The sequence below is a fragment of the Clostridium sp. BSD2780061688st1 H5 genome (assembly GCF_005845155.1).
Taxonomy (GTDB): Bacteria; Bacillota; Clostridia; order Lachnospirales; family Lachnospiraceae; genus Claveliimonas; species Claveliimonas intestinigallinarum.
This window is the reverse complement of sequence record NZ_SPGT01000004.1, coordinates 1-56,129: the sequence shown is the minus strand read 5'-3', so window position 1 is coordinate 56,129 and position 56,129 is coordinate 1. Positions and strand designations below refer to the sequence as shown.

General features: G+C 55.2%; 60 protein-coding genes. 48 read left to right on the top strand and 12 right to left on the bottom strand.

All coding sequences use genetic code 11. The features are described from left to right. The first annotated feature begins 67 nt into the window (after positions 1–67). The 6 genes from FGQ86_RS03895 (at position 68) to FGQ86_RS03870 (ending at position 5,406) form a co-directional block, all read left to right on the top strand. On the top strand, positions 68–1,228 hold the full coding sequence (locus FGQ86_RS03895) for an iron-containing alcohol dehydrogenase (RefSeq protein ID WP_033124929.1): 1,161 nt from the start codon (positions 68–70) through the stop codon (positions 1,226–1,228). A 141-nt stretch (positions 1,229–1,369) separates the two neighbouring features. Continuing rightward, positions 1,370–1,807, top strand: coding sequence for a GNAT family N-acetyltransferase (locus FGQ86_RS03890; protein ID WP_138303046.1), 438 nt, complete (start codon positions 1,370–1,372; stop codon positions 1,805–1,807). Next, positions 1,804–2,247: a pyridoxamine 5'-phosphate oxidase family protein gene (locus tag FGQ86_RS03885; RefSeq protein ID WP_205155594.1), complete on the top strand. Its 444-nt coding sequence runs from the start codon at positions 1,804–1,806 to the stop codon at positions 2,245–2,247. Before FGQ86_RS03890 ends, FGQ86_RS03885 begins: the two co-directional genes overlap by 4 nt. A gap of 24 nt (positions 2,248–2,271) precedes the next feature. Continuing rightward, complete coding sequence (locus FGQ86_RS03880; RefSeq protein ID WP_205147606.1) at positions 2,272–2,415, top strand: hypothetical protein; 144 nt, start codon at positions 2,272–2,274, stop codon at positions 2,413–2,415. 334 nt (positions 2,416–2,749) lie between these two features. Then, positions 2,750–3,349 carry an HD domain-containing protein gene (locus FGQ86_RS03875; protein ID WP_033124875.1) on the top strand — a complete coding sequence of 200 codons (600 nt, stop codon included), beginning with the start codon at positions 2,750–2,752 and terminating at the stop codon, positions 3,347–3,349. Further along, positions 3,349–5,406 (top strand): UvrD-helicase domain-containing protein, encoded by a 2,058-nt coding sequence (locus tag FGQ86_RS03870; RefSeq protein ID WP_138303045.1) that lies wholly within the window; start codon positions 3,349–3,351, stop codon positions 5,404–5,406. Before FGQ86_RS03875 ends, FGQ86_RS03870 begins: the two co-directional genes overlap by 1 nt. Here the strand turns inward: FGQ86_RS03870 and FGQ86_RS03865 are convergent. After that, complete coding sequence (locus FGQ86_RS03865; RefSeq protein ID WP_033124877.1) at positions 5,376–6,704, bottom strand: MATE family efflux transporter; 1,329 nt, start codon at positions 6,702–6,704, stop codon at positions 5,376–5,378. The two genes, FGQ86_RS03870 and FGQ86_RS03865, sit on opposite strands and share 31 nt — an antisense overlap. A gap of 156 nt (positions 6,705–6,860) precedes the next feature. Between FGQ86_RS03865 and FGQ86_RS03860 the strand changes: the two genes are divergently transcribed. The 12 genes from FGQ86_RS03860 (at position 6,861) to FGQ86_RS03805 (ending at position 15,199) form a co-directional block, all read left to right on the top strand. Then, positions 6,861–7,424, top strand: coding sequence for a DUF4854 domain-containing protein (locus FGQ86_RS03860; protein WP_138303044.1), 564 nt, complete (start codon positions 6,861–6,863; stop codon positions 7,422–7,424). 96 nt (positions 7,425–7,520) lie between these two features. Next, positions 7,521–8,114: an HD domain-containing protein gene (locus tag FGQ86_RS03855; protein ID WP_033124879.1), complete on the top strand. Its 594-nt coding sequence runs from the start codon at positions 7,521–7,523 to the stop codon at positions 8,112–8,114. A 48-nt stretch (positions 8,115–8,162) separates the two neighbouring features. Beyond that, positions 8,163–8,765 carry a flavin reductase gene (locus FGQ86_RS03850; RefSeq protein ID WP_033124880.1) on the top strand — a complete coding sequence of 201 codons (603 nt, stop codon included), beginning with the start codon at positions 8,163–8,165 and terminating at the stop codon, positions 8,763–8,765. Positions 8,766–8,832: 67 nt separating this feature from the next. Further along, the gene (locus FGQ86_RS03845; RefSeq protein ID WP_052083894.1) at positions 8,833–9,120 is read left to right on the top strand and encodes a YabP/YqfC family sporulation protein; all 288 of its coding nucleotides are present in this window, start codon (positions 8,833–8,835) and stop codon (positions 9,118–9,120) included. 13 nt (positions 9,121–9,133) lie between these two features. Beyond that, positions 9,134–10,441: a sporulation protein YqfD gene (locus FGQ86_RS03840; RefSeq protein ID WP_242842806.1), complete on the top strand. Its 1,308-nt coding sequence runs from the start codon at positions 9,134–9,136 to the stop codon at positions 10,439–10,441. Beyond that, positions 10,428–11,426: a PhoH family protein gene (locus tag FGQ86_RS03835; RefSeq protein WP_033124881.1), complete on the top strand. Its 999-nt coding sequence runs from the start codon at positions 10,428–10,430 to the stop codon at positions 11,424–11,426. Before FGQ86_RS03840 ends, FGQ86_RS03835 begins: the two co-directional genes overlap by 14 nt. Beyond that, a complete protein-coding gene (gene ybeY, locus FGQ86_RS03830; RefSeq protein WP_033124882.1) occupies positions 11,427–11,921 on the top strand; it encodes an rRNA maturation RNase YbeY in 495 nt (164 codons plus the stop codon). 21 nt (positions 11,922–11,942) lie between these two features. After that, positions 11,943–13,604, top strand: a complete 1,662-nt coding sequence (locus FGQ86_RS03825; protein WP_138303043.1) for a polysaccharide biosynthesis protein — start codon at positions 11,943–11,945, stop codon at positions 13,602–13,604. A gap of 58 nt (positions 13,605–13,662) precedes the next feature. Further along, positions 13,663–14,067 carry a hypothetical protein gene (locus FGQ86_RS03820; protein ID WP_033124884.1) on the top strand — a complete coding sequence of 135 codons (405 nt, stop codon included), beginning with the start codon at positions 13,663–13,665 and terminating at the stop codon, positions 14,065–14,067. A gap of 122 nt (positions 14,068–14,189) precedes the next feature. Continuing rightward, the gene (locus tag FGQ86_RS03815; protein WP_033124885.1) at positions 14,190–14,411 is read left to right on the top strand and encodes a DUF896 domain-containing protein; all 222 of its coding nucleotides are present in this window, start codon (positions 14,190–14,192) and stop codon (positions 14,409–14,411) included. Then, on the top strand, positions 14,389–14,949 hold the full coding sequence (locus FGQ86_RS03810) for a 5-formyltetrahydrofolate cyclo-ligase (RefSeq protein ID WP_033124886.1): 561 nt from the start codon (positions 14,389–14,391) through the stop codon (positions 14,947–14,949). Before FGQ86_RS03815 ends, FGQ86_RS03810 begins: the two co-directional genes overlap by 23 nt. 67 nt (positions 14,950–15,016) lie before the next feature. Beyond that, the gene (locus FGQ86_RS03805; protein ID WP_033124887.1) at positions 15,017–15,199 is read left to right on the top strand and encodes a DUF4250 domain-containing protein; all 183 of its coding nucleotides are present in this window, start codon (positions 15,017–15,019) and stop codon (positions 15,197–15,199) included. 44 nt (positions 15,200–15,243) lie between these two features. On the opposite strand, the gene FGQ86_RS03800 is transcribed toward FGQ86_RS03805, so the two are convergent. Then, entirely contained in the window at positions 15,244–15,849 is a 606-nt protein-coding gene (locus tag FGQ86_RS03800; RefSeq protein ID WP_033124888.1) for a Fic family protein, read from the bottom strand. Positions 15,850–16,061: 212 nt separating this feature from the next. Between FGQ86_RS03800 and miaB the strand changes: the two genes are divergently transcribed. The 21 genes from miaB (at position 16,062) to FGQ86_RS03695 (ending at position 39,068) form a co-directional block, all read left to right on the top strand. Next, on the top strand, positions 16,062–17,516 hold the full coding sequence (gene miaB, locus FGQ86_RS03795) for a tRNA (N6-isopentenyl adenosine(37)-C2)-methylthiotransferase MiaB (RefSeq protein ID WP_033124889.1): 1,455 nt from the start codon (positions 16,062–16,064) through the stop codon (positions 17,514–17,516). 79 nt (positions 17,517–17,595) lie between these two features. Then, a complete protein-coding gene (locus FGQ86_RS03790; RefSeq protein WP_033124933.1) occupies positions 17,596–18,024 on the top strand; it encodes a hypothetical protein in 429 nt (142 codons plus the stop codon). An 83-nt stretch (positions 18,025–18,107) separates the two neighbouring features. After that, positions 18,108–20,753: a DNA mismatch repair protein MutS gene (gene mutS, locus FGQ86_RS03785; RefSeq protein ID WP_242842807.1), complete on the top strand. Its 2,646-nt coding sequence runs from the start codon at positions 18,108–18,110 to the stop codon at positions 20,751–20,753. A 1-nt stretch (position 20,754) separates the two neighbouring features. Then, complete coding sequence (gene mutL, locus FGQ86_RS03780; protein ID WP_033124891.1) at positions 20,755–22,893, top strand: DNA mismatch repair endonuclease MutL; 2,139 nt, start codon at positions 20,755–20,757, stop codon at positions 22,891–22,893. Then, complete coding sequence (miaA, locus tag FGQ86_RS03775) at positions 22,893–23,873, top strand: tRNA (adenosine(37)-N6)-dimethylallyltransferase MiaA (RefSeq protein ID WP_033124892.1); 981 nt, start codon at positions 22,893–22,895, stop codon at positions 23,871–23,873. Before mutL ends, miaA begins: the two co-directional genes overlap by 1 nt. Next, complete coding sequence (locus tag FGQ86_RS03770) at positions 23,837–24,148, top strand: hypothetical protein (RefSeq protein WP_033124893.1); 312 nt, start codon at positions 23,837–23,839, stop codon at positions 24,146–24,148. The genes miaA and FGQ86_RS03770 overlap by 37 nt, the downstream gene beginning before the upstream one ends. Positions 24,149–24,250: 102 nt before the next feature. Then, positions 24,251–25,525 (top strand): methionine gamma-lyase family protein, encoded by a 1,275-nt coding sequence (locus tag FGQ86_RS03765; RefSeq protein WP_347562475.1) that lies wholly within the window; start codon positions 24,251–24,253, stop codon positions 25,523–25,525. After that, positions 25,522–26,844 (top strand): aminoacetone oxidase family FAD-binding enzyme, encoded by a 1,323-nt coding sequence (locus tag FGQ86_RS03760; RefSeq protein ID WP_081957957.1) that lies wholly within the window; start codon positions 25,522–25,524, stop codon positions 26,842–26,844. The genes FGQ86_RS03765 and FGQ86_RS03760 overlap by 4 nt, the downstream gene beginning before the upstream one ends. Next, on the top strand, positions 26,841–28,481 hold the full coding sequence (locus FGQ86_RS03755) for an FAD-dependent protein (RefSeq protein WP_033124895.1): 1,641 nt from the start codon (positions 26,841–26,843) through the stop codon (positions 28,479–28,481). Before FGQ86_RS03760 ends, FGQ86_RS03755 begins: the two co-directional genes overlap by 4 nt. A 101-nt stretch (positions 28,482–28,582) precedes the next feature. Then, positions 28,583–28,843, top strand: coding sequence for a DUF4321 domain-containing protein (locus FGQ86_RS03750; protein ID WP_033124896.1), 261 nt, complete (start codon positions 28,583–28,585; stop codon positions 28,841–28,843). Between the two features lie 38 nt (positions 28,844–28,881). After that, positions 28,882–29,589 carry a DNA repair protein RadC gene (radC, locus tag FGQ86_RS03745; protein WP_138303042.1) on the top strand — a complete coding sequence of 236 codons (708 nt, stop codon included), beginning with the start codon at positions 28,882–28,884 and terminating at the stop codon, positions 29,587–29,589. 8 nt (positions 29,590–29,597) lie between these two features. Continuing rightward, positions 29,598–30,620, top strand: a complete 1,023-nt coding sequence (locus FGQ86_RS03740; RefSeq protein WP_033124898.1) for a rod shape-determining protein — start codon at positions 29,598–29,600, stop codon at positions 30,618–30,620. A 1-nt stretch (position 30,621) separates the two neighbouring features. Further along, positions 30,622–31,500: a rod shape-determining protein MreC gene (mreC, locus tag FGQ86_RS03735; protein WP_033124899.1), complete on the top strand. Its 879-nt coding sequence runs from the start codon at positions 30,622–30,624 to the stop codon at positions 31,498–31,500. A 3-nt stretch (positions 31,501–31,503) separates the two neighbouring features. Continuing rightward, positions 31,504–32,022, top strand: coding sequence for a rod shape-determining protein MreD (gene mreD, locus FGQ86_RS03730; RefSeq protein ID WP_033124900.1), 519 nt, complete (start codon positions 31,504–31,506; stop codon positions 32,020–32,022). Beyond that, complete coding sequence (locus FGQ86_RS03725) at positions 32,015–34,897, top strand: penicillin-binding transpeptidase domain-containing protein (protein ID WP_171031508.1); 2,883 nt, start codon at positions 32,015–32,017, stop codon at positions 34,895–34,897. Before mreD ends, FGQ86_RS03725 begins: the two co-directional genes overlap by 8 nt. A gap of 42 nt (positions 34,898–34,939) precedes the next feature. Then, positions 34,940–35,530, top strand: coding sequence for a septum site-determining protein MinC (locus FGQ86_RS03720; RefSeq protein ID WP_052083883.1), 591 nt, complete (start codon positions 34,940–34,942; stop codon positions 35,528–35,530). Next, positions 35,512–36,303, top strand: coding sequence for a septum site-determining protein MinD (gene minD / locus FGQ86_RS03715; protein WP_033124902.1), 792 nt, complete (start codon positions 35,512–35,514; stop codon positions 36,301–36,303). Before FGQ86_RS03720 ends, minD begins: the two co-directional genes overlap by 19 nt. A gap of 15 nt (positions 36,304–36,318) precedes the next feature. Next, positions 36,319–36,531 (top strand): cell division topological specificity factor MinE, encoded by a 213-nt coding sequence (minE, locus tag FGQ86_RS03710; protein WP_033124903.1) that lies wholly within the window; start codon positions 36,319–36,321, stop codon positions 36,529–36,531. After that, positions 36,528–37,676, top strand: coding sequence for an FtsW/RodA/SpoVE family cell cycle protein (locus FGQ86_RS03705; RefSeq protein WP_033124904.1), 1,149 nt, complete (start codon positions 36,528–36,530; stop codon positions 37,674–37,676). Before minE ends, FGQ86_RS03705 begins: the two co-directional genes overlap by 4 nt. Positions 37,677–37,693: 17 nt before the next feature. Continuing rightward, positions 37,694–38,089, top strand: coding sequence for a methylglyoxal synthase (locus FGQ86_RS03700; protein ID WP_033124905.1), 396 nt, complete (start codon positions 37,694–37,696; stop codon positions 38,087–38,089). Further along, positions 38,073–39,068, top strand: coding sequence for a D-alanyl-D-alanine carboxypeptidase (locus tag FGQ86_RS03695; RefSeq protein ID WP_052083885.1), 996 nt, complete (start codon positions 38,073–38,075; stop codon positions 39,066–39,068). Before FGQ86_RS03700 ends, FGQ86_RS03695 begins: the two co-directional genes overlap by 17 nt. A 104-nt stretch (positions 39,069–39,172) precedes the next feature. Here FGQ86_RS03695 and FGQ86_RS03690 read toward each other — a convergent pair whose 3' ends face one another. Next, entirely contained in the window at positions 39,173–39,385 is a 213-nt protein-coding gene (locus FGQ86_RS03690) for a DUF378 domain-containing protein (RefSeq protein ID WP_033124906.1), read from the bottom strand. A gap of 61 nt (positions 39,386–39,446) precedes the next feature. Between FGQ86_RS03690 and FGQ86_RS03685 the strand changes: the two genes are divergently transcribed. The 8 genes from FGQ86_RS03685 to FGQ86_RS03650 all read left to right on the top strand — a co-directional run bounded on the left by FGQ86_RS03685 (position 39,447) and on the right by FGQ86_RS03650 (position 46,155). Next, positions 39,447–40,391 carry a TIGR01212 family radical SAM protein gene (locus FGQ86_RS03685; protein ID WP_033124907.1) on the top strand — a complete coding sequence of 315 codons (945 nt, stop codon included), beginning with the start codon at positions 39,447–39,449 and terminating at the stop codon, positions 40,389–40,391. Positions 40,392–40,407: 16 nt separating this feature from the next. Beyond that, a complete protein-coding gene (locus tag FGQ86_RS03680; RefSeq protein WP_052083887.1) occupies positions 40,408–41,799 on the top strand; it encodes an HlyD family efflux transporter periplasmic adaptor subunit in 1,392 nt (463 codons plus the stop codon). A gap of 15 nt (positions 41,800–41,814) precedes the next feature. Beyond that, positions 41,815–42,510 carry a YggS family pyridoxal phosphate-dependent enzyme gene (locus FGQ86_RS03675; protein ID WP_033124908.1) on the top strand — a complete coding sequence of 232 codons (696 nt, stop codon included), beginning with the start codon at positions 41,815–41,817 and terminating at the stop codon, positions 42,508–42,510. A gap of 30 nt (positions 42,511–42,540) precedes the next feature. Next, positions 42,541–43,158 (top strand): cell division protein SepF, encoded by a 618-nt coding sequence (locus FGQ86_RS03670; RefSeq protein ID WP_033124909.1) that lies wholly within the window; start codon positions 42,541–42,543, stop codon positions 43,156–43,158. A 206-nt stretch (positions 43,159–43,364) separates the two neighbouring features. After that, the gene (locus FGQ86_RS03665; RefSeq protein WP_347562473.1) at positions 43,365–43,931 is read left to right on the top strand and encodes a YlmH/Sll1252 family protein; all 567 of its coding nucleotides are present in this window, start codon (positions 43,365–43,367) and stop codon (positions 43,929–43,931) included. Between the two features lie 22 nt (positions 43,932–43,953). Further along, positions 43,954–44,490 carry a signal peptidase II gene (gene lspA / locus FGQ86_RS03660; protein ID WP_243127152.1) on the top strand — a complete coding sequence of 179 codons (537 nt, stop codon included), beginning with the start codon at positions 43,954–43,956 and terminating at the stop codon, positions 44,488–44,490. Next, positions 44,462–45,382 carry an RluA family pseudouridine synthase gene (locus FGQ86_RS03655; RefSeq protein WP_033124911.1) on the top strand — a complete coding sequence of 307 codons (921 nt, stop codon included), beginning with the start codon at positions 44,462–44,464 and terminating at the stop codon, positions 45,380–45,382. The genes lspA and FGQ86_RS03655 overlap by 29 nt, the downstream gene beginning before the upstream one ends. Before the next feature lie 128 nt (positions 45,383–45,510). After that, complete coding sequence (locus tag FGQ86_RS03650) at positions 45,511–46,155, top strand: cytidylate kinase-like family protein (RefSeq protein WP_033124912.1); 645 nt, start codon at positions 45,511–45,513, stop codon at positions 46,153–46,155. A 135-nt stretch (positions 46,156–46,290) separates the two neighbouring features. Here FGQ86_RS03650 and FGQ86_RS03645 read toward each other — a convergent pair whose 3' ends face one another. From FGQ86_RS03645 to FGQ86_RS03635, 3 genes are all read right to left on the bottom strand, one after another. Beyond that, positions 46,291–47,025, bottom strand: coding sequence for an ATP-binding protein (locus FGQ86_RS03645; protein ID WP_033124913.1), 735 nt, complete (start codon positions 47,023–47,025; stop codon positions 46,291–46,293). Positions 47,026–47,107: 82 nt separating this feature from the next. Beyond that, positions 47,108–48,169, bottom strand: a complete 1,062-nt coding sequence (locus FGQ86_RS03640; protein ID WP_033124914.1) for a tyrosine-type recombinase/integrase — start codon at positions 48,167–48,169, stop codon at positions 47,108–47,110. A 296-nt stretch (positions 48,170–48,465) separates the two neighbouring features. Next, entirely contained in the window at positions 48,466–48,828 is a 363-nt protein-coding gene (locus FGQ86_RS03635; protein WP_033124915.1) for a LysM peptidoglycan-binding domain-containing protein, read from the bottom strand. Positions 48,829–49,083: 255 nt separating this feature from the next. On the opposite strand from FGQ86_RS03635, the gene lexA reads away from it, so the two are divergent. Further along, on the top strand, positions 49,084–49,701 hold the full coding sequence (lexA, locus tag FGQ86_RS03630; RefSeq protein ID WP_033124916.1) for a transcriptional repressor LexA: 618 nt from the start codon (positions 49,084–49,086) through the stop codon (positions 49,699–49,701). A 75-nt stretch (positions 49,702–49,776) separates the two neighbouring features. On the opposite strand, the gene FGQ86_RS03625 is transcribed toward lexA, so the two are convergent. From FGQ86_RS03625 to FGQ86_RS03600, 6 genes are all read right to left on the bottom strand, one after another. Further along, positions 49,777–50,304, bottom strand: coding sequence for an MATE family efflux transporter (locus tag FGQ86_RS03625; RefSeq protein WP_033124917.1), 528 nt, complete (start codon positions 50,302–50,304; stop codon positions 49,777–49,779). A 126-nt stretch (positions 50,305–50,430) separates the two neighbouring features. Further along, on the bottom strand, positions 50,431–51,132 hold the full coding sequence (locus FGQ86_RS03620; protein WP_033124918.1) for an ABC transporter ATP-binding protein: 702 nt from the start codon (positions 51,130–51,132) through the stop codon (positions 50,431–50,433). A gap of 1 nt (position 51,133) precedes the next feature. Next, positions 51,134–53,515, bottom strand: coding sequence for an ABC transporter permease (locus FGQ86_RS03615; RefSeq protein WP_138303041.1), 2,382 nt, complete (start codon positions 53,513–53,515; stop codon positions 51,134–51,136). A gap of 9 nt (positions 53,516–53,524) precedes the next feature. After that, the gene (locus FGQ86_RS03610; RefSeq protein ID WP_052083890.1) at positions 53,525–54,220 is read right to left on the bottom strand and encodes an ABC transporter ATP-binding protein; all 696 of its coding nucleotides are present in this window, start codon (positions 54,218–54,220) and stop codon (positions 53,525–53,527) included. 48 nt (positions 54,221–54,268) lie between these two features. Then, positions 54,269–55,207, bottom strand: coding sequence for a HAMP domain-containing sensor histidine kinase (locus FGQ86_RS03605; RefSeq protein ID WP_052083892.1), 939 nt, complete (start codon positions 55,205–55,207; stop codon positions 54,269–54,271). Between the two features lie 5 nt (positions 55,208–55,212). Continuing rightward, the gene (locus FGQ86_RS03600) at positions 55,213–55,884 is read right to left on the bottom strand and encodes a response regulator transcription factor (protein ID WP_033124920.1); all 672 of its coding nucleotides are present in this window, start codon (positions 55,882–55,884) and stop codon (positions 55,213–55,215) included. Between the last annotated feature and the right edge of the window lie 245 nt (positions 55,885–56,129).

The window sequence follows — 56,129 nt, the reverse complement described above, 5'->3', positions numbered from 1 at the left end:
TCACAGCTCCCTTTTTGCTTCCGCATTTGTTTAGAATGGAACAGAGAAAGGATGGAGAGCTATCATGATGACAATATTCAGCCATTATCTCCCGGTCAATCTGATCTTCGGAGCCGGGAAGACCGAAGTACTGGGAGAGGAGGCCGCGAAATACGGGCGAAAGGCCATGATCGTGACGGGGAGAGGCAGCACAAAGAGATCCGGGCTCCTGGACCGGGCGAAAGCGCTGCTGGAAAAAGAGGGGATGGAGGTGACTGTCTTTGACGAGGCGGAGCCCAATCCCCTTGCATCCACCGCTATGCGAGGCGCCGCCATCGCCAGGGAGAAGGGCTGCGATGTGATCGTGGGTCTTGGAGGGGGAAGCATCATGGACTGCAGCAAGGCGGTGGCCTTTGCGGCCTGCAATGAGGGACCGATCTTCGACTATATCTATGGGGTGAAGAAAGGCGCCGGCGCACTGCCTCTTGTCCTTGTGCCCACCACCTGCGGGACAGGCAGCGAGGGCAACTGCTTTGCCGTGCTCACAGAGGACGAGACAAGGGACAAAAAATCTTTGCGGGACAACGCGGTCATCGCTAGGGCGTCCATCGTTGACCCGGAGCTGATGACCACCATGCCGGCTCATGTCCTGGCGTCCGTTGGATTTGACGCCCTTTGCCACTGCATGGAGGCCTATATGAGCAAAATCTGTGACCCGATCACGGAGATCATGGCTCTGGAGGGCATCCGCCTCATCGGCGGAAATCTGGTGAAAATCTATGAGGAGAAGAAAAAAGGGCTCACAGACCCAGCTGCCATGGACATGGATGCCTGGAGCGCTGTCTGCCTGGCCAGCACATACGGCGGCATGGTCATTAACCAGGCCGGGGTGACTGCGCCCCACGGGCTGGAGCATCCGGCCAGCGGCATGCGCAACATCACCCACGGCAGGGGCCTGGCAGCCCTCACTCCGGTCATCTACAGGCGCACCGTAGAGGCGGCTCCGGAGACATTTGCCGTCATCTCAAAATGTCTGGGAGGCGCGGATGAGAAGGACTGCGTGGCTGTCATCGAGGCGCTCCTGGACAGCCTGGATCTTCGGACAACTCTCTCGGCGGAGGGCGTCCTTCCGGAGGATGTGGAGTGGATGACAAAGAACGCTTTCAAGGTCTCCGCGGCCGGACTCCAGAACCACCCCAAGGTGTTCACGGAGGAGGAAGTAGCCCAGATCTACCGGGAAGCGCTGTAAGGATAGAGCGGCCCGGAAAAAGACAGCATAGATAAAGAAAGTATAGATAAGGCAGTATGGTTGAGTAATCCTCTCTGATGCAGTATAATACGGTGTCAGAGAGGATTTTTTTTGATTGCGGAAGGGGTGCAAGAGGAGAGGATGATCAGAAAATTTGAAGAGAGGGATCTGGAGACGGTCATGGGGCTCTGGCTGGAGGGCAACCTGCAGGCCCACAGCTTTATCACGGAGCGGTACTGGAAGGACAACCAGGAGCTTGTAAGAGACCTGCTGCCGGGAGCTGACCTCTACGTGTACGAGGAGGAAGAGGCAGGCCGCCCGGACGGATTTATCGGTCTTAGCGGGGACTATATAGAGGGGCTCTTTGTGCGGGGTGAGAAGCGGTCAGCCGGTATCGGCGCCGCCCTCCTGGATTTCGCAAAGAAGGGCCGCGGCGCTCTCACCCTCCGGGTATACCAGAAAAATGAGCGGGCCGTGAGGTTTTATCTGAGAAACGGGTTCCGCATCCGGCAGGAAGGGCTGGATGAGGGGACCGGAGAAAAAGAGTATGAGATGGAGTGGAAAGGAGAGGGAAGATGATGAGAGATGCCCAAAAGACGATAGGAAATATGGCGGACAGGGCGGGAAACTGCTTTATAAGCTACATAGACAGTGAGGGATTTCCGGTGACAAAGGCCATGCTGAAGCCAAGGCAGAGGGAGGGCATCAGGATCTTCTGGTTTTCCACCAACACATCCTCCAACAAGGTGAAATGCTTCCGGGATAACCCGAAAGCCAGCCTCTACTTTATGGACAGGCGCTATTTCAGGGGCGTCAGCCTGTCCGGCGCAGTGGAGGTGCTGGAGGATCCGGAGGTGAAGGAGCGGCTCTGGCAGGAGGGAGACACGCTGTTCTACAAGGAGGGCGTGACAGACCCGGACTACTGCGTGCTTAAATTTACGGCGGAGAAGGGGCGCTATTACAGCAATATGAAGTCGGAGGATTTTGAGGTTTCAGATTGGCAAAGCAATACCGATTAGAATTTCTGGAAAGGAATCGTTGTAATGAGCGAATTTAAAGACTTTTTGAATGAACAATTAAAAGAGGATGAATTTCGAAAAGAGTATGATGCATTACAGCCTGAATTTGACATTATTCGAGCGATTGTAGAAGCGAGAACATCACAAAATCTAACGCAAAAAGAATGAGCTGATGGCATGGGGATGGATTTAAAGCTTTCTTTTGTCCCCCAAAAGCATATGTAAAAAGTAAAAATCAGCATTTACAAAAGATGAAAGGTTGTCCATCTGGTTGAGGACAACCTTTTTTGGCTCTCAAAACAGATCGCTGTGCGTGCCGATCCTTGAGAGTGTTAGGTATACCGGCAATTCGGAAAATGAATTATAAGTCTTATAACCAGCGGGATAAATCCTGCACAATATAAATGTAGAGTATAATATACATCTGGATACCAGCGGCGGCATCTGGTATAATAACATTTAAACTTACCAGACTACATGGAAGAAAGGCAGGCTAGAACAAATGAAGAGCAATCTGACAAGAGAGGAAGCGCTGGAGCTTCTGAGGACATATAACAAGGAACCCTTCCACATTCAGCACGGTCTGACAGTGGAGAAGGTGATGCGCTGGTACGCCCGGGAGCTGGGATACGGCGATGAGGAGGAGTACTGGGGGATCACAGGGCTTCTCCACGATATCGACTTTGAGCTCTACCCGGAGGAGCACTGCCAGAAGGCGCCGGAGCTTCTGCGAAAGGCCGGAGTGGGGGAGGATATGATCCACTCTGTGTGCTCCCACGGCTACGGCATCTGCTCGGACGAGGAGCCCTCCTGCGAGATGGAGAAGGTTCTCTTTGCGGCGGATGAGCTGACGGGACTGATCTGGGCGGCGGCCCTGATGCGCCCCTCAAAGAGTGTGTCGGACATGGAGGTGTCCAGCGTAAAAAAGAAGTTTAAAGACAAGCGGTTTGCTGCCGGCTGCTCCAGGGATATCATACGGAAAGGGGCGCAGATGCTCGGGTGGGAGCTGAATGAACTGTTTGAGAAGACGCTCCTGGCCATGAAGTCATGCGAGAAGGAGATACAGGAGGAGATGACAGCTATTAACGGAGAAGAGGAGTAATGAACAGAAACGAACAATACACAGAAGGCATTTCTTTTCTTGAGGAAGTTACGCAAAAGCTGAAAAACAGAATAGAGAAGCTGGATCAGTCCATTCTGGCCGGACAGAAAGATATTGAGAGTATGCACGACTACTACTGGGAAAACTACACGGAGATGGACCAGTATGGGTATGAGGACTATGATAACCAGCAGGCCCTCCTGAACCAGACCAACGCCAACAATGAGCTTCTCCTCAAGAGAAGACGGTTCCGGAGGATGCAGGACTCCCCCTTTTTCGGGAGAGTGGATTTTGTCTACGAGGGCGAGGACGAGGCGGAGATCTTCTACATTGGGATAGGAAACTTTGCCGAGGACACGGGCATGACCCCTCTCATCTACGACTGGAGGGCGCCGGTCAGCGGCCTTTTCTATGATTATGACAGGGGGCCTGCCTCCTACCAGGCGCCGGCCGGCGTCATGGAGGGCGAGATCACCGCGAAAAAGCAGTACAAGATCCGGAAGGGAAAGCTTATTTACGCCTTTGAGAGCGATACAAAGATAGACGACGAGATACTGAAGGCGGAGTTGGGAACAAACGGGGATGTGAAGCTGAAAAATATTGTCAGCACGATCCAGCGGGAGCAGAACGCTATTATCCGCAACACGGAGGATAAGATCCTGGCCATCCAGGGCGTGGCGGGGAGCGGCAAGACATCTGTGGCACTCCACCGGATCGCCTACCTTCTGTATCATGACAGGGACAATCTGAAATCATCGGACGTGCTGATCCTGTCGCCTAACAGCGTCTTTGCGGACTATATCTCCCACATCCTGCCGGAGCTGGGGGAGGAGCCGGTGCAGGAGATGAGCTTTGACCTGTTTGCCTACAAGGAGCTGAAGGGTACAGCCGCTGACTGCGAGGACCGGTGGCATCACCTGGAGCGGGTCATGAAGTTTCCGGATGAGGAGAGGGAGCGGATCTACAAAGAGAAGCAGTCGGAGGTGATGGCTGCCCAGATGGAGGGGTTTCTCGCCATTCTGGAGGACAGCCTGCTGGACTTTAAGGACATTGAGTTCAAGGGACTGAAGAAGACGGAAAATGAGCTCATCCAGCTGTTTTATTTTAAATTCCAGGACATTCCTCTCCTGAAGCGGATGGACGCAGTGATGGAATACTTTGTGGACGAGTTCGAGACCCTCAGGGACAGGGATCTCTCCGATGAGGAGAGGGAGTATGTCCAGGAAAAATTCGACCGCATGTATGTGACAAAGGACATCTACAGGATTTACAACTGGCTCATGGAGGACTGCGGCTATCCCCTCCTGGCGGACGTGCCCTGTGAAAAGAGAGTGCTGGAGTATGAGGACGTGTTCCCCATGCTGTATCTCAAATACAGGCTTCTTGGCAGAGGGGCCCACAGGCGGGTGAAGCATCTTGTCATAGACGAGATGCAGGACTATTCTTACATCCAGTACCTGATCCTGGCGGAGCTCTTCTCCTGCAGCATGACCATACTGGGGGACAAATTCCAGACTATGGACGACCATGTGCAGGATGTCCTTCCCTTTCTGCCGAAGGTGTTCGGGAGAAAGGTGAGGAAGATCGTCATGGACAAGAGCTACCGGAACACAGTGGAGATCGCCTCCTACGCGGCCCGGCTCAACGGAAGCCAGGTGCCCGGACTGCTGGAGAGACATGGAAAAGAGGTGGTGGAGGCATCCTTTGAGGATCTGGATCAGCTCCTCGCAGGTGTGGAGGACAATCTGCGCCTCCAGGGAGAGGACGGCTTTGAGACGGCCGCCGTGCTGGCCATGACTGAGGAGGAGGCATGGGAGATCAGCCAGCTTCTGAAAAAGAGGGGACTTTCCGTGTCCTACATTGACAGGGACAGCAGCTCCTTTAAGCCGGGGCTGACAGTGACTACCTTCTACCTGGCCAAGGGGCTGGAGTTTGATCAGGTGTTCACTGTGTGGGACAAAAAGAAGGAGAACCCTCTTCTTGGGCAGGCAAAGTATATCTGCGCCACCCGGGCTCTCCATGAACTCTATATGTTTGAAGAAGACAGCTCCTTTTGATAGATGCAGATGCCCACTGCCATGGTGACAAGCTCCGCGGCCGGGAAGGCCAGCCAGATGCCTGTGCTGCCCAGAAAGAGGGGCAGGATGTAGGCAAAGGCGATGACCAGGATGCACCCTCTCAGGAGGCAGAGGAGAAGGGAACGCCCTGCCTTTGCCACGGACTGGAAGTAGCAGATGAACACCATGTTGACTCCCAGAAACAGAAAGCCGGTAAAATAGATGCGCACGGCCGGGGCCGCCAGAGTCAGGATCTCCCGGCTCGGGTTCAGGAAAATGTAGGTGAAAAGGTTCGGCACGGCAAGCCCCAGGACCACAGGGATGGCGCAGATCACAAGGGAGGTGCGCAGGGACAGGGACTGTACCTTCTGTATACGCTCCACAAGGCCCGCCCCGTGGTTGATGGACAGGATGGGCTGGGCCGCCTGCTCGATGCCCTTGCACAGGCAGATCACTACCAGGGCTGTGTTGCTGATGATGCCGTATACCGTGACGCCTGTGTTGCCCAGATACCGGATGAGCTGCAGGTTGAAGAAGAAAATGGTGAACCCTGAGGCCGCCTCAATGACGAAGCTGGTAAAGCCGTTTGCAAAGATCCTGCCCATGAAGACCGGGCGAAAGCCCTTCAGGGTGAACCTGAGCTGATTTTTCTTTGTGAAAAAATGTGTGCACAGGATGAGCACCGTCAGCGTGGAGCCGGTGACAGTGGCCAGAGCGGCTCCCGCCATTCCCATATCCAGGGGAAAGACGAAGACAATGTCCAGGATAATGTTTGTCACGCCGCCTGCGATGACGCCGCACATGGCCAGCCTGGGCGCTCCGTCGTTCCGGATGAAGGTCTGGAGAAAGGCGGAGAAGAAGTAGGTGCCCATGCCCCAGATGATGTAGGGAATATAGTCCATGATGTAGGGCATAGTCTCCTCCGTGCCGCCCAGGAACAGGGCCAGGTCCTCCATAAAGGCCGTACACAGGACGAGGCAGACAAGGAACAGGACTATGTTCAGGAGCAGGGCAGCGGTAAAGCAGGCGTTCCCCTCCTCCCTTCGGCCCTTCCCGCGACAGATGGACATGAGGACAGACCCACCCACCCCGGACAGAAGGCCCAGGCCGAAAAATACATTGTAGATGGGGAGGGCGATGTTGAGGGCCGCGAGGGCTGTCTCCCCCAGCCGTTTTCCTATGATAATGGTGTCTGCCAGCACATAGATGGATGTGACCATGGTGCCGCAGATGGCCGGGACAAGGTAGTGAAAAAAGAGCTCCCGGACCGGTCTTGCTATAAATTCGTTTGTGTTCATGTTCAAATAACCTCTCTGTTTAAGAATGTCACCGAATAGTCTATCATATACATACTGAAATGGAAAGAACGGAGAAAAATTCCGAATATTACAGCAAAAACACACCGTTTATTGACAATATTTCCCTTCTGCTATAAGATGAATACAAATATCTTTATGAGGAGGAAGATTACGGGAAGACTCCTGTGCAGTCTGCTGGCCCTTGCGCTGGCCTTCTCCTCCGCGGGCTGCGGGGCCGGGGAAAAAGCCGACCGGGAGAGGGAGCAGGCCCGGGCGCAGGAGGAAAAGCGCCTGGAGGAGGAAGAGCGAAAGGCGGCCCGGGAGGCCGAAAGAGCGGCAGAGGAAGCGCAGGAGGCGGCAGAGCAGGAGCCCTATTATCTCTACGACAGCATGGAGGAGTATGTGGCCTCAGATCTGATGCAGAACATCCTGAACAGCACGCTTGAAGATATCAGGACGGATGAGATCGACTTTGCGCTCAAAGGCGAGGGCAACCGCCTGATCTACGAGTACACCTACACGACTCTGGCTATGACAGAGGAGATGAAGCCTCTGATGGAGCAGGCGATGGATCAGCAGGATGAGGCGTTTCAGTCTGTGGCGGACTCCCTGACGGATGTGGTGGGCGTGGAACAGCCCACAGTAGTGGTGCGGTATCTGGATATGAACGGGGCCCAGATCGCGGCACGGGAATACCCGGCCCGGCAGGACGCCCAGTGACAGCTGTGGAACCCGTTACAGGAAGACGCCCAGTGACAGCAGGCCGCGGCGCCCGGCGGCGATAAGACAAAATGACAAAAAGGAAGGATGACTGCCATGGATCAGGAACGAATAGAGAAGCAGTTCTCTTTTATCCGGGAGATAGACCGGGAAAAATTGATCGGGAGACAGACCTATCTGTCGGACGGAAAGAGAAAGGAGAATGACGCGGAGCACGCCTGGCACATGGCCGTCATGACAATCCTCCTCTCGGAGTACGCCAACGAGAGGATCGATGTGCTCAAAACAGTCACCATGCTTCTCATCCACGATATTGTGGAGATTGACGCGGGGGACACCTACGCCTACGATGAGGAGGCGAAAAAGACCCAGAAGGACAGGGAGCGGAAGGCCGCGGAGAGGATCTACGGGCTGCTGCCCTCTGACCAGGGGGAGAGGCTGAAGGCGCTGTGGGAGGAATTCGAGGCATGCGAGACGCCGGAGGCCAGGTTTGCCCGCTGTATGGACAACCTACAGCCCATGATGCTCAACGCCGCCACAGACGGAAAGGCCTGGGTGGAGCACCAGGTGGAGCTGTCTCAGATCCTGGGAAGGAACAGAAACACCCACGCCGGCTCGGAGGAGCTCTGGGAGTACGCAAGGAAAAACTGGATCGATCCCAATGTGGAAAAGGGACGCATACGGGAATAGTCATTTGCAAAAAATAAAAGATAGAACAGTAGTAGGAGGAAAAGGAAGATGGATATGACTGCAATGTTTAAACTGAGCTACGGGCTTTTTGTAGTGACCGCAAAGGAGGGGGAGAAGGACAACGGCTGCATCACCAACACAGCGGGGCAGGTAACAGACACGCCAAATCGGATCACGCTGACTGTGAACAAGGGAAACTACACTCATGATATGATCCTGCGCACCGGTGTGTTCAATGTGTCTATCCTGTCTGAGAAGGCGTCCTTTGACACCTTTAAGCATTTCGGCTTCCAGAGCGGAAGAGACGTGGACAAGTTCGCAGACTACGCTGCGGCAGAGCGCTCCGCCAACGGGCTGTACTACATCACAGAGGGGACCAACGCCTACCTTTCCGCAAAGGTGGTGGACACTATGGATCTGGGCACCCACACTCTGTTCCTGGCGGACGTGACAGACGGGGAGGTGCTGGATGGCGCGGCTTCAGCTACCTACGCTTACTACCACTCCAGTATCAAGCCCGCCCCTGCAAAGGAGAAGAAGACAGGCTGGAGATGTAAGATCTGCGGCTACATCTACGAGGGAGAGGAGCTGCCCGCTGACTTCATCTGTCCTGTCTGCAAGCACGGGGCAGCGGATTTTGAGAAGATCTGACCGGAGAGCGCATAGAGGAGAAATGCCCCGCATAGACTAGGTATAAAGCTATGTGGGGCATTTCGGCATGAAAAGAGAGCAAAAGGATGAGGATATGCTGCTTCGCAGCCGCATAGCGGATGCGGCGGGGGTGCCCAGGGAGCTGCTTTTGTCCCTTCCGGTCCTGACTGCCACGGGAAGGCAGGAGATTCGGGTGGAAAATTACCGGGGCATACAGGAGTACACCCAGGAGCTGATCCGTATCAACACGAGGAGCGGCCAGATCCGGCTGACCGGGAAGCGGCTGTCCATAGAGTATTACACGAACACAGAGATGAAGATCACCGGGCTGATCAGCAGTATTGAATATAAATGACAGATGGGAGGATGTGCAGTTGATCAGGTCCATGATCCGATATATAAAGGGATACCTTCTGATACGTGTGGAGGGATACTCGCCGGAGCGCTTCCTCAACGCCTGCAGCCATCGGGGGATCGCCCTGTGGGGCCTTCGGTCCGCCGGGGGAGCCTACGAGATGTACATGGCGCTGAAGGATTTCAGAAGAATTAAGGCGCTTGCGAGGAAGACAGGGACAAAGGTGAGGGTCAAGAGGCGGTATGGCCTTCCTTTTTTTTTACACAGATACCGCAAGCGGAAGCTCTTCTTCGCAGGCGCCTTTTTTGCGGCGGCTCTGGTGTACGTCCTCTCCCTCTTCATATGGGAGATCGATATCCGGGGCAATTCCAGGAGGACGGATGAAGCGCTCCTTGCGTTCCTGCGGGCTGAGGACATTCACTGCGGGATGACCGCGGGGAGCGTGGACTGCGAGGAGATCGCCCGCGACCTGCGGGCAGCCTACAGCGATATTGTGTGGGTCTCCGCCTCTGTGCAGGGGACAAAGCTGGTGATCCAGGTCAAGGAGAACAATCACCTGTCCGCAAAGACCCAGGGGAATCTGCAGGACGCGGGAGGGGCAGGGCAGGGGGAAGAGGGGACGGACCTGGCGGCGCAGGAGGACTGCACCATCCTGTCCATAGTCACCAGAAAGGGGACGCCCCTTGTCCATGAGGGGGATCAGGTGAAGAAGGGGGATATCCTCGTGAGCGGCAGGGTGGATCTGAAGGACGATGCGGGGGAGGTGACCGGGTACAGGTACTGTCAGGCCCAGGCGGACATTACAGGGGAATACCAGATGCCCTACGAGGACACTGTGGCAAGGGAGTACAAAGAGCGCACCTACGAGTACGACAAAGGGAATATCAGGATGCAGGAGGAGTATTTCCTTCAGGCCGGGAGCTGGACCTTTACCCTCGGATGGCTGAAAAACAGCTACCGGGAGTATGAGTACCATGTGGAGGAGAGACAGCTTATCCTGGGAGAAAATTTTTCCCTGCCCGTGTTCATTGGCAAGAGGACCGCAGTGCCCTGTCAGGTCGCCTCGGAGAGCTACACGGACAGCCAGCTTCAGCAGATCCTCAGCAGACGCTTTGAGCGGGCCTGCCGGGAGCTGAAAAAAAAGGGACTGGAAATTACAGAGAATGATGTTAAAATATACACAGAGCAAAATGCGGCCTGTGCCAGGGGTACACTGACTGTGAGGGGGCCTGTGGCGGGGGAAGTCCCCACCCGGATCCTGCCTGATCCCCAGGTGGCAGACCAGACAGAAAGGGAAGACCAGACGAATGGGAATGAATGAACTGACCATCGATATTCCGGCTGAATACCAGATGCATGTGTTCGGCCAGTTTGACAGCTTTGCAAAAAAGATAGAGCGCACTCTCCGGGTGACGCTGATCCCCCGGGGAGATACGGTGAAGATACTGGGAGAGGAGGGGCAGGCCAATAAGGCCAAAAGTGTTCTCATGCAGCTGACAGAGCTTGCAAGGAGGGGCAATGAGATCCGGGAACAGAACGTGGACTACACGCTCTCCCTCTCTATGGAGGACCAGGAGGACCGGGTGCTGGAGATTGACAAGGACATGATCTGCCACACCCTCCAGGGCAAGCCCATCAAGCCCAAGACCCTGGGCCAGAAAAAATATGTGGATGCCATCCGCCAGAAGATGATCGTCTTCGGGCTGGGGCCTGCGGGAACAGGAAAGACCTATCTGGCCATGGCCATGGCTATTACGGCATTTAAAAATAATGAGGTGGGCAGGATCATTCTGACCCGGCCGGCCATCGAGGCGGGAGAGAAGCTGGGCTTTCTGCCCGGTGACCTGCAGAGCAAGATCGACCCCTACCTGCGGCCGCTCTACGATGCCCTGTACCAGATCATGGGGGCGGAGAGCTTCCTGAAAAATTCAGAGAAGGGGCTCATCGAGGTGGCGCCTCTCGCCTACATGAGAGGACGGACCCTGGACAATGCCTTTATCATACTGGATGAGGCCCAGAACACCACGCCGGCCCAGATGAAGATGTTCCTGACCCGCATTGGCTTTGGCTCAAAGGTGGTCATCACCGGGGACGCCACTCAGAAGGATCTTCCCTCCGGACAGACGTCGGGGCTGGACGTGGCCGTCAATGTAGTGAAGAATATTGACGACATCAGCATCTGCCATCTGACCAGCAGGGACGTGGTGCGCCATCCCCTTGTACAGAGGATCGTCAAGGCCTACGAGGAGTATGAGTCAAAGGCGGAGTCAAAGAAAAACAGAGGAAGAGACAGAAGGAGAAAATAGATGTCACTGTATTTTGAGGAGGAGGGGGCACTGCAGCTGCCCCTTCCCTGTGAAGAACTGGCAAAGAGGGTTATCGATGCGGCCCTGGACTATGTGGGCTGCCCCTATGAGGCTCAGGTGAACCTGCTCCTTACCACAAATGAGCAGATCCATGAGATGAACCTGCAGTTCCGGGGGATTGACAGGCCCACGGACGTGCTCTCCTTCCCCATGGTGGAGTATGGGGAGCCGGGAAATTTTGATTTTCTGGAGGAGAGGGAGGACTGCTTTGACCCGGAGAGCGGGGAGCTTGTGCTGGGGGATATCGTGATCTCCAAAGACAAGGTGCTGGAGCAGGCGCAGGCCTACGGCCATTCGGCCGAAAGAGAATTTGCTTTCTTAATCGCCCATTCTGTGTTACACTTAACAGGATATGACCATATCGGGGAGGATGAGCGCCTCGTTATGGAAAAGAAGCAGAGGGAGATACTGGAACAACTCCAGATTTTACGATAAGAAAAGATATGGAGCAATATTATGTCTAAGAAAAAAGGAACCAATTTTCTGGCCCAGGGGACCATTCTGGCCGCCGCTGCCATGATCACAAAGGTGGTGGGGCTCGCCTACCGCATCCCCCTGACCAATATCATGGGCAGCGAGGGAAACGGCTACTACGGCGTCGTCTTCCAGGTGTACAGCCTGGCTCTGATGCTCACGTCCTACAGCCTTCCCATGGCGGTGTCCAAGCTGGTGTCAGCCAGGGTGGCTACAGGACAGTACAAGAACGCCTACCGGGTGTTCCAGGGGGCCATGGTGTTTGCCCTGGTGGCCGGGGGCGTGGTGACAGCCATCGTGTTCTTCGGCGCCGGCTTTATCTCCACAGATATACTGAAGATGGGCATGAGCGTCTACGCCCTGCGGGTGCTGGCGCCCTGTATCCTGATCGTAGCGTTCCTGGGAGTCCTGCGGGGGTTTTTCCAGGGCTACGGGACCATGATACCGACAGCGGTCTCCCAGGTCATTGAGCAGCTCATCAATGCCATTGTCAGCGTTGTGGGAGCCTACCTTCTGATGCAGACAGGGCGGGCCATGGCAAGCGGCGAGGACAAGGAGATGTACGGCGCTGCCTTTGCGGCTGCCGGCGGAACGCTGGGTACGGTCATCGGCGCGCTGACAGCGCTTCTCTTCCTGGTGTTTGTGTTTGCGGCCTACAAGACAAGGCTGAAAAGGCAGATGAGGCGGGACAGGACCAGACGGCTGGAGAGCCGGGGGCAGGTGTACAAGGTGCTGCTCTTTACCATCGCGCCTGTCATCCTGAGCGCCACAGTCTACAATATCAGCAACATTGTGGACCAGACCATGTTTTCCAATATCATGTCCGCTCAGGGGATGGCGGAGAGAGAGTACTCCTCCCTCCTGGGCATGCTGAACGGCCAGTATGACACTATGACCAACATCCCCCTAAGCGTGTCCAGCGCCCTGGCGTCATCCTTTATCCCCAGCCTGGTGGCCACCATCCAGACCGGGAACCGCAGGCAGATCCACAGCAAGATCAACATGGTGTCCCGATTCAACATGATGATCGCCATTCCCTGCGCAGCCGGTTTTATCGCTCTGGCAGGGCCCCTTCTGGATCTTTTGTACTTTACACAGGACAATGCCATCCCGGCTCTGATGCTGCGGATCGGCGGCATTTCCGTGGTATTCTTCTGTCTGTCCACAGTGACCAACGCGGCATTGCAGGGACTGGACGAGATGGGGAAGCCTGTGAAGAACGCGGCCATTTCCCTTGTGATCCACGTGGCTGCCCTGTTTATTATGCTTGTTGTCTTTAAGTGGGGGATCTACTCTATCCCGGTCAGCAAGATCATATTCGCGGCGTCCATCTGTATCCTGAACGCCCACGACCTGCGGGAGACCTGCGGGTACGTGCAGGAGCAGAAGCAGACCTTTGTGATCCCGGCCATCGCGGCTGTGATCATGAGTATCGTCTCTCTCCTTGTACACCTGCTCGGGGTGCTGTTCATCGGCGAGATGCCGGCCACAGTGCTGGCAGTGATCGCGGCTGTGGCCGTCTACGGCATCAGCCTGGTGGGGCTGGGAGGCATTACAGAGGAGGAGCTGCTTGCTGCCCCCAAGGGAGCCACCCTTGTCACCGTCTGCAGGAAGCTGCATCTGATCAGGGGCAGATACCGCTAGGCTGTGTATAAATTGTGGAAAATATGCCGATACTTTACTAAAAAAAGGAGTTGTCCTTATGAAGAAAAAGTTGAGTATCGGTTTTTTCACTGCCGCCCTGGCGGCCTTCATTGTGCTGGCCGCCGCTTATCATTTCACTTACGAGAGGGCGGTGGAGCGGGCCCGGGAAGAGGTGGCCCTCTCCGGGCAGGAGGAAGAGAAGACGGAGGAAGGGCAGAGCGGACAGGCCGTGACCACGGAGGGGGATGCGGTCAAGGGAGACGCTGCCACAGAGGACGCCTACTATCTGATGGAGGTCAACGGGTATGTGGTGGTATTCCTGAGCGACAAGAAGACAGCCTACGACTACACAAGCATTGAGGTGTCCTCCCTTCCCGCCACTTTGCAGAATGAGATCAAGAACGGAAAATACATCGAGAGCACGGAGCTCCTGTACAGCTTCCTTGAGAGCTACTCCAGCTAGGGACTATTCCCGCAGAAGAGCGGCTCCGGCTGAGAGCGATTTCGGTCAAAGGCTGCTTCAGACAGGGACGCGGGCCTTCGAATTCTAAGAACATACAGAGGAAGAAATCAGAGGAAAAAGAAATGGATGAAAAAAAGATAAAAAGAATCAACGAGCTCTACCACAAGTCCAAGGCGGAGGGGCTCACTGACGCGGAGAAGAAGGAGCAGCAGCTCCTGCGGCAGGAGTACATCGCGTCCGTGCGGGAGAACCTGCGGGGACAGCTCAACAATATTTCCATACAGGAAAAGGACGGTTCCATCACGGACCTGGGGAAAAAGTATGGACGGAAAAAAGGAAATTAGGCGGCGGCTCCTGGGACTGCGGGAGAAGCTGGATGGGCAGGAGTGGCAGGAGAGGACGCAGGCGGCCTTCCGGAGGGCCGTGTCCCATCCCTGGTTTCAGGCGGCGAAGACCATCTACTGCTATGTGGATTTCCGGGGAGAGACAGGGACGAGGGCTATTATGGAGAGGGCCTGGGAGCTGGGAAAGGCGGTGGCTGTCCCCAGGACCTGCGGGGAGGAGATGGACTTTTTCTACATCCGCTCCCTGGAGGAGACGGCCCCCGGTAATTTCGGCGTCAGGGAGCCGGACCCGGAGAGATGCAAGGTGGCGGATGGCCGGGACGGCCTGGTGATCCTTCCGGGCAGCGCCTTTGACCTGAGGGGTCACAGGATCGGCTATGGGAAGGGCTACTACGACAGGTATCTGGAGGCCCATCCGGGGCTTCTGACTATGGCCCTGGCCTTTGACTTTCAGGTGCTTGAGGAGATCCCCCACGAGCCGCACGACAGGCGGGCCCAGGTGATCGTCACCGACAGGCGGACTGTGGAGGTCAGATAAAAGAGGCGGGTAAGAGAGCGGACAGACTGTACAGAAATATGATTGTGAAAAAGGAGATGCAGGACAAATGATGAGGAAACTTCCGGGAGACCCGGTGCTGATGCTGGGCGTGGTGAACACAAAGCTGAGAGATTTCTACAGAGATCTGGATGACCTCTGCGATGACATGCAGGTGGACAAGGCGGAGATCACCAAAACCCTGAAGGGGATTGACTACGAATACGACAGAGCCAGAAATCAGTTTATATAGTTTATAAATAAGGATGTGATAGAAGGATGCCTGCGAGGCATCCTTTATTTCATGCTTTTGAAGCCGTCCAGGCACTCGTTGTATAGAAATTCTTTTAACTCTTCAGCTCTTGTGTCATCCTCATAGTAGGAGACGAGCAGGGTGAAGAACTTCTCCAGCCGATCCTGGGAGACGGACAATACGCCGCAGCCGTGCTGGATAAGGAGCTTGTTGGCCGCAAGCATGGCAATCCGCTTGTTGCCGTCATAGAAAAGCTGGCTTTTTGTCAGATACAGCATAAGGTCCAGCGCCCTCTCAGTCCACTCTCTGTCAGAGGACAGGATGCTGCTGATAGCTTCTTCTACCTTATTTTGGACAGGGACAGAAGATGTCCTCCCGATGATCAGGTGAAGCTTCTTTATAGAGTCCAGATCCAGCGGGGCGTCTATGGTGCCAAATACCATCTGCCAGCCATGCTTGAGCTGGACAATGCTGTTGATATCATCTATGCTTTTCCCCTGAACGCTGATGCCCTCGACAATTGTCTGTGTCTCAGGAAACGTCACGCCGATACCTTCCAGGTTAGCGGACTTCCAGATGTAATCAACGAGATTTCTCTTTGCCCAGAAGACGTTCTCTTCCTGGGTCATGGAATATTTCTTTTCGAACATATCCGTATTTCCTCCATAAAAAAATATACCGGATGCAGGGGGAGAAAGCAACTGCCAAATTCCCGGGTAGCACTTTTTTTCAAAAACATAGTACATATTTGTGTAAAATAAACAAAAACGGTTCGCTCCAGACGGATTTCCTGTTGCCTGCGAATGGGCGGCATGCTATAATTCTTAGGCGGTACAATGATTTTCATGAGGTGAACAGATAAATGATAGAAAAAGAAAAATGGGAGAGGACATTCAGGGAACCTCTGGATGAACCGCCTGCTCATGAGCCGGAGCGGCAGTACTACTTTATGGAGAAGGCCAGAAAGTACATACAGGAGGCGTCAGCCCGAGCAGGACGTCCCCTCACCTTCCACGTCACCACCTTTGGCTGTCAGATGAACGCCAGGGACTCGGAGAAGCTGGAGGGCATTTTGAAGAAGGTGGGCTACGTGGAGGAGCCGGAGGAGGAGAAGGCAGATTTTGTCATCTACAACACCTGCACTGTGCGGGAGAACGCCAACCAGAGGGTGTACGGACGCCTGGGACAGCTTGGACACGCGAAAAAGTCCAACCCTCACATGATGATCGCCCTTTGCGGCTGCATGATGCAGGAGCCCCAGGTGGTGGAAAAGCTGAAGAAAAGCTACCACTTTGTGGACATCATCTTCGGCACCCACAACATCTACAAGTTCGCGGAGCTGATCGCGGCCCGGATGGAGTCGGGCCGGATGATCATCGACATCTGGAAGGACACGGACAAGATCGTGGAGGATCTGCCTGTGGCCAGGAAATATCCCTTTAAGTCCGGCGTCAATATCATGTTCGGCTGCAACAACTTTTGCAGCTACTGCATCGTCCCTTATGTCCGGGGGCGGGAGAGGAGCCGTGATCCGAAGGCCATCATCCGGGAGGTGGAACGCCTGGCGGCGGACGGCGTGGTGGAGATCATGCTCCTTGGACAGAACGTGAACTCCTACGGGAAGACGCTGGAGCACCCTATGACCTTTGCTCAGCTCCTTGAGGAGGTGGAGAAGGTGGATGGCATCGAGAGGATCCGCTTTATGACCTCCCACCCGAAGGATCTCTCCGACGAGCTCATAGAGGTGATGGGAAGATCGAAGAAGATCTGCCGTCATCTCCATCTCCCGGTGCAGTCCGGGAGCAGCCGGATCCTGGAGAAGATGAACCGCCGGTACACGAAGGAGCAGTACCTGGCGCTGGTGGAGAAAATACGGGCCGCCGTTCCGGACATCTCCCTCACCACGGACATCATTGTGGGCTTCCCCGGGGAGACGGAGGAGGATTTCCAGGAGACGCTGGATGTGGTGAGAAGGGTGCGGTACGACAGCGCCTTTACCTTTATCTACTCAAAGCGGACAGGCACTCCCGCCGCGGCCATGGAGGACCAGGTTCCCCAGGAGGTGGTGAAGGACCGGTTTGACCGGCTTCTTAAGGAAGTGCAGGAGATCGCCGGTGAGGTGTGCGCCGTTCACCAGGGCACTGTCCAGGAGGTGCTGGTGGAGTCGGTGAACGACCATGACCCGTCCCTTATGACCGGACGGATGAGCAACAATCTCCTTGTCCATTTCCCGGGCGGGGAGGATCTCACAGGAAAGCTGGTGCAGGTGCGCCTGGACGAGTGCAGAGGATTTTACTATCTTGGCCATATGGTGTAAAATGCCAGCTGTGACCATTTATATTTTGCGGCAGAAACGCTCACACTATATAGGAGACTATACAGTGAGGGCGTTTTTTATGAGAGAATACAGAAAGAAAATTTGTGAATATCTGCTGCTGTGGTTCGTGGGAGGGTGTCTCTACTACGGCTTTGAGGTGGTGTTCCGGGGCTTCTCCCACTGGAGCATGTTTGTCCTGGGAGGCATCTGTATGTGCTTCTGCGCCTGGCAGGGGAGCGTGCGCCAGTGGCAGGATCCGCTGTGGGTGCAGCTTCTCCGGTGCATGGTCTTTATCACCTCCTGCGAATTTATCACCGGGATCATCGTCAACAAGTGGATGGGCTGGCATGTGTGGGACTACACGGGGATGCCCTTGCAGCTCTTCGGACAGATCTGCGTGCCCTTCATGCTCCTCTTTTCCTGCCTCAGCGTGGTGGGGATCTATCTGGGAGGGAACATCCTGTGGAAGGTATTTGGCGAGAAAAAACCGCATTTTTTCCTGATTTAATTTGACGGGAAAATGTGCTATACTTAACTATGTATGCCTGCGGGCGTGCACACAAAAGACAAGAACAGCAAAGGAGAACTTACATGGCTGAATTAACTCCGATGATGCAGCAGTATGTGGAGACGAAGAAGCAATATAGCGACTGCATCCTTTTCTATAGATTGGGAGATTTTTATGAGATGTTTTTCGATGACGCCCTCACCGCGTCCCGGGAGCTGGAGATCACTCTGACAGGGAAGAACTGCGGCCTGGAGGAGCGGGCGCCCATGTGCGGCGTGCCCTACCACGCGGTGGACAGCTACCTGAGCCGTCTGGTGGCCAAGGGCTACAAGGTGGCCATCTGCGAGCAGATGGAGGACCCGGCCACGGCCAAGGGACTGGTCAAAAGAGAGGTGGTGCGTATCGTCACCCCGGGGACCACGGTGGATCCCCAGGCCCTGGACGAGACGAAAAACAATTATATCATGTGTGTGGCCTATATTGGGGACACCTACGGCGTCTCCGTGGCGGACGTGACCACGGGAGAGTATTTTGTGACAGAGATCGGGGACAGCGGTATGCTCTTTGACGAGATCACCCACCTGATGCCCTCGGAGCTGATCTGCAATGAGGCCTTCTACATGAGCGGCATGGATCTGGACGACCTGAAGGGGCGTCTGGGGATTACTGTCTACGCCCTGGACGCCTGGTATTTTGACGATGCCATCTGCCGCCGGACCCTGGAGGAGCACTTTAAGGTGAGCTCTATGGAGAGCCTGGGCATCGGGGACTTTGACTGCGGCGTCATCGGCGCCGGAGCCCTCCTCGTCTACCTGAAGGAGACCCAGAAGACGGATCTTGTCCAGCTCTCCCATCTGACCCGGTACGTGACGGGAAAGTACATGGTGCTGGACAGCTCCACAAGGCGAAATCTGGAGCTTAGCGAGACGCTGCGGGAAAAGCAGAAGAGGGGCTCCCTTCTTTGGGTGCTGGACAAGACAAAGACCGCCATGGGAGCCAGGATGCTGCGCAAGCAGCTGGAACAGCCCCTCATAGACAAGAAGCAGATTGAGAGGCGGCTGGACGCGGTGGAGGAGCTCCTGGACAACGCCATCTGCCGGGAGGAGATGCGGGAGTACCTGACTCCTGTCTACGATTTGGAGCGGCTTTTGAGCAAGATCACCTACAAGTCCGCCAACCCAAGGGATCTGACTGCCTTTTACAGCTCCCTGTCCATGCTGCCCCACATCCGGTGCATCATGGAGGATCTGCGCTCTCCCCTTCTGAAGGAGATACTGGGGGAGATGGACGCTCTGGAGGACATCTGCGACCTGATCGGGAGGGCCATCTGTGAGGATCCTCCCCTTGCCATGAAGGAGGGCGGCATCATTCGCGAGGGCTACAGCGAGGAGGTGGACCGCCTGCGAAACGCCAAGACCGAGGGGAAGGACTGGCTGGCGAAGCTGGAGGAGGAAGAGCGGGAGAAGACAGGCATCAAGAACCTGCGGATTAAATACAACAAGGTCTTCGGCTACTATCTGGAGGTGACCAATTCCTTTAAAAATCTGGTGCCGGATTACTATACAAGAAAGCAGACGCTGGCCAACGCGGAGCGCTACATCACGCCCCGCCTCAAGGAGCTGGAGGACACCATCCTGGGGGCGGAGGACAAGCTGTACGCCCTGGAGTATGAGCTGTACTGTGAAGTCCGGGACACCATAGGAAAAGAAGTGGTGCGCATCCAGAACACGGCGAAGGCGGTGGCCCAGCTTGACATGCTGGCCTCCCTGGCCGTGGTGGCGGAGCGGAACCGGTATGTGAGGCCGAAGATCAATGAGAAGGGTGTCATCAACATCAAGGACGGACGCCACCCGGTGGTGGAGCAGATGATCCCAAACGACATGTTCATTGCCAACGATACATATCTGGATGACAAGAAGGACCGGATCTCCATCATCACCGGGCCCAACATGGCGGGAAAATCCACCTACATGCGCCAGACCGCCCTCATCGTGCTGATGGCCCAGGTGGGCTCCTTCGTGCCTGCGTCCAGCGTGGATATCGGTATCGTGGACAGGATCTTCACGAGGGTGGGAGCTTCTGACGACCTGGCATCCGGGCAGAGCACCTTTATGGTGGAGATGACGGAGGTGGCCAATATCCTGCGGAACGCCACCCGCCACAGCCTTCTCATTCTGGATGAGATCGGGCGGGGCACCAGTACCTTCGACGGCCTGAGCATCGCCTGGGCGGTGGTGGAGCATATCAGCAACACCAAGCTTTTGGGCGCCAAGACCCTCTTTGCCACCCATTATCACGAGCTGACAGAGCTGGAGGGCAAGATAGACAATGTCCACAACTACTGTATCGCGGTGAAGGAAAAGGGGGACGATATTGTGTTCCTGCGCAAGATCGTCAAAGGCGGCGCGGACCGCAGCTACGGTATCCAGGTGGCCAAGCTGGCCGGCGTGCCGGACCCAGTCATCGAGCGTGCCAAGGAGATCGCGGAGGAGCTGTCCTACGCGGACATCACCACAAGGGTGAAGGATATCGCGTCAGGCGGCAGAGAGACAAAGAAAAAGGCGAAGAAGTACGACGAGGTGGATATGGCCCAGATGTCCCTCTTCGACACGGTCAGGGACGACGATGTGCTGGAGGAGATCAAAAATCTGGACGTCAGCCATCTCACGCCCATTGACGCCTTGAACACGCTGTACCAGCTTCAGAATAAATTGAAAAACAGGTGGTAATATGAGCAGAATACAGGTTTTAGACCAGGTAACGATAGACAAGATAGCGGCCGGCGAGGTGATCGAACGCCCGGCCTCCATTGTGAAGGAGCTCCTGGAGAACGCCATAGACGCAGGAGCCACCTCCATCACGGTGGAGATTCGGGATGGAGGCATCTCCTTTATCCGGGTGACGGACAACGGCTGTGGCATTGAGATGGAGGACATTCCGGCGGCTTTTCTGCGCCACTCCACAAGCAAGATACGTTCCGCGGAGGATTTGTCCCACATCTCCTCCCTGGGCTTTAGGGGAGAGGCTCTCTCCAGTATCGCGGCCGTGGCTCAGGTTGAGCTGATCACAAAGACAAAGGACAGTACCTTCGGCGCCTCCTACAGGATCGAGGGAGGAAAGGGCGGACATCCGGAGGAGACGGGAGCGCCGGACGGCACTACCTTTCTTGTGCGCCAGCTCTTCTACAACACCCCCGCCAGGCGGAAATTCTTAAAGACGCCCATGACGGAGGCGAGCCATGTGGGAGATCTGGTCACCAGGCTGGCCCTGTCCCATCCGGAGATTTCCTTCCAGTTCCGCAACAACGGCCAGTCTAAGCTGCACACCTCCGGGAACGGCAGCCTGCGGGATGTGATCTATCACGTGTACGGGAGGGAGATCGCCTCCCACCTGCTGGAGGTGGACTTTGAGGGGAGGGGCATTCACATTTCGGGCTGCATCGGTGAACCTCTTGTCTCCAGAGGAAACCGGAACTTTGAGATTTACTTTATCAATGGAAGATATGTGAAGAGCAGCATTATCTCAAAGGCCATCGAGGACGCCTACAAGGATTTCCAGATGCAGCACAAATATCCCTTTACTGTGCTTCATATCCAGGTGGACACGGAGATCGTGGATGTGAACGTGCACCCCACCAAGATGGAGGTGCGCTTCCAGAACCAGCAGGAGATCTACAACAGCGTCTGCGAGGCTGTGTCCCGCTCCCTTCACCACGATGAGCTGATCCCTCAGATCGATCTGCCGGAGCCGCCGGGAGCGGCGCCGGAGAAGGAAAAGCACATACCGGCACAGGAGGCGGCTGCCCCGGAGAGGGAGAGAAGAGCGCTGTCGGCAGAAGAAACGATTGCCAGGAACACGGCAGGAAACATAGAAAAACAGAGTGTGCTCTATAAAAAACAGAGCGCATATGAAGTCCCGAACGAGCCGGAAGAGGAAAAACAGAGCGCGCTCTTTAAAAATGGGCCTGAAAACGCAGGACAGACGCCGCGTACTCAGGCTGGTCAGCCGGACCGGGAGCCGCGAAAGGATCTGGACTATTTCATGAAGAAAATGAGAGAGCGGGTTCTCTCCTATCATCAGCAGAGCGCCGCTGCGGAGGTGCAGGAGCAGGGGCAGATACACAGGCCCGAGGTGACTCGTGACCGGATCAGAGAGGCTGCGAACTACAGGGCGGAGTCTGAAAAAACAGAGCGTGCTCTGGAGAAAACGGAAGTTCCGGAGAAAAAAACAGAGCAAGCTCCAAAACAGCTCAATCTTTTTGAGGAGAAGCTTCTGAGTCCCCAGGCGGTTTCCCAGTACCGGATCATCGGGCAAGTCTTCGAGACCTACTGGCTGGTGGAATTTAAGGATAATCTCTATATTATAGACCAGCACGCCGCCCACGAGAGGGTGCTCTACGAGAAGACGCTGGCGGGGATGAAGACGAGAGATTTCACCTCCCAGATCATCAGTCCCCCCATCATCCTGAACCTGACCATGCAGGAGGCTCAGCTTCTCAATACATATATGGATCAGTTTACAAGGATTGGCTTTGAGATCGAGGAGTTCGGGCAGGATTCCTACGCTGTGCGTGCCGTGCCGGACAATCTTTTCAGTATTGCGAAGAGGGATCTTCTTATGGAGATGATTGACAGCTTATCTGATGAGCTTTATACTGGACTGGCACCGGATATCATTGACGAGAAGATCGCGTCCATGTCCTGCAAGGCGGCGGTGAAGGGAAACATGAGACTCTCCGCGAGAGAGGTGGAGACTCTCATCGGGGAGCTGCTAAAGCTTGAGAACCCCTACCACTGTCCCCACGGAAGACCGACGATTATCGCCATGAGCAGGCGCGAACTGGAAAAGAAATTCAAGAGGATCGTGTGATGAAACAGCCACTAATTGTGTTGACCGGCCCCACCGCAGTGGGGAAGACAAAAGCGTCCATCACCCTGGCAAAGCGGATCGGCGGCGAGATCATCTCCGCCGACTCCATGCAGGTGTACCGCCATATGGATATCGGTTCTGCCAAGATACGCCCCGGGGAGATGGAGGGAGTGCCCCACTACCTGGTGGATGTGCTGGAGCCTGATCAGGAGTTCAATGTGGTACGGTTCCAGTCCATGGCAAGGGAGGCTATGGAGAGGATCCGGGCAAACGGCCATATTCCTATCGTGGTGGGCGGAACAGGATTTTATATCCAGGCTCTCCTCTACGACATTGATTTTACGGAGGGCGGGGAGGACGACGGCCTGCGCGGGGAGCTGGAGGCCTTCGCCAGAGAGAAGGGACCGTCCGCGCTCCATGCCCGCTTAGCCCAGGTGGATGAGGAGTCCGCCAGGGCCATCCACCCGAACAATGTGAAGCGGGTGATACGGGCTCTGGAATTCTACCACCAGACAGGGGAGAAGATATCGGTTCACAACGAGCGGGAGAGGCAGCGCAGCTCCTCCTATAATTTCCGGTACTTTGTCCTGAATGACGAGCGGAGCAGGCTGTACCAGCGCATTGACAGGAGAGTGGACCAGATGATGGAGGAGGGCCTCGTAGAGGAGGTCCGCCGTCTGAGGGAGATGGGGATGCGCCCGGGCATGGTGTCCATGCAGGGGCTGGGCTACAAGGAGATACTGGATTACCTGGAGGGAAACTGCAGTCTTGGGGAGGCTGTCTACAGGATCAAGCGGGACACGAGGCATTTTGCCAAGCGCCAGATCACCTGGTTTAAGAGGGAGAAAGAGGTGATCTGGATCGACAAGCCCTCGTATGACTACGATGAGAAAAAAATAGTGGAGGCAATGCTTTCCTATATAGCGGAGGGAGTAGAAGGGATATGTTTAAAGGACTATTCGGGGGCTCCAGATTTTTAAAGAGGATGAACCCTCTTATGGAGCTCTATTCGTACAGCAAAAATTCGGAGAAGACATATAAGGAGCTGATGGCTCTTGAGCCCCTTGCGAAGACAAAGGGGGAGAAGGCCATGTTCAATCTGAACCGGGCAGGCCTTTTATATGATATGTATAAATACCGGGAGGCGGCGGACGTGATGAGGGAGATCCCGGCCATCAACCCGGAGTTTGACGCCCAGTGCGCCCAGATGAAGACACGCATCATGGCGGCCATGACAAGGGGCGAGCACAGGTAGACGCGGGGCAGGCAGACGCCGGCAGAGGCGGGTCGGACGGATAGCGGCGCGGGCGGATACAGACAGAAATGAAAAAGGAGTAAGACAATGCAGGATGAACAGATGACCCGGATGTATGAAAAGATGGGGATATCCGAAAAAGTATACAGGTTTGGAAGACAGATGGAGGAGAAGCTTAAGGAGCGGTTTGCGGCCATTGACAGGACTGCGGAGTACAACCAGATGAAGGTGATCCGGGCCATGCAGGAGAACCGGGTCAGCGAGGGATGCTTCCACTACACCAGCGGCTACGGCTACGACGATCTGGGAAGGGAGACACTGGAGAAGGTGTACGCCAGCGTGTTCCACACGGAGAGCGCCCTGGTGCGGCCTCAGATCGCCTGCGGGACCCACGCTCTCTGCGTGGCGCTGGCCGCCAATCTGCGGCCCGGGGATGAGCTCCTCTCGCCTGCGGGCAAGCCCTACGACACTCTGGAGGAGGTCATCGGCATCCGCCCCTCCCGCGGGTCACTGGCCGAGTACGGCGTGACCTACCGGCAGGTGGATCTGCTGGAGGACGGTACCTTTGACTACGAGAATATCAGGAAGGCCATCAATGAGAGGACAAAGCTGGTCACTATCCAGCGGTCCAAGGGGTATCAGACCCGGCCCAGCTTCTCTGTGGCCCAGATCGGGGAGCTGATCGCCTTTGTGAAGAAGATCCGCCCGGATCTCATCTGCATGGTGGACAACTGCTACGGAGAGTTTGTGGAGCTGACTGAGCCAAGCGATGTGGGGGCCGACATGGTGGTGGGCTCCCTCATCAAGAACCCAGGCGGCGGCCTGGCGCCCATCGGCGGGTACATTGCGGGACGGGAGGAACTCATCGAGAACTGTGCCTATCGGCTCACCTCCCCGGGCCTGGGACGTGAGGTGGGGGCTACCCTGGGTGTCATGCAGTCCTTTTACCAGGGACTTTTCCTGGCGCCCACCGTGGTGGCCAGCGCCCTGAAGGGCGCCATCCTGGCGGCCAATATCTATGAGTCCTGCGGCTTTCAGGTGGTGCCTGACGGAAAGGAGAGCCGTCACGACATTATCCAGGCAGTGGAGCTTGGCACGCCGGAGGGGGTCATCGCCTTCTGCCAGGGGATCCAGGCGGCGGCCCCGGTGGACTCCTATGTGACGCCGGAGCCCTGGGCCATGCCGGGGTACGACAGCGATGTGATCATGGCGGCGGGAGCCTTTGTGCCGGGATCCTCCATCGAGCTCTCAGCGGACGCTCCCATCAAGCCGCCCTACGCCGTCTACTTCCAGGGAGGTCTCACCTGGCCTCACGCAAAGCTGGGCATACTGATGTCACTGGAATACCTGGTGCGGAAAGGGCTGGTCACTCTATGAGAATACTGATCGCCGGAGGCGGGGCGGCCGGCATGACTGCCGCTATAGCGGCGGCCAGACAGGGCGCCCTGGTGACGATACTTGAGAAAAAGGAGATGCCCGGAAAGAAGATCCTCTCTACAGGGAACGGCCGGTGCAATCTCACGAATATGGACATGAAAGCAGTGTATTTCCGGGGCGGAGACCGGGGGACCATCGAGCAGGTCCTCTCGGCCTTCGGCCCGGAGGATACGCTGCGCTTTTTTGCAGAGCTGGGGCTTTTGACAAAGACAAGGGGCACCCTGGTCTATCCGGCCAGCGACCAGGCTGCCGCGGTGCGTGAGGCCCTGGCCATGGAGCTGAAGCGGCAGGGAGTGGAGGTCCGCACAGGGGTGACTGTGGAGAGGGCTGAGGTGAAAGAAGAGGGCTTTCGTCTCAGTCTTGCCGGCGCAGACGGAAAGCGCTCCTTCTGCACCGGGGATGCGCTCATCCTGGCAGCCGGGGGAAAGGCGGCGCCGGCCCTTGGAAGCGACGGCAGCGGATACGCTCTGGCAAAAGGGCTGGGACACTCGATGATCCGCCCGCTGCCCGCCCTGGTGCAGCTTCGGTCGGACGCCGGATTTACAGGGAAGCTGTCAGGCGTCCGGGCGGAGGCCCGGGTCAGCCTTTTTGTGGAGGGGAAAGAGGTCTCCTGCGACACCGGGGAGGTGCAGTTTACAGACTACGGAATCTCCGGCATCCCGGTCTTTCAGGTGAGCCGCTTTGCGTCCATGGCTCTGGACCGAAAGCAAGAGGTGTACGTTCTGCTTGATTTTCTGCCCGCCATGAGTGAGAGGGAGGCGTTTCATCTCCTGGAGGGGCGCAGAGGCGTGTTCGCGGGCAATACGGCGGAGGAGTTCCTCCACGGCCTGTTCCACAGAAAGCTGGCCCCTGTGCTGCTGACCGGGAGCCGCATCCGCTGGAAGGAAAAGATGGGGGACGTAGACAGAGAGGCTCTTGTGAGACTTGCGGGCACCTGTAAGCATCTGCGGATGAACATTACAGGCACCAACTCCTTTGACCAGGCTCAGGTGTGCGCCGGCGGCGTGCCCCTGGGGGAGATTTCCCCGGAGACCATGGAGTCCCGCCTTACTCCGGGGCTCTTCCTTGCGGGAGAGCTGCTGGATGTGGATGGCATGTGCGGCGGCTATAATCTGCAGTGGGCCTGGGCCTCCGGATGGCTGGCGGGAAGCGCGGCCGCGAAGACGGCGGATAAGAGGATAGATAAGAGGACAGGCAGGAAAGTGGGCCGGGAAAAGGACGGCAGAGAGAACAGCAGAAAGGACAGGAGAGGGCGATGATACGTATTCAACAGCTGAAGCTGCACACAGGACACACTCCGGAACAGCTCAGGGAGAAGATCGGGAAGGCGCTGCGGCTGAAGGGCGGTGAGGATTTCTCCTACAGGATCGTCAGGAGGTCCCTGGACGCCAGAAGGAAGCCGGAGCTCTTTTACGTGTACACGGTGGACGTCTCCGTAAAGGGGGAGAAGGCTCTTTTGCGCAAAAACCGGGACAAAAATATCCAGCAGGCAAAGGAGGCGGGGTATCGCTTCCCGGAGCAGGGGCCGGAGGAGCTGAAGCACAGGCCGGTGGTGGCGGGCTTTGGCCCGGCAGGTATCTTTGCCGCCTACATGCTGGCTCTCCACGGCTATCGCCCACTGGTAGTGGAGCGGGGCATGGAGGCACAGCAGAGGAAAAAGGACGTGGAGAAATTCTGGGAGACAGGTGTCCTGGACACCCGCTCCAATGTCCAGTTCGGAGAGGGCGGCGCCGGCACCTTCTCGGACGGAAAGCTGAACACCCTGGTGAAGGACAAATTTGGCCGGAACCGAAAGGTCCTGGAGATCCTGCGGGACCACGGGGCTCCTGAGGAGATCGCCTGGGATGCCAAGCCCCACATCGGCACTGACCTTCTGATCCGAGTGGTGACCCGGATGCGGGAGGATATCATCAGGCTGGGCGGACAGGTCTGCTTTCACACCCAGCTTGTGTCTCTGGAGCCGGTCCTGGGGGAGGAGGGGGTTCTCTCCCTGGAGCTTCAGGACACTCTGTCCGGGGAGACGATCATGGAGAGGACCCAGGCTCTTATCCTGGCAGTGGGACACAGCGCCCGGGACACATTTTCCATGCTGCACGAGAAGAAAATACCCATGGAGGCCAAGGCCTTTGCGGTGGGCGTCCGGGCGGAGCATCCCCAGGCCATGATCGACAGGGATCAGTATGGCATGGAGGAGGGGGAAAAGCGCCCCGGCGGTCTGCCCGCGGCGGCCTACAAGCTGACCTGCCAGCTGCCGGAGGGGCGAGGCGTCTACACCTTCTGCATGTGTCCCGGAGGGTATGTGGTGAACGCCTCCTCCGAGGAGGGGCGCCTGGCGGTGAACGGCATGAGCTACCATGACCGGGCCGGCCGGAACGCCAACAGCGCCGTCATCGTCACGGTGACTCCGCAGGACTTTGGCGGGGAGGGCCCCCTGGCGGGAGTGGAATTTCAGAGAAGGCTGGAGGAGCGTGCCTGGCAGGCGGGCCAGGGCAAGGTGCCCGTTCAGCTCTACGGCGATTTCTGCCGGGGAAGGGTGTCGGATCACATCGGGGAGGTGGAGCCCCAGATCAGAGGGGACTTCTGCTTCGGCGATGTGCGGGGGATTTTCCCGGAGGAGATCGGAGACGCCATCGCAAGGGGCATACGGGAGTTTGGGAAAAAGCTGCCCGGCTATGACCGGGAGGACGCGGTCCTCTCCGGCGTGGAGAGCCGCACCTCCTCCCCGGTGCGGATCCTCCGGGATGAGGGGCTGCAGAGCCAACTTCCGGGGCTCTATCCCTGCGGCGAGGGGGCGGGCTACGCGGGCGGCATTATGTCGGCTGCCATGGACGGCATGAAGGTGGCCGAGGCTGTCGCCAGAAAATACCGTCCCTTCGACAAAAGTGCGAATGATTAAGAAATTTTTAATGGAATGAGGCTATACACTTTTTTTGAAATATGGTAGAATATATTGAGTTTTTGAAAGAAAACTTAAGAATGATGTGAGGTGGAGTACATATGAGAGGAGCAGGCAGTAAAAATTCCTGGGCCTTATTTCTGCTTATTCTGGCAGGAATTGTCCTGGGAGGTTTTATCGGCATGCTGGCACAGGATACAGGGGCTTTTAGCTGGCTGAGCTACGGGCAGACCTTTGGGCTGGATGAACCGGTGGTGCTGAATTTGGGCATACTTGTCATCACCTTCGGGCTGTCGGTGAAGATCACCATAGCCAGCATTATCGGAATGGTTCTGGCAATCATAATCTATCGCTTCCTGTAACAGGGCCTCTTTGGGAGTGTTATAGGTGTCTGCAAAAGATGACTCAGAGAAACACAAGTAAAATGAAAGATCTCCTGGTGTCTGAGCGCCCGTACGAGAAGTGCGAGCGCCTGGGAGAGAAGAATTTAAGTGATGCGGAGCTTTTGGCTGTCCTTTTAAGGACCGGGACCAGAGGCGAGAATGTGCTGGATATATGCCGGCGCATCCTGACAGCCGGAGGCGGGAACTTAAGCGGGCTTCACAGCTTTACGAGAGAAAAATTTCAGAAGATCAGGGGAGTGGGCCGGGTGAAATCCATCCAGCTCCTCTGTCTTATGGAGCTGGCGAGAAGACTGGCCAAGGAGACGGCGGAAAAGGGACTGGACTTCTCCTCGCCCGCGTCGGTGGCCAGATATTACATGGAGGACATGCGTCATCTCAGGCAGGAGCATATGAAGCTGCTGATGCTGAATACGAAATCTGCGCTGATTGGGGAGAAGGATGTGTACAAGGGGACAGTGAACGCCTCCCTTGCCAACCCCAGGGAGATTTTCGTGGAGGCTCTCAGGATGGAGGCCGTGTCCGTCATCCTCCTGCACAATCATCCAAGCGGTGACCCGGCTCCCAACGGGGCGGATATCGCCGCCACGGAGCGAATCCGGCAGGCGGGAGAATTAATCGGGATAGAATTGTTAGATCATATCATTATTGGGAATAATTGTTATATCAGCTTCCGGGAAGAGGGGCTGTTATACACGAAAGGATAAGGTCAAAAATGGCACGAAATATATACGGGCTTGATCTCGGCTCCTACGAGATCAAAGTATATGATAAAAAGAAGGATGCAATCTGGAAGGAGAAGGATGTCATAGCCATAGCAAACAAAAAGGAAGTGTTTGCCGTGGGGGACGAGGCTTTTGAGATGTATGAGAAGGCCCCGGCCAATATACAGGTGGTGTTTCCCATGAAGCATGGGGTTATCTCACGGTTTGACCACATGCAGTATCTCCTGCAGGGGCTGCTGAAAAAGGATAGGGGCTTTGCCAGGGGGGCGGAGTATGTGATCGCCGTCCCCACAGATGTGACGGAGGTGGAGAAGAAGGCTTTCTTTGACCTGGTGATCCACTCCACTGCCAGGGCCCGTGAGGTCAACATTGTGGAGCGGGGGATCGCCGACGCGGTGGGACTGAACCTGGACGTGCAGAACACAAAGGGGCTTTTCATCGTCAACCTGGGTGGGGAGACCACAGAGCTCTCCGTGCTGGCAGGGGGAGGTATCGTGCTGAACCGGCTTTTAAAGGTGGGGGGCATCACCCTGGACCATGCGGTGGCCCAGCTCGTCCGGTACAACCATGACTTCCTGATCGGCAGGGTCACGGCGGAGATCCTCCGCAAGAGGTTCGGCGTGTTCAGCGAGGACAACACAGCCTCCATGACTGTGGCGGGGCGGGATCTTATCACCGGCGTGCCCCAGCAGAGGGAGATCTCCATCAGCCTGGTGCGGGCCGCCGTGAAGGAGCCTTTAGAGGAGTGCGTCAGGGGGATCGAGTCCCTTCTGGACAGGACCCCGCCGGAGGTGCGCAAGGCCATCTACAAAAACGGCATCTTTCTCACCGGAGGGCTGGCCAATCTGCCTGGGCTTGAGGTTTACATGGAGGAGATGACAGGCATCCGCGTGCGGACAGCCATCGACCCGGACATCTGTGCCGTGACGGGACTGAAGCAGATCATTCAGTCCAAGGAACTGAAAAAACTGGCATATTCCATGCTGGATGAAAATTATAGGTGGATGAGATAGTATGAAGATCAAAAATCAAAATACCCTTCCAAGTAAATATGTGCTTCTGATACTTGTGATCGTGTGCGGCATTCTTCTCGGCGCGGAGCGTTTTATGGACGGAGGCGGTCCCTTGAGCTGGATCGCAAACTATACCATCATCCCCATGCAGAGGGGGATCAGCTACGTGGGGACATGGATGGGCGACCTGACGGACAATTTTGCCACCCTCAGCGATCTTCGCAAGGAAAACGAGCAGCTCCAGGAGAGAGTGGATCAGCTCACCATAGACAACACGAGACTGAACCAGGAGCAGTATGAACTGGAGCGGCTGCAGGAGCTCTACAAGCTGGACCAGAATTACGGCGACTATGAGAAGGTGGGCGCCCATGTGATTGCCAATAATGGTACCAACTGGTTCAGCTCCTTTACCATCGACAAGGGAAGCGAGGACGGGATCCGAAAGGATATGAATGTACTGGCCGGCAGCGGACTGGCCGGTATCGTGACAGAGGTGGGTCCCAACTACGCCCAGGTCCGCGCGGTCATCGACGATGAGAGCAACATCAGCGGGATGGTCCTGTCCACCTCGGATCTGTGTATTGTGCGGGGCGATCTGACTCTGATGGAGGATGGGCGGATCCGCTTTGAAAATCTGCCAAACAACGACAACGAGATCCAGGTGGGAGAGCAGGTGGTGACGTCCCATATCAGCTCCACCTATCTCCAGGGCCTGTTCATCGGATATATATCAGAGATCAATGTGGATGCAAACAATCTGACCCGTTCAGGCTACATCACCCCCGCGGTGGATTTCAGCAATCTCCAGGAGGTGCTTGTCATCACCACCACAAAGGCGGATCTGACGGAGACAGACGGGTCGGGGGACAAAGGAGAGTAGACTATGAAGAGAAAGATCATCACAGCCTGCTTTATCATCGTGTGTTTCCTTCTGCAGGCCACAGTTTTTTCCAGGCTTCAGTTCGCATCCATACGGCCCAATCTGATGATCGTCCTGACCTCTGCCTTCGGGTTTATGCGGGGCAGGAAGACGGGGATGGCGGTAGGGTTCTCCTGCGGCCTTCTGATGGATGTGTGCTGGGGAGGCGTGCTGGGATTTTACACGCTGATCTTTACCGTGATTGGGTATCTCAACGGCAGCTTTAAGCGGCTGTTCTTTGACGAGGATATCAAGCTGCCTCTGGGACTGATCGCCGGGAGCGAGCTGGCTTACGGCCTGATCGTCTATGTCTGCTTCTTTATGATGCAGGGGGACTTCCGTTTTGGATATTATCTGACACATGTGATCCTGCCGGAGCTGGTCTACACCATTCTGGTGACGATTCTTCTGTATCAGATCATACTACACGTGAACCGTAAACTAGAGGCCGAAGAACAAAGGAGTGCAAGCAGGTTTGTATAGTATTTGGGAACGCATTAAATCAGGAATTTACGAACTGTTCCAGAGAAGGGCAGTCGTGACCATCATCGTCTTCTGCATCATGTTTTCCATTCTGGTGGGGCGGCTTTTTCAGCTTCAGATCGTGAATGGCCAGTCCTACCTGGATGACTATATCCTTCAGATCCAGAAGACGAGGACCATACAGGGAACCAGAGGAAACATCTATGACAGAAACGGCAAGCTTCTGGCCTACAACGAGCTGGCCTACTCGGTCACCATCGAGGACAATGGGGTGTATGACACTACAGCCGAGAAGAACAAGGCTCTCAACGAGGAGATCACCCGCATCATAGAGATTGTGGAGGGGCACGGGGACTCGGTGATCAGTGACTTCAGCATTGTGCTGGATGCCAATAATGAGTATCAGTTCTCCATGACAGACGAGACCCAGCGGCTCCGGTTTGTGGCCGACGTGTTCGGGGAGAGCTATATCGACAGTCTGGACGAGGAGCAAAAGAATATGTCCGCCGCCCAGATCATCGACTACCTCTGCACGGACAAGACTTACGGCTACGGCATCGACCAGGATGAGCTGGAGCGCTCTCAGGTGCTCAAGATGGTGAACATCCGCTATGCCATCGGGCTCAACAGCTTCCAGAAATATATCCCCACCACCGTGGCGGAGGATGTGAGCGACGAGACGGTAGCGGAAATCATGGAGCACATGGACGAGCTCCAGGGCGTGGACATCGCGGAGGAGTCTCTGAGACGGTACACGGACAGCAAGTACTTTGCCAATCTCATCGGCTACACAGGCCAGATCTCCCAGGAGGAGTACAATGCCCTCAGCAAGGACGAGCAGGAGCAGTATGACCTGACAGACACGGTGGGCAAATCCGGTCTGGAGCAGGTGCTGGACAACACGCTCCAGGGGGATAAAGGCGAGGTCAAGCTTTACGTGAACAGCGTGGGACGGGTCATTGACACAGTGGGAGAGACAGAGCCAAAGGCCGGGAACGACGTGTACCTGACCATTGATGCCGATCTCCAGAAGGCGGCCTACGACATCCTGGAGCAGGAGCTGGCAGGTATCCTCCTGTCCCGCATGCAGGACATCCTGGACTACGACAGGACAAAGTCGGAGGACGCGGCGGACGTCATCGTGGCAAGCGGCGACGCCTACAACGCGTTTATAGACAACAACATTGTGGACATGAGCCATTTTTCGGCGGCGGACGCTGGGGGCGCGGAGCAGTCTGTGTACGGTAAATTCGCCCCCTACAAGGAGCAGGTCCTCTCCCAGCTGGCCTCTATCATGCAGGATGGCAATGCTTCCGCCTACAGGGATATGACCCGGGAGTGGCAGGCCTATCTGTCCCACGTGGTGAATGAGGTGTTGACCGGAGAGAACGGAGTCATCATGAGCGACTCCATCGACACAAGCGATGAGACCTACCAGCAGTGGAAAAACGAGGAGACTATCAACATATACACCTACCTCAACTACGCAATCTCCCAGAACTGGGTGGATGCCTCCAAGCTGCAGGACTATCTCTCCTCGGAGGGAAACTACTCAGACTCCGCGGAGGTGTACAGCGCCATGGTCTCCTATGTGACGGACAGGCTCCAAAACAGCACGGACTTTGACAAGCTGATATACCAGTATATGATCAAGGCGGGAACTGTGACGGGAAGAGAGCTGTGCATGATCCTGTATGAGCAGGGCGTGCTCCCCATGGATGAGACCCAGTACAACAATCTGGCGTCAGGTGCCACAGGGGCCTACGACTTCCTCAGAGGGAAGCTCCAGACGCTGGAGATCACCCCGGGACAGCTGGGACTGGAGCCATGCCGCGGATCTGTGGTGATCACGGACACGGACAGCGGGGATGTGCTGGCCTGTGTCTCCTACCCGGGATACGACAACAACCGGCTGGCCAACACCATGGACAGCGATTACTATAACGAACTGAACACCAGCACCTCCAGGCCCTTCTACAACAGCGCCACGCAGGAGACTACGGCTCCCGGATCCACGTACAAGCCCCTTGTGGCTGTGGCTGGCCTGACAGAGGGTGTCATCGATACAGGCACTACCGTATACTGTGACGGTAACTTCGACGTGATCAGCCCGGAGGTTCACTGCTGGGTATACCCGGCAGGGCACGGAACCATGAACGTGGTCAGCGGCATCACAAACTCCTGTAACGAGTTTTTCAACAACATCGGCTACCAGCTGGGTATGCAGGACGGCAGCTACTCCAGCGAGTACGGCCTGGAGCGGCTGAGAAAATACGCGGAGATGTTCGGCCTCGGCGAGACGAGCGGTCTGGAGATACCGGAGATGGATCCGAAGATCTCCGACGAGGACTCTGTCCGCTCCGCCATGGGACAGGGCACAAACAACTACACCACCAGTCAGCTGGCCCGGTACATCACAGCCGTGGCTAACGAGGGCACTCTCTACGAGCTGACCCTTCTGGACCGGGTGGAGAATGTGGACGGTGAAGTGGTGGAGGAGTACCAGAACGGGGAGGCCCGGACCATCGACGGCGTCTCTTCGTCCACCTGGGACGCGGTCCACGCCGGCATGGCGGGCGTGGTGAAGAATAGTTCCGTGTTTACAGCTATCAACGCCAGCTCTCTGAGTGTGTCCGGAAAGACCGGTACCGCCCAGCAGAGCACCACCCACGCGGATCACGGACTGTTTGTGGGCTTTGCCCCCAGCGACAATCCTGAGATAGCCATGGCGGTCCGCATCGCCAACGGCTACAGCTCCAGCTACGCTTCGGAGGTGGGCAGCAATATATTCCAGTACTACTATCAGATAACAGACAGCGCGCAGCTCATCACAGGGCAGGCCGCTGAGATCACAGTCCATACCTCCGGGGACTAAAAACCGAGGATCAATAACCAGGTTGGGAGATGATAGTACGTTTTGAAAGACCATGTCATGATCAAGGGAAGCAAATACGGTCTGGCAGTCTATCTGGACGACAGAGTTCCCTTTGAGGAGCTGCTGGAGGAGACAGAGAGTAAATTTAGGGCGGCCGCCCATTTCTTCGCGGGAGCTGAGATGGCGGTCAGCCTGGAAAACCGTATTCTTACAAAAGACCAGGAGCGGCAGATAGTGGAAGCGATCTCCGGCTCCGCGGGAATACAGATCTTGTGTATACTGGATCATGACGAGAAGAACGAGAAAATATACAGAAGCGCCGTAGAACAGACGCAGGCCGAAATGCCCAGGCAGGACGGCCGTTTCTACAGGGGGACACTGAAGAGAAATCAGGTGCTTGAGTCGGAGACCAGCATCGTGATCGTGGGAGATGTAGAGGAGGGAGCTACCGTTGTCTCCAAGGGGAGCATCGTGGTGGTCGGCGGTCTGTACGGAAGCGCCCAGGCCGGCGCGTCCGGAAGGACAGATGTCTTTGTGGCAGCCCTTTGCATGGAACCGGAAAAACTCCGCATAGGCGGCAGAAAAGTGAAACCAGTAATAGGAGGAAGTTATTCATGGGCGAAGTTATCGTAATCACATCGGGAAAAGGCGGTGTCGGGAAGACGACCACCACCGCAAATATCGGAGCAGGTCTTTCAATGCAAGGCAAAAAGGTCATCATCATTGACACGGATCTGGGTCTTCGGAACCTGGACGTTGTCATGGGCCTGGAAAATTTTATTGTGTACAATCTTGTGGATGTTATAGAGGGAAAGTGCAGACTGAAGCAGGCGCTGATCCGGGACAAGCGGTATGAAAATCTCTATCTGCTCCCGTCAGCCCAGACAAAGGACAAGACGGCCGTGTCCCCGGGACAGATGAAAAAGCTCACCTCAGAGCTTAAGGAGACCTACGACTATATCCTTCTGGACTGTCCGGCAGGGATCGAGCAGGGCTTTCAGAACGCCATAGCCGGCGCGGACAGGGCGGTGGTAGTGACCACGCCGGAGGTGTCGGCCATCCGGGACGCGGACCGCATCGTGGGCCTGCTGGAGGCGGAGAAGATCAGCAGGATCGACCTCATCATCAACCGGATCCGGATGGATATGGTGAGGAGAGGAGACATGATGTCAGTGGACGATGTGACGGAGATTTTGTCCATCCCCCTCATCGGCGCCATACCGGACGACGAGCAGGTAGTCATCGGCACCAACCAGGGCGAGCCTGTCATCTCCATGGAGTCGAGAGCCGGGGAGGCCTACAGGAATATATGCAGGCGGATCGCAGGCGAGGAGGTCCCTTTTCTGGATCTGGAGGCCGGGAACGGAATCTGGTCCAGACTGACTCATATATTTCATAAAAATTAAGGAGGCATCGGGAGTATGGGAAGACGTTCTTCTGTGCGGATCGCAAAGGACAGGCTGAAGGTCCTGGTCGTGTCGGACCGCATGAAATGTCAGCCGGAGGCCTGCGAGAGGATCAGCCATGAGCTCTACCAGGTCCTTTCCAAATATATGGAAATTACACCCGAGGAATTCGACGTCTCCTACAGCAGGACGCACGTACATATCAGACTTACAGGAGAAAAGCAGTGAAATTTTTAAAAATAACAAAACCTTATCGCTTAAAAGATTATAAATTCAGTCTTATTGTCCTTGTGCTGGCCACCTCCTGCCTGGGCGTTCTCGTCATAGGCAGCGCCAACGAGGCCTACCAGGGACGGCAGCTTATCGGGCTTGCCGGGTCTATTCTGCTCATGGTGGTCGTCTCTCTGATTGACTATGTGTGGATCGCCAATTTCTATTGGCTCTTCTACTTTCTGTCGGTTGGGATGCTGGCGATCGTGCTGATACCCGGTGTGGGAGAGGTGGTAAACGGGGCCAGGAGATGGATCAATCTTGGATTTACCAATTTCCAGCCATCGGAGCTGGCAAAGATATTCCTTATTGTCTTCTTTGCCAGATTTATCATGAAGCATGAGGAGGATTTAAGCAGCAGGCGGACCATCCTGAAGGCGGTGGCGCTCATCCTTGTCCCGCTGGCCCTCATCTTTGAGGAGCCGAACCTTTCCACCACCATCTGTACGGCGACTCTCTTCTGCGTGCTCATGTATGTGGGCGGCCTGTCCTACAAATTTATCGGCATGGTGCTCCTGATCACAGTGCCGGTGGCCGTTATTTTCCTGAGCATTGTCGTGCAGCCGGATCAGAAGATCCTGGACGACTACCAGCAGAAGCGTATCCTGGCCTGGCTGAATCCGGAGGAGTACGCGAGCGATGAGGCCTATCAGCAGAACAACTCGGTCATAGCTATCGGTTCGGGGCAGCTCACCGGGAAGGGACTTAACAACAACACCACCACTTCGGTGAAGAACGGAAACTTTATCCTGGAGCCCCAGACGGACTTTATCTTTGCCATTGTGGGAGAGGAATTAGGCTTTGTGGGATGTTGTATTTTTATTGCATTGCTCCTCCTTATAGTGATACAATGTATACTGATAGGGATAAGAGCGCAGGATGTGACGGGAAAGATCATATGCTGTGGGGTCGGAGCCCTCATAGGGATCCAGACATTTATCAATATAGCGGTTGCCACCCAGATCATCCCCAATACGGGCATACCGCTGCCGTTTGTCAGCTACGGCCTTACGTCTCTCGGAAGCATGTATCTCGGGATCGGATTTGTGCTCAATGTGGGACTGCAGCCGAAGAAATATCAGGATAAACTAACTACACTTTAATGAGGAGGATGCATTGTATGAATATTGGCCTGATCGCACACGACTCCAAGAAGACTCTGATGCAGAACTTCTGCATCGCCTACCGGGGGATTTTGAGCAAACACAATCTGTTCGCCACCGGGACCACGGGCCGTCTCATCGAGGAGGTAACCAACCTTTCGGTCCATAAATACCTGGCAGGACCGCTTGGTGGAAAACAGCAGCTGGGAGCGCAGATCGCGCAGAACGACATTGACGCTCTCATTTTTCTCCGGGATCCGCAGAGTCCCAAGCCTCACGAGCCTGAGGTTAACGACGTGATCCGGCTGTGTGATATGCACAATATCCCCATGGCGACTAATCTCGCCACGGCCGAGATTATAGTTCTTGCAATTGACAGAGGAGATTTGGATTGGCGTGAAATGTACAGGTAAGAAACTCATACTGGCAGGAGGGCTTTCCGGCGTCCTGCTGGGTCTGACAGGGTGCGGCGCAAGCGACGCGGTCCTGTCCTACGAGAAGGAAAACTACAACAAAAATATGTACCAGGCCGAGCTCTTTGCCGAGGATCTGTGCGTCGCCGGCGGGGATGTCTCCCTGGATGGCTTTGAGGGCGACAGCTCTCTCCACGCGGAGGGGCTTTTTAATGTCACCGACGGGGAAGTGATCTACGGCCAGGATCTGTTTACCAGGCTCTATCCGGCCAGCACTACAAAGATACTGACGGCGCTGGTGGCCATCAAGAACAGCAACCTGGACGATATCGTCACAGTCGGCAGCGCAGGCGCGGCCTCCAGCTTTTCCTGGGACGCCTCTGTTGCCGGACTGCAGACCGGGGATCAGCTCACCATGCGGGATCTTCTGTACGGGCTGATGCTCCCCTCCGGAAATGACAGCGCTGTGGCCATTGCAGAGTATGTGGCGGGCACGGAGGAAGAGTTCATGGAGATGGTCAACGAGGAGGCCCAGAGCCTGATGGCCACTGGGACTCATTTTGTGACGCCCAACGGTCTTCACGATGAGAACCACTACACCACAGCCTATGATCTGTACCTCATCTTCAATGAGAGCATCAAGTACGAAGAGTTTGTGGACATTATCAGCGCAGACTCCTACACTGCGCAGATCACCGGCGCTGACGGCACCGTGCGGTCCGTCACCTGGGAGCCCACCAACTTCTACGCAAGAGGTGAGGCTGCTCTTCCCACGGGCGCTACGGTCATCGGCGGAAAGACCGGCTACACAGGGGAGGCCGGAAACTGCCTTGTCCTTCTGGATCAGGCGCCGGACGGGGACTACTATATCTCCATCGTCATGGGAGCGGAGGACAAGCCTCTCCTCTATGAGGACATGACGGCTATGATCGATCAGATTCCCACCCTGGGAGGAGCGGACAGCGGCTCGTCAGAATAAAAAGAAAGCGCCTGTGCGCATAATAAGGAGGGGCATCCGGTATGGTATACCAGGATACCCCTCCTGCCTTGTGTAAATGCGGCCGCAGCCGTGCATTTGATCTATCAGACTCCTGAGTCGGACGCGTTTCTGATCCTTCCGAAAAAACTGATGGCGTACAGACCGCAGAGCCCAACCAGGGTATAGACGATCCTTGAAAGCCATGTCAGATTTCCGAAGAGAAAGGCGACAAGATCAAAGCGGAAAATACCTACCAGAAGCCAGTTGACAGCACCGATGATAACGAGTGCCAGTGAAATATTGTCAAGCCATTTCATGAAAGTCCCTCCTTTATTCATCAGATAGTGCTAGTATGCCCTGAAAGGATTTTTGAAATTCATGCCAGAGAAAAAATTATACTTTCCCTATTCTGAATATTTGAAAAAAATATATGGCGAAAAGGTGTACAAGCTGCCTGTCAACCTTCCTGTCACCTGCCCTAACCGCGTGGACGGCCATGGGGGCTGTACCTTCTGCGCGGCGTCCGGCACCGGATTTGAGGCCCTCTCTCCGGATCTGACAGTGGGAGAGCAGCTTAGGAGGACGCGGGAGAAGATCGAGCGAAGATACAAGGCCCATAAGTTTATCGCCTACTTCCAGAACTATACCAACACCTATCTTCCTCTGGAGGATTTCAGGGCCTATACGGAGGAGGCGGCAGGGGAGAGAGATATTGTGGAGATCGACATATCCACAAGGCCGGACTGTGTGTCCCCTTCCTATCTGGAGGTGCTGGGCGATCTGCGAAGAAGGCGGGGGACAGAAATCTGCCTGGAGCTGGGACTGCAGACGGTCAATTACCGCACCCTTAAGAGGATGAACCGGGGACACGGTCTGGCGGAGTTCATAGACGCGGTGCTGCAGATACGGAACTATGGCTTTCAGATCTGTGCCCACGTGATCCTGAATTATCCGGGAGACGAGCTGGAGGACGCAGTGGAGACAGCCAGGGTGCTGTCGGCCCTCCAGGTAGACACAGTCAAGATCCATTCCCTCTACATCCCCAAAAACACGGTGTTGTGCGAAGCCTACGAAAATGGTACAATATCCGTATGTTCTAAAGAGGAGTATATGGATCGCCTCATCGCTTTCCTGTCCTATCTCAGCCCGGATATCGCCGTGGAGCGGCTCTTCGGACGCATCCCCAGGGAGGAGGCTGTCTTCTGCAACTGGGGAACCAGCTGGTGGAAGCTGCGGGACGAGGCAGAGAAGAGGATGAGGGAGAGGGACGCCTGGCAGGGGAAATATTTTCACTATCTCGGCGGATCGGCATTAAGGAAATGACACAGGAGGCAACAGTTTGTCTGGAAAAGCACAGGGAAATATTCAGGTTTACCGGAAAAAATGGAATTTTAATATAGGGATTGTAATTTTTGGAGTTATCCTCGTCTATCTGATCGTGACAGTCCTCACCTACGCCACGGCGAAGCACATCACAGCCTATGAGGTCCGAGAGGGATCCATCTTCAGGGACAACGCCTACACCGGCCTTGTCCTGCGCCATGAGACGGTGGTGAACGCGGAGACGGAGGGCTATATCAACTACTTTGTCCCGGAGGGGAGCAAGGTGGGGAAAAAGACAAATGTGTACAGCATTTCTCCGGAGAAGCTGGACTTTTCCTCCTCCGGGCAGGCGGACGCCCAGGAGGAGCAGGCTGTCTCGTCGGAGGAGCAGCAGATGATCCTCCAGCAGACCCAGAGCTTCAGCGGGAATTTTCAGGACAACCGGTTTGAGGAGGTCTACACCTTCAAGGATACAGTGGAGAATATTCTCACCAGCAGCTCCTCCCAGAGCAAACAGTCCCAGCTAGCGGCCCTGATCCAGGGCGGAGCGGAAGGCGTCACCGCCTACCAGGCGGCTGATGACGGCGTCATCGTCTACTCTGTGGACGGATACGAGGGACTCACGGCGGATCAGGTGACGGCGGATATGCTGTCCAGAGCGAATTACAAGAGCACGGAGCTGACAGACAACGCAAAGGTGAAGGCGGGGGACGCGGCGTACAAGCTGGTGACAGAGGAGGAGTGGTCCGTGGTCATCATCCTGAACGAGGACATGGCCCAGGAGCTTGCCGATACATCCACCGTGCAGGTGCGCTTTTCCAAGGACAACGAGACCGCCAGGGGCAGCCTTTCCATCTACAATACAGAGGACAAGGATGTCAATCTTGGCTTCATCACCTTCAATGAGTCCATGGTGCGGTATGTGGGCGAGAGGTTCCTGGATATTCAGCTTGTGCTGGAGGACGAGTCGGGGCTGAAGATCCCCAAATCCTCTGTGGTGGAGAAGGAATTTTACACGGTTCCCCAGGACTACATCACTCAGGGCGGGGACACAAGCCAGGATGGCGTGCTCGTGCAGACGGACGAGAATACCACCACATTTGAGAGGGCGGAGGTCTACTACCGGGACAATGAGACGGGAATGGTCTATCTGGATGAGGACGCCTTTAAGGCGGGGACGGTTCTTGTGAAGCCGGACTCCAGCGAGACCTGTACTCTCAGCGAGAAGGGGACGCTGCGGGGAGTCTTCAACATAAACAAAGGGTATGCGGAATTCACCCAGGTGGAGATCCTGTGTGAGAACGAAGAATACTATATCGTGCAGTCCGGAAACGACTACGGACTGACCAACTACGACCATATAGCGCTGGACGGCAGCGACATTCATGAGAACGAGATCATATTTTAAAGGAGTGATGCGGTAATGCTGCAGGAAAATTTCAGACAGGTGGAAGAGAACATCCGAAAGGCCTGTGAGCGGGCAGGGCGGGATCCGAAGGAGGTGACCCTGATCGCCGTGAGCAAGACAAAGCCTGTGGAGATGCTGCGGGAGGCCTACGATTTCGGCACAAGAGTTTTCGGTGAGAATAAGGTGCAGGAGATCGTGGAGAAATACGAAGCCCTTCCAAAGGACATCCACTGGCATATGATCGGACATCTTCAGCGAAACAAGGTCAAGTACATCATAGACAAGGTGGATCTGATCCACTCCGTGGACTCTGTGCGCCTCGCCGAGACCATAGAGAAGGAGGCAGCCAAGCATGGACTGACAGCTAACATTCTGTTGGAGGTCAATGTGGCCGAGGAGGAGAGCAAGTTCGGTCTGAAGGTGAATGAAGTGGAGCAGGTGGTGGATGAAATCGCCAAATTTTCCCACATAAAAGTGTGCGGATTGATGACAATAGCTCCTTTTGTGGAAAATCCGGAAGAAAATCGTCCATATTTTCGCTGTTTGCGCAACTTATCTGTTGACATAGGGGCAAAAAAAGTTGATAATGTTACTATGAGTATTCTCTCGATGGGCATGACCAATGATTATGAGGTGGCGGTCGAAGAGGGCGCGACGATGGTGCGGGTCGGGACAGGCCTGTTTGGCGCGCGCAATTATGCTCTGAGTTAAAGATAAACGTAAGATAGGAGAATTTGAAAAATGGGAGTATTAGATAAGTTTCTTGACATTATGAAATTGAGCGATGACGATGACGATTACGAGAACGATGATTTCTTCGATGACGATGACTACGAGGATGACGACTACGAGGACAGATCGTCAAAGAAGGGCGGGCTTCTCTCCAAGTTCAATAAAGGAAAAGATAACAGCCGTGACCGCGACGACGATTACGATGACTATGATGATGATTACGAGGAGAGACCTGCAAGGCAGTCTTCTTCAAGAAGCTCCCACTCCTCCCATCAGTCAGGCGGAAGCAGCAAGGTCACACCTATGCGCCAGCCTTCTTCCAGAAGACAGGCTCCCAATATGGAGGTCTGCGTAATCAAGCCATCCTCTGTCGAGGACGCGAGAGAAATCACAGAGACGCTCCTGAGCGGCCGCACCGTGATCCTGAACCTGGAGGGACTGGATCTGGAGGTGGCACAGAGGATTATCGACTTTACTTCCGGCGCGACCTTTGCCATCAACGGTAATCTGCAGAAAATTTCCAATTACATATTCCTTGTGACGCCGACAAATGTAGATATTTCCGGAGACCTGCAGGATCTGCTGGGAACCTCCTTTGACGCGTCATCCATGCGCACAAGATTTTAGAGGACGTCTGACGGGACATGAACAAAGAGGAACTGATGCTTCAGAAGCGTCTGATCGAACTGTCTAATCTTTCATACAAAAGGGATATAGTCACTTTTTCAGATTTTCTGAATTTGAATGAACTGAATATACTGCACACAACCCCCAGAGATCTCTTTCCTTCCAGGTATGAGACGTATGGGGGTTATGAGCCTGCGGAGCGTCAGATGGTTGCTTTTCTGCCTGATGCTCTTTATTATGACTATCGTTACCCCATATCTGTGCTCAGGATCAGCCCGGCCAACCGGAAATTTGCCGAGGATCTCTCTCACAGGGATTTCCTGGGCGGGATCCTGAACCTGGGGATCGAGAGAAGCTGCCTGGGGGATCTGCTTGTGGAGGACAGCGTCTGCCACGTCTTTGTGACGGATGCTATGGCGGATTTTATCTGCGATCAGCTCACCAGGATACGCCACACCGTAGTGAGGACGGAAAAGATAGACGAGACCGCCTTCTCCTTTGCGCCCCGCCTGGAGACGATCAAGGGGACGGTTGCATCGGTGCGGCTGGACACAGTGCTGTCCGTTGCCTTCCCCATGTCCAGGAGCCGGCTCACAGGTCTCATTGAGGGCGGCAAGGTGTTTGTCAACGGAAAGCTGATCACCTCCAACGGATACCGCCTGAAGGAGGAGGACATTATCTCTGTCAGGGGCATGGGCAAGCTGGTGTACCAGGGCATCCTCTCGGAGACAAAGAAGGGGCGCCAGTATATCCAGGTTGGAAAATATATTTAGAAAAGCGGAGGCTTGCGGAGAAATGGCAACAATGCCTGAAAAGACAACAGCATATAAAAAAACAGCGGGAAATTATATAGCGGCTCTCCTCATCATCGCGGCCGGGGTGATCCTGGATCAGTGGAGCAAGCATATGGCTGTCCTGCACCTGCGGGGAACCGGCGGAACAGATCTGATCCCCGGCGTCTTCCGGCTGACCTATCTGGAGAACCGGGGAGCTGCCTTTGGCGTGCTGCAGGGCCAGCAGTGGTTTTTCTACATCATCACAGCGGTCATACTTGTGGCCGTACTCCTTGTCTACACGCGCATTCCGGCGGGAAGGAAATTTGTTCCTCTGCGGGTCTGCGCGGTGTTCATCGTCTCCGGGGCGCTGGGCAATCTGATCGATCGGGTGCGGCTCGGATACGTGGTGGACTTCTTTTATTTTGAGCTGATCGATTTCCCGGTCTTTAATGTGGCGGATATATTCGTGACTCTGTCCGCCGTACTTCTGGCAGTGCTTCTGCTGCTGTACTATAAGGAGGAGGATCTTGAATACATTTTTCACAGTCGAAAATGATGAGGGGGAGAGGATCGACAAGTATCTCTCGCTGGAGATGCCGGAGCTGTCCCGCTCCCACATCCAGAAGCTGATCAAAGACAATCTCATAGAAGTCAATGGAAAGCCTGTAAAAGCAAATTACAGGCTTTGTTTTGATGACAGCATAAAAGTAACTGTTCCCGAGCTGAAAGAGCCGGAAATCGCCGCTGAGGACCTTCCGCTGGACATTCTGTACGAGGATGAGGACATTATCATCGTGAACAAGCCGAAGGGCATGGTAGTCCACCCGGCTCCCGGACACTACAGCGGCACTCTGGTCAATGCCCTCATGTTCCACTGCGGCGATAACCTGTCGGGCATCAACGGCGTAGTCCGGCCGGGCATCGTCCACCGGATCGACATGGACACAACCGGCTCCCTGGTAGTGTGCAAGAACGACAGCGCCCATCAGAGCCTGTCCGCACAGCTGAAGGACCACTCCATCCGGCGGATCTACGAGGCCATTGTCCACGGCAATATAAAGGAGGAGGAGGGGATGGTGGACGCCCCCATCGGCAGACATCCTACGGACCGGAAAAAGATGAGCACAAGGGCGAAGAACGCAAGGAGAGCTGTGACCCACTACAGAGTCCTGGAGCGCTTCGGGGATTATACCTACATCCAGTGCCAGCTGGAGACAGGACGGACCCACCAGATCCGTGTCCACATGGCCTCCATCGGGCATCCCCTGCTGGGAGACGCGGTCTACGGCCCGGCCAAATGTCCCTTCAAGGGGCTCCAGGGCCAGACACTGCACGCCCGGACGCTTGGCATCGTCCATCCCCGCACAGGCGAGTACCTGGAGGTGGAGGCTCCTCTCCCGGCGTATTTTGTCCAATTATTAGATCGACTTAGAAAAAATAGACAATAATTTTCATATAATTCTATACATTTTCACTAAATTGTTGTATAATGCTTAATAAATAAAAAAGCATCCATACATTAATACTTATTTCAGAGTATGTATTGACAGGATCAACAAGAAGGAGTGTGGGTAGTATGGAAAAGACAAGTACGATTATTACCATAGGAAGAGAATTTGGAAGCGCGGGCCGTGAGATCGGATATAAGATCGCTGATGATTTCGGCATCAAGCTGTATGACAAGGAGATGCTGAACCGGGCGGCAAAGGAGAGCGGCATCTGCGAGGAGCTGTTCGAGGCCCACGACGAGAAGCCCACCAACAGCTTTCTGTATTCCCTTGTCATGGACACATATTCCCTTGGATATTCTTCAGGAAGCTATACGGATATGCCGATCAACCACAAGGTCTTTCTGGCACAGTTTGACGCCATCAAGAAGATTGCCAGTGAGGGCCCCTGTATTCTGGTAGGCCGCTGCGCGGACTATGCCCTGGAGGAGTTTGACAATGTGCTGACCGTGTTCATACACGCGAAGATGGAGGCAAGGATCCGCAGGATCGCCAGGATTTACAATCTGACAGACGCCAAGGCAAAAGAGATGATCCAGAAGACAGACAAGCAGCGCTCCAGCTACTACAATTACTATACGAACAAAAAGTGGTCGGACGCAGAGAGCTATGATGTATGTCTGGACAGCTCTGTGCTCGGCATTGAGGGAACGGCGGAGGCTATCAAGCAGCTCGTGGCCATCAAGGAGAGCGACCGGGAGAAGAAGCTGTAGGAGCCTTGGGCTGAAAAACAGCGGGCTATCAAGTAAAGAATATTCATTGAAAAAAAACTCTATGTGGAGAGGAGCAATCCCCTTCCCATAGAGTTTTTTGCGCATCCCGTTTTCCATACACAGCTATTCCGGAGGCTAACGCGTGTGGATGACGCGCTCCGGCCAGCCCTTGATATTCCCGTTCAGGATGGCTGTGAACATTCTCTGCTTTGCGCCGGGATGCTCCTGGTTCAGCTGGCGCACCAGCTCCTTGGCATACTGGCGCTTCGTGTATCCGTCGATGGGACAGCGGCTCTTCACCACTGGCAGATTATATTTATTTTTAAAGCCGATCACATCCGCCTCGTCCACGAACATGATGGGGCGGATCACTGTCAGATCCATCCGGTCCAGGTAGGTCCGGGGGGAGAAGGAGTAGAAGCGTCCCTCGAAGATCAGTGAGAGGAGCATGGTCTCAATGATGTCATCCCTGTGGTGAGCGTAGGCCACCTTGTTGCAGCCCATTTCCTTTACGGCCTGGTTGAGGGCTCCCTTCCGCATCTTGGCGCACAGGGAACAGGGATTGCTCTCCTTGCGTTCCTCGAAAAGAATGTGGGCAATGTCGGTCTTCACAATGCGGTAGGGAACATCCAGCTCCTGACAGAGCTCCTTTACCGGTGTGAAATCGCATTTCTCATAGCCCAGGTCTACGGTGACGGCGCTGAGCTCAAAATGGTTGGGATAGAACCTCTTAAGGCCGTGGAGAGCGTAGAGAAGGGTGAGGCTGTCCTTCCCGCCGGAGATGCCCACGGCAATGTGATCTCCCTCGTTGATCATCTGATATTCGTCTACTGCCTTTCTCGTGTAGCTCAAAAGCTGCTGTAATTTCATAATGGTAAGTAATTCCTTTCTTATCTCTGAATTTTTTCGAATAATCCGCACAGGGTTTCCGTAAAAAAATTATGAATACTGATTATTTTTCCCGCAGGTGAACCGCGGAGGCCGCCTGGCGGCGTCTGTTCTCATCAATGGCCGCATAGTGTTTCTTTGTCGTGTTCACGTCCTTGTGCCCCAACACATCGGCCACCAGATAGATGTCCCCGGTCTCCTTATAGAGAGAGGTGCCGTAGGTGCTGCGCAACTTGTGGGGCGTGATCTTTTTGTTCGGCGTTACCTGGCGTGCATATTTCTTCACCATGTTCTCCACAGCCTGAACACCCATGCGTCGCCTCTGAGTGGAGAGGAAGAGGGCGTTCTCGTGGCCGGGGAGAGGAGTGGCAGCCTTGCGGCTCCCCTCCATGTAAATTCTGAGAGCCTTTTCTACCTCGGATCCGAAGTAGACAACCATCTGGTTGCCTCCCTTTCTGGTGATAGTGATGCCGTCATTTTTGAAGTCCACATCCTGCAGGTCAAGGCCCACACACTCGGAGACACGGATGCCGGTTCCCAGAAGGAGAGTCAGGATCGCCAGATCTCTTTCCCTTGTCTTTTCGTAGTATACCTTTGCCTGTCCGGTCAGTCGGCTTCCGCATGACTCGACATAATCAAGCAGGAGAGCAACCTCGTCAGGATCCAGGCGGATGATGGCCTTTTCATGCTGCTTTGGCATGTCTACAAGCAGTGTCGGGTTACTGCTGATATATTGGTGCTTGTGGTAATAGGCGTAAAAGCTCCGCAGGGCGGACATCTTCCTTGCAAGCCCTTTTTCCCCGTTGGTCATCAGTTCATCATCGTCACGCCTGTATACCTTCAGATATTCCATATATTCCTCAATATCCACCGGCTCCAGCTTTTCCAGGTCAGAGACCTTGAACTGATCTATTGTGTAATTTTTGTAGACTGGATTGTTTTCCATCAGAAAATGAAAAAAGACACGGATATCATACGCATAGTTCATCCGTGTGCGGATGGATGAATGAGGCTCGATGGCCCGGAAGAAATCCTTTGCAAACGGAGGCAGGGTTTTCAGTATTTCCCTGAGGCGCAGCGTGTAGTCGATCACCGTCTGCTCATGATAGCTCTTTGTATCCTTCATAATTGTATTGACCCCTTTGCTTGAAATAACATTTATAATCCCACATGGAAATTATACTGGAAACACCGGATTTTGTCCACATCTTTTGGAAAAATCGGTATTTTACGTATAGATCTGTTTTGGTATATTACAGTATATATAATATATAAATAGACGGTATCCGTCTGCTTCTCCTTTCGGTATGGAAGGAAGCGCCTCTGAGATACCGTCCCTGGGTGAGTGTATAATTATATATAAAGCTTTAGAAAGCCTATATATCGATTGGAATGTATAATCTATATTTTAGCTATATTATATTATCTGTACGCATTGTCACAGTATACAATGGTGAGATGCTGATCTTCATGGATCAGATCGCCCCTGAGACCATTGATCGCCTTCAGTTCCTGTACATACTCCGGCACAGAGAGACTGCACGCATCGGCGTATGTCTCGGCAATGTCCCACAGTGTGTCGCCGGCCTTAAGCTCAATGCTCTTGTAGTACCTGTAGGCGCTTTCTGCGTCAGAGCTGTCCTTCGCCTGTACAAAGCGCATGCCTCTGACTGCGAATATACTGCAGAGGACTGCGATGAGAACGGCCGCAGTGACCAGAATAAACTTTTCCCTGTATACTTCTCTTCTTCTCTTGCTTGCTGCATGTAATCTGTGTGCGTTCATCTCATATTCCCCTCTTCTTAACTGGATAAAATACATCCCTCGTTGCTGTGCTTCATATAAAAATCATGATTTTCTTCTATCGAACGAACGTTCTTTCTATGCTTCTGATTATAGTATGCGAACATTTGTTTGTCAATAGTCTGAAGTGAAAAAATCGAACATATTTTCTAAACATTTGTTTGCCTTTTACATGGGCATATGTTAGAATGTTATTAGTTAATTTTTGATTGTACATATTACAAGGGGGAAAGCTACATGTCGCAGGGAAAGATCAGCCCAAAGCAGAAAGAAATATTAGAGTTTATCAAGGATCAGATCCTGACGCGGGGATTTCCGCCCTCTGTCCGGGATATATGTGAGGCGGTTCATCTGAAGTCCACCTCCTCTGTCCACGCCCATCTGGAGACACTGGAAAAGAACGGATATATCAGAAGAGACCCCACCAAGCCGAGGGCCATTGAGATTTTGGATGACACCTTCAATCTCACCAGACGGGAGGTGACCAATGTGCCCCTCCTAGGACGAGTGGCGGCCGGAGAGCCGATCCTGGCCCAGGAAAACATTGAGAACTACTTCCCCATTCCGGTGGAGATGCTGCCAAACAATCATACCTTCATGCTGACTGTCAAGGGAGAAAGCATGATCAACGCCGGAATTCTAGACGGCGACTATGTGCTGGTCGAGGAGTGCCATACGGCGTCCAACGGGGATATGGTTGTCGCTCTGATTGAGGACGGGGCGACAGTCAAGACGTTCTACAGGGAGGAAGGTGTCATCCGCCTGCAGCCGGAGAACGATTTCATGGATCCCATTATCGTGACCGACGTTCAGATTTTAGGAAAGGTGATCGGCGTGTTCCGGTTTTTCAGATGATTTTTCTTTATTTCCTATAAAGCAGGGAGCGAAGTCTGTTGTCATTGGCTTCGCTCCCTGCTTTTCTTTCTGACTTTATTTCCCTGACTGGTGAAGATAGCGCCGCAGAAACGGGGCCGCAAGCATCAGCGCCTTGCCCACATTGTCGGCGATCATGCAGCACCACACTGCCCGAAGGACCAGCCCCCAGACATTTACGCACAGGAAGGTCAGAAAAATCCGTATCCCCCACATGCCAATGGTCTCCACCAGAAACGGGTACCGCGTGCGCCCCATCCCGTAGAAGATCCCCTCCAGCACGACCATCAGACCGAAAAAGGGCTCTGACAGGGCCACTAACCGCAGCATCTCTGCTCCCAGAGTCACCACCGCAGCGCTGGGTGAGAAAAGCCGCATCAGAGGCACGGAGCCGATATAGAGGATCAGTCCGCTCACGCACATCATGCAGACAGTGACCAGCACGCTGATCCAGGCAGTCCGCCGCATTTTATCCGTATCCTGCTCCCCGCAGGCAGAGCCCAGCAGCGTGGACGCAGCTGTGCGAAGGCCGTAGCCCGGCACGTTCCGCTTGTACCCAGCACAGGCAGGCCCACAGCCGCACATTTATTTATATATTATATCTTTCGATAGCTGAAAGCTATTCTAAAAGCGAAACCATGAAGTCACAGCTGTAACTCCATGGTTTCCTGTTGTATGATCCGCTGTTCAATTCAAAATTCACCCGGGATCTTATTTTTCTTCCTTTCTGAGCAGCGTGTCCCGCAGTATTCTCCCGTCCTCCATGTACAGAACCCGGTCGCACTGCTTTGCCAGCGCCTCGTCGTGGGTCACCATGATAATGGTGGTATGCTGCCTGGTGTTCAGCCGCCGGAAGAGCCCCATGATGGCGTCCCGGTTTCTGCTGTCCAGATTTCCGGTGGGCTCATCTGCCAGGATGACTGCCGGGGAAGGGGCCGCAGCCCTCGCAATGGCCGTTCTCTGCTGCTGTCCTCCAGAGAGATGGCAGGGAAGAGCCTCCCTCTTTTTTGTGAGTCCGGTGACGGCGAGAAGCTCCTGCAGCCGCTGGGCAGAGAGCGGTTTTCCATCCAGGAGAAGAGGCAGAGCTATGTTCTCCTCTACGTTCAGGCTGGGGAGAAGGTAGATGGACTGATAGACCATGCCGATCTGCCGCCTGCGGAAGATCGACCGCTCCCCTTTTTTCATGCGGTAGAGCTCCCTGCCGTCCACCCACACTCTCCCGCTGTCAGGCTCATCGATGCCGCCCAGCACATGGAGAAGGGTGGATTTCCCGCAGCCTGAGGGGCCCAGGATGGCGGTGAACTGTCCCCTTTTGATCCGGAGAGACGTTTCCCTCAGCGCGCGGACGGCTGTGTCCCCGCTCCCATAGGTCTTCCGGATCTGTTCCGCTTCGATACTCCAGCTTTTATCCATATTACGCTTCCTCCTTCCGTATGACATCGATCATATCCATTCTTCTCAGCTCTCTCACCGTATACAGGAAGGGAACCAGCACAACGCACGCCGTCAGGATGAGCTGCAGGCCCACAAGCCGTACCGGCACATCCAGGGGGAAGCGCATCTGGGGCGCGCCACCATCCCGGTACAGTCCCGCGGAAAGAATAAAGACGCTCAGGGGGATGCCAACCAGTATCCCCGCGAGGGCTAAGGTGAGATGCTCCAGGAAGATCATTTTGACGATGCGACCTGTGGGCATGCCGATGGACTGAAGGAGGGCAAATTCCTTCTTTCTCCTCCGGATGCAGGCTGCATCTCTTAGCAGGGTGATCAGAATGGCGGCGATCCAGACTGTGCTCACCAGGGCAGCGACGAGGAGGACGTGAGCGCCCTTCCCTCCGACGAAAAAGGACTCCTGGTACTCTTCGGCAAAGCTGTAAAAGGCAAGGTCTTCCAATTCTGTCCCCTCCAGATGCCGCCTGATACTGCTGATGAGCCGGCTGTCCTCCTTCATCCTGCCGGCCGCATTGTCCGGATATAGGATCTCTGTCAGGTCTCTTCCTGCTCCTCTGTCCCGGGACAGGATGATCTCCAGGGAGAGGGAGGTGTCCTGATAACCTGCCATCAGTTCGTCAAAGGTCTGGAGGGGAAGGTACAGGATGACGTCGCCGTCAGTGAAGGACAGGGGCGTATCTTCCAGGCTCTCGGCCTTGGAGAGCTGCTCCGGAAAAAGGACCGGACGCTCTGCTTTGGTGATCATGCGAAGGATCGGAATGTCTCTTATCTCTCCCTGGATGAACAGGGGAAACCCTCTTCCATCGTTCTCTTTCATGCTCCAGTCGCTGCTTTCCAGTACAGCTCCCTCATTTTCTGGGAAAGAGCTGTTCTTGGGCCCGGCCTCTTCTCCTCCCAGAAGACGCCGGAAGGTACGGTCGTCTACGCCGATGACCCGGACCACTCTGCGCAGCCATCCGTCCTTCAGCATATTTTCCAGTGGCTCTCCAAACTCTTCATAGCTCTGAATACGTAAGAGGGCGTTCGTAGCGTGGATTTCTGACAGATAGTCCTCAATCCCCCATATGTCCATCCCCTCAAGGGCAGAGTACTCTTCCGCTTCCTTTACGACGGCGACCGTATCAATGCACTCTATCTCCTCCAGAGCTTCAGCGGCCTCCTGGAAGGCAGCTCCATCCCCGCCCTTTGCCGAGGCCCAGAGAGACACCGGGGGCAGCGACTGGCCGGCTGTGGCAGGAGGGGAGGTCAGGCCCTCCACATACATGGTCCTATTGAGGAGCACGCACAGCGCGATCACAAGGAGGACGGAGGAGACACAGTAATTTTTATGGTACATGATGACATTTTTGACGGCAAGGAGCGTCTCAGCTTTGAAGAAATGCCGCCTGGCCCCAAGGAGAACCGTAGTCCGGTTGATTTCCTCCTCCTCGTCGTAGCCGGAGATCAGGTTGAGGACAGACTCCTTTCTGAGCCGGTCATAGAGCCCCTGTGCGGAGGACAGAGCGAGCAGGAACGTCCCCGCAAGAACCGCCACAAGCAGCAGCGGATTTACAGAGATTTCCATATCTTCTACAGGGAAAAGCCTCTCCCCCAGCCAGCGTATGGAGAGGGCCAGGGCTACTATGCCAAGGAGGATGCCGGCAGGGATGGCCACGCATCCGGCCAGCAGGTTTTCTCCGAATGCAAAGCACAGCCTCTGACCTTCCGATATGCCGATGCCGTCCAGAAGTCCGGTGATCTTCAGCTTTTCCTCCATGCCTGAGAGGGATACGTAGTACAGGAGAGCAGCGCCGAAAAGCGCGATGACAAAGTCCAGAAGGAGGATAGCCCAGGCGGAGCCGGCAGCCGTTCCGGAGGCGTTGACACCATAGTAGCCCAGGAGTTTATCGCTGAAGGTGATATCATAGGCAGATGTGACCGTTTGATTTGTGCGGGCATAGAGGACAGGCTGCTCCTCCAGCGGCAGGGGATCCATCCCAATCTCCTCTCCCACCTTCTGGGAATTTTTGAAGATGGCAAGGGAAATATGCCTGAAGGAGACGCCACAGCACACGCGCCCCTGGTCAGAGCTCTCTATAGGACACCTGTCCAGTATCCAGACCTGCCGGATGTAGGAGCTGTCAGAAAGAGCGCAGGCCTGCTCTTCTGTCAGATTGTGAAAGATGGACTCGTAGGGGCCGTTCTCTCTTTTCTCCTGCCGGATCATCGCCTGGAGACAGGATGTGGAGAAGACGGTCGTGGCTGTGATGAGGAAGACGGCCATTGTCATGCCCGCCGCGAGGACGAGGAACCGTCCTGGCTTCTGCCGGATTTCTTTTGTCAGAACTTTCCATATGATCTTCATATCGCACACCTAAAGAAAATGGATGACGCCATCCCTGATTTCCAGCTCTCTGTCACATATCTGAGCCAGATCCAGGTTGTGGGTGGCCATAAGGACGGTGCTGTGCCAGGTGTGGGCGCACTCCTTCAGAGCACCCATGAGCTCCAGTGACTGCCTCGTGTCCAGCCTGGCGGCAGGCTCGTCCGCAAGGATCAGCTCCGCGTCAGAAAAGAGGGCTCTGGCAAAGACGCACCGCTGCCTCTCGCCGCCGGACAGCTCTGCCGGGTATCTCCCCAGCTTCCCGGACAGGGAAAAGGACTCCAGGATCCCGGTGAGCCGGTCCTGGTCCAGAAGTCTCCCTGTGTCCATGACAAGGGGAAGGACGATATTCTCCTCCACTGTAAGGGAGGGAATGAGGGCCGCTTCCTGAAAAACCATGCTGACATGCCTTCGGCGGAAGATGGAGGCCTCCTTTGGAGACATGTCCTGGAGGTGTCTGCCAAGGAGACAGATGGTCCCGCTGTCCGCCTTTAAATAGCCCGCAAGCAGATGGAGAAGGGTAGTCTTTCCGGACCCCGAGCATCCGGTCAGGGCGGTAAACGACCCCTCTTCCAGCGAAAAAGACACTCCTTTTAGCACCTCTTCCGGCCCGAGGGGCCCGGGAAAGGCTTTTTTCAAACATGTCACCTTTACCGCTTCCATTTTCTTATCCTTTCTGGCTCTCATTATAGCAGCCTCTCCTTACAGATATCTTACAGGCGGCGGAGAAAATTCTTACACCTCTGTCATAAGCGGCAGAAATACAGAAAAGGTACTGCCCTTCCCCGGCTCGGAGGAGACGGTGATATACCCGTGCTCCCTTTCCACGAGGAGCCTGGCCAGATAGAGGCCGATGCCCCAGCCCTCCTTCCCGGACGAGGAGCTGCCCCGGTAGAATTTCTGGAAGATTTTTGTGTACTCTTCCTTGGGAATACCCGGTCCCTTATCCTGGACGCGGACAGCCCCGTAGGTCTCGAAGCACTCCATGGACAGGGTGACGTCAGAGCCCTCCGGCGCATATTTTACAGCGTTTTCCAGGATGTTGGCAAAAACCTCCTCTGTCCAGGCGGGATCGTGGAGGAGTGGCGCATCCGGGAAAGGCTCCATCCGGATGCGGATATGCTTCTGATCCGCCCTTGGGAGGACGGACTCCACCGCCCTCCTGACAGCGGAAAGGACAGGGATATTTGCAGGGCTCGGGGCAGCCGCGCCCCTCTCCAGATCCATCATTTTGAAGAGGGCAGTAAGAAGCCGGTCCAGCCGGTCTGTCTGCTCCTCCAGGCGGTTCTCCAGACACTGCCTTCTGCCAGGCGGAAGCTCCGGGGATTTCAGCAGCTCCTGATAGAGGCGGATATTGGCAAGAGGGGTTTTAAGCTGGTGGGAGAGATTGGATGTCAGTTCCCTGACCGCGTCTCTGTCCTCCCTCGCCTCCTGTCTCTCCCGCCGGAATTTTTTCATAATGCGGGCAAAATCATCCCGGACCGCGGACGGCGCGCCCTCCTGACAGGAGCCCTCCGGCAGGGGCTGGTCCGCAAGAAGTGCCCTCTGGCAGAGCTGAACCTCCCGATACAGACGAAAGTACTGCCTCCGGAAGCGGAGCATTCCGAGAAGGGTCGCCAGGGCTGCGGCCAGAAGCAGAAGGCACAGAGCCAGCAGTGTCTGTTCTCTTGTCATACCGCTCACTCCTTCCATATGTACCCCATGCCGTGGATGGTTCGGATCCTTTGCGGGGATGAGGGGTGCTCTTCTATTTTGAGGCGGAGTCTGCGGACTGTGACCGCCAGGGTATTTTCATCCACATACTTTTCCTGTCTGTCCCACACGGATTCCAGGATCTGCTCCCTGGAGAGTATCTGTCCGCTGTGCTCCATGAGAAGGATGAGAAGCCGCGTCTCCAGGGCGCTCAGGGAAAGCAGCTCCCCTCCTTTGCGCACCTCTTTGCTCCTCATATCTACTGTGATGTCCCCGGAGGACAGGAGGGAGGGTGTCTCCCTTCTGCGGAGGATCCTGCGTGCGCGGGCCTTCAGAACAGCAAGGGAGAAGGGCTTTCTCATGAAATCCTCCACCCCAAGCTCCAGGGCCTGCAGCTCATCGATCTCTCCGCTCCTCGCGGTCAGCATGAGCACAGGAGGCGCTTTCCTTTCCCGCAGTCCCCGCAGCATCTCAAAGCCGCTTCCGTCCGGGAGATTACAGTCCAGTATGACAAGGTCGCAGCCGCCTCCCTCTGTGAGCCGTCTCCCCTCTTTCGCAGTGGCGGCGCAGACGACCTCCCACCCATCCAGCTCAAAGGCCAGCTTCAGCCCCTCCCGCAGAGCCTGGTCATCTTCAATGATACCGATCCTGACAGCCATTGTGTATCTCCTCCCCGTCTCCTTTTGTCTCTGTATTCAGTATATCGGCATTGGGAACGTTTTACAAGAACAGAAAAGGAGTCCCGCTTTCGCGGGACTCCTCAGACTGTAGACAAAGTCCCCGGTTTACCCCGGGGCTTTTCTATTGTAGTTATCAACATTTCAATGATCCTTCCGGTTTTTATCAAGAAAAATCCCCTACTTATCAACTCTAAAGTTAAGCGGTACGTTCCCTGCACATGGTA

What these genes read in the sequence shown, in the direction of transcription:
- FGQ86_RS03685 (WP_033124907.1), top strand. Translation starts at nt 39,447, where the DNA reads ATGCCAGAGAAAAAATTATACTTTCCCTATTCTGAATATTTGAAAAAA.
- FGQ86_RS03880 (WP_205147606.1), top strand. Translation starts at nt 2,272, where the DNA reads ATGAGCGAATTTAAAGACTTTTTGAATGAACAATTAAAAGAGGATGAA.
- FGQ86_RS03760 (WP_081957957.1), top strand. Translation starts at nt 25,522, where the DNA reads ATGAGAATACTGATCGCCGGAGGCGGGGCGGCCGGCATGACTGCCGCT.
- FGQ86_RS03670 (WP_033124909.1), top strand. Translation starts at nt 42,541, where the DNA reads ATGGGAGTATTAGATAAGTTTCTTGACATTATGAAATTGAGCGATGAC.
- FGQ86_RS03600 (WP_033124920.1), bottom strand. Translation starts at nt 55,884, where the DNA reads ATGGCTGTCAGGATCGGTATCATTGAAGATGACCAGGCTCTGCGGGAG.
- FGQ86_RS03750 (WP_033124896.1), top strand. Translation starts at nt 28,583, where the DNA reads ATGAGAGGAGCAGGCAGTAAAAATTCCTGGGCCTTATTTCTGCTTATT.
- FGQ86_RS03850 (WP_033124880.1), top strand. Translation starts at nt 8,163, where the DNA reads ATGGATATGACTGCAATGTTTAAACTGAGCTACGGGCTTTTTGTAGTG.
- FGQ86_RS03835 (WP_033124881.1), top strand. Translation starts at nt 10,428, where the DNA reads ATGGGAATGAATGAACTGACCATCGATATTCCGGCTGAATACCAGATG.
- FGQ86_RS03800 (WP_033124888.1), bottom strand. Translation starts at nt 15,849, where the DNA reads ATGTTCGAAAAGAAATATTCCATGACCCAGGAAGAGAACGTCTTCTGG.
- ybeY (WP_033124882.1), top strand. Translation starts at nt 11,427, where the DNA reads ATGTCACTGTATTTTGAGGAGGAGGGGGCACTGCAGCTGCCCCTTCCC.
- miaB (WP_033124889.1), top strand. Translation starts at nt 16,062, where the DNA reads ATGATAGAAAAAGAAAAATGGGAGAGGACATTCAGGGAACCTCTGGAT.
- FGQ86_RS03635 (WP_033124915.1), bottom strand. Translation starts at nt 48,828, where the DNA reads ATGAACGCACACAGATTACATGCAGCAAGCAAGAGAAGAAGAGAAGTA.
- FGQ86_RS03690 (WP_033124906.1), bottom strand. Translation starts at nt 39,385, where the DNA reads ATGAAATGGCTTGACAATATTTCACTGGCACTCGTTATCATCGGTGCT.
- mutL (WP_033124891.1), top strand. Translation starts at nt 20,755, where the DNA reads ATGAGCAGAATACAGGTTTTAGACCAGGTAACGATAGACAAGATAGCG.
- FGQ86_RS03890 (WP_138303046.1), top strand. Translation starts at nt 1,370, where the DNA reads ATGATCAGAAAATTTGAAGAGAGGGATCTGGAGACGGTCATGGGGCTC.
- FGQ86_RS03790 (WP_033124933.1), top strand. Translation starts at nt 17,596, where the DNA reads ATGAGAGAATACAGAAAGAAAATTTGTGAATATCTGCTGCTGTGGTTC.
- FGQ86_RS03645 (WP_033124913.1), bottom strand. Translation starts at nt 47,025, where the DNA reads ATGAAATTACAGCAGCTTTTGAGCTACACGAGAAAGGCAGTAGACGAA.
- lexA (WP_033124916.1), top strand. Translation starts at nt 49,084, where the DNA reads ATGTCGCAGGGAAAGATCAGCCCAAAGCAGAAAGAAATATTAGAGTTT.
- FGQ86_RS03845 (WP_052083894.1), top strand. Translation starts at nt 8,833, where the DNA reads ATGAAAAGAGAGCAAAAGGATGAGGATATGCTGCTTCGCAGCCGCATA.
- FGQ86_RS03755 (WP_033124895.1), top strand. Translation starts at nt 26,841, where the DNA reads ATGATACGTATTCAACAGCTGAAGCTGCACACAGGACACACTCCGGAA.
- FGQ86_RS03615 (WP_138303041.1), bottom strand. Translation starts at nt 53,515, where the DNA reads ATGAAGATCATATGGAAAGTTCTGACAAAAGAAATCCGGCAGAAGCCA.
- FGQ86_RS03815 (WP_033124885.1), top strand. Translation starts at nt 14,190, where the DNA reads ATGGATGAAAAAAAGATAAAAAGAATCAACGAGCTCTACCACAAGTCC.
- mutS (WP_242842807.1), top strand. Translation starts at nt 18,108, where the DNA reads ATGGCTGAATTAACTCCGATGATGCAGCAGTATGTGGAGACGAAGAAG.
- FGQ86_RS03895 (WP_033124929.1), top strand. Translation starts at nt 68, where the DNA reads ATGACAATATTCAGCCATTATCTCCCGGTCAATCTGATCTTCGGAGCC.
- FGQ86_RS03865 (WP_033124877.1), bottom strand. Translation starts at nt 6,704, where the DNA reads ATGAACACAAACGAATTTATAGCAAGACCGGTCCGGGAGCTCTTTTTT.
- FGQ86_RS03810 (WP_033124886.1), top strand. Translation starts at nt 14,389, where the DNA reads ATGGACGGAAAAAAGGAAATTAGGCGGCGGCTCCTGGGACTGCGGGAG.
- FGQ86_RS03605 (WP_052083892.1), bottom strand. Translation starts at nt 55,207, where the DNA reads ATGACAAGAGAACAGACACTGCTGGCTCTGTGCCTTCTGCTTCTGGCC.
- miaA (WP_033124892.1), top strand. Translation starts at nt 22,893, where the DNA reads ATGAAACAGCCACTAATTGTGTTGACCGGCCCCACCGCAGTGGGGAAG.
- FGQ86_RS03770 (WP_033124893.1), top strand. Translation starts at nt 23,837, where the DNA reads ATGTTTAAAGGACTATTCGGGGGCTCCAGATTTTTAAAGAGGATGAAC.
- FGQ86_RS03650 (WP_033124912.1), top strand. Translation starts at nt 45,511, where the DNA reads ATGGAAAAGACAAGTACGATTATTACCATAGGAAGAGAATTTGGAAGC.
- mreD (WP_033124900.1), top strand. Translation starts at nt 31,504, where the DNA reads ATGAAGAGAAAGATCATCACAGCCTGCTTTATCATCGTGTGTTTCCTT.
- FGQ86_RS03625 (WP_033124917.1), bottom strand. Translation starts at nt 50,304, where the DNA reads ATGTGCGGCTGTGGGCCTGCCTGTGCTGGGTACAAGCGGAACGTGCCG.
- FGQ86_RS03665 (WP_347562473.1), top strand. Translation starts at nt 43,365, where the DNA reads ATGGTTGCTTTTCTGCCTGATGCTCTTTATTATGACTATCGTTACCCC.
- FGQ86_RS03765 (WP_347562475.1), top strand. Translation starts at nt 24,251, where the DNA reads ATGACCCGGATGTATGAAAAGATGGGGATATCCGAAAAAGTATACAGG.
- lspA (WP_243127152.1), top strand. Translation starts at nt 43,954, where the DNA reads ATGGCAACAATGCCTGAAAAGACAACAGCATATAAAAAAACAGCGGGA.
- FGQ86_RS03610 (WP_052083890.1), bottom strand. Translation starts at nt 54,220, where the DNA reads ATGAGAGCCAGAAAGGATAAGAAAATGGAAGCGGTAAAGGTGACATGT.
- FGQ86_RS03855 (WP_033124879.1), top strand. Translation starts at nt 7,521, where the DNA reads ATGGATCAGGAACGAATAGAGAAGCAGTTCTCTTTTATCCGGGAGATA.
- mreC (WP_033124899.1), top strand. Translation starts at nt 30,622, where the DNA reads ATGAAGATCAAAAATCAAAATACCCTTCCAAGTAAATATGTGCTTCTG.
- FGQ86_RS03675 (WP_033124908.1), top strand. Translation starts at nt 41,815, where the DNA reads ATGCTGCAGGAAAATTTCAGACAGGTGGAAGAGAACATCCGAAAGGCC.
- radC (WP_138303042.1), top strand. Translation starts at nt 28,882, where the DNA reads ATGACTCAGAGAAACACAAGTAAAATGAAAGATCTCCTGGTGTCTGAG.
- minE (WP_033124903.1), top strand. Translation starts at nt 36,319, where the DNA reads ATGGGAAGACGTTCTTCTGTGCGGATCGCAAAGGACAGGCTGAAGGTC.
- FGQ86_RS03805 (WP_033124887.1), top strand. Translation starts at nt 15,017, where the DNA reads ATGATGAGGAAACTTCCGGGAGACCCGGTGCTGATGCTGGGCGTGGTG.
- FGQ86_RS03700 (WP_033124905.1), top strand. Translation starts at nt 37,694, where the DNA reads ATGAATATTGGCCTGATCGCACACGACTCCAAGAAGACTCTGATGCAG.
- FGQ86_RS03875 (WP_033124875.1), top strand. Translation starts at nt 2,750, where the DNA reads ATGAAGAGCAATCTGACAAGAGAGGAAGCGCTGGAGCTTCTGAGGACA.
- FGQ86_RS03885 (WP_205155594.1), top strand. Translation starts at nt 1,804, where the DNA reads ATGATGAGAGATGCCCAAAAGACGATAGGAAATATGGCGGACAGGGCG.
- minD (WP_033124902.1), top strand. Translation starts at nt 35,512, where the DNA reads ATGGGCGAAGTTATCGTAATCACATCGGGAAAAGGCGGTGTCGGGAAG.
- FGQ86_RS03620 (WP_033124918.1), bottom strand. Translation starts at nt 51,132, where the DNA reads ATGGATAAAAGCTGGAGTATCGAAGCGGAACAGATCCGGAAGACCTAT.
- FGQ86_RS03870 (WP_138303045.1), top strand. Translation starts at nt 3,349, where the DNA reads ATGAACAGAAACGAACAATACACAGAAGGCATTTCTTTTCTTGAGGAA.
- FGQ86_RS03825 (WP_138303043.1), top strand. Translation starts at nt 11,943, where the DNA reads ATGTCTAAGAAAAAAGGAACCAATTTTCTGGCCCAGGGGACCATTCTG.
- FGQ86_RS03640 (WP_033124914.1), bottom strand. Translation starts at nt 48,169, where the DNA reads ATGAAGGATACAAAGAGCTATCATGAGCAGACGGTGATCGACTACACG.
- FGQ86_RS03820 (WP_033124884.1), top strand. Translation starts at nt 13,663, where the DNA reads ATGAAGAAAAAGTTGAGTATCGGTTTTTTCACTGCCGCCCTGGCGGCC.
- FGQ86_RS03740 (WP_033124898.1), top strand. Translation starts at nt 29,598, where the DNA reads ATGGCACGAAATATATACGGGCTTGATCTCGGCTCCTACGAGATCAAA.
- FGQ86_RS03860 (WP_138303044.1), top strand. Translation starts at nt 6,861, where the DNA reads ATGAGGAGGAAGATTACGGGAAGACTCCTGTGCAGTCTGCTGGCCCTT.